Genomic DNA, 46,407 nt, shown 5'->3' on the forward strand with positions numbered 1-46,407 from the left:
CGCTGGTGTTCCGGGTGAGTGCGGGGGTGCTGGTGGTGGGGGCGATGGTGATGGCGTTGTGGCTGCCGGGGACTGCGAACGCCCGCCGCCCTACCCCCACCCCTCCTGACGTGCCGCCGCCGCGAGTGCCGGATCGATCACCGTCTCCCCGGTCAGCGCCCGGCGGATCGCCGCCGCCAACTCCTCCACGGGGCCGTCCTTGACCAGGAAACCGGCGGCGCCCGCCGCCATGGCCCGGCGCAGATAGGCGGGGCGGCCGACGGCGGTCAGGATCAGCACCCGGCAGTCCGGCGCCTGGTCCCGCAGTTCGGCGGCGGCGTCCAGGCCGTTCATGCCGGGCAGTTCGATGTCCAGGAGGGCGATGTCGGGGCGGTGCAGCAGCGCCGCGTCCACGATCTGGTCGCCCGCCCCGATCTGCGCCACCACCTCGATGTCCCGCTCCATACCGAGCAGCAGGGCCAGCCCCCCGCGCGGCATTCCCTGGTCCTCGGCGAGCAGCACCCGGATGGACTTGACGGGCCGATGGTCGCGGGGCATCTCGTTCACAGGCCCAGCGTAGGGCCGCAGGCACCGCGTATCCGCCGGATCCGGCCGCGACATCTGACATACAGTCAGTAGTCTTCACAACGCCAGGCCGCTGGGCCATACAGAGGGTCGGGTCGCTGTACTGGAACGCGTTCTCGTTCTGGCGGAGGGCGGGTTCCCCACCGCCACAGGACCGCCACAGGAGCCACATGCCCATCGACGCAGCCAAGGCGCTCGCCGCCGAGCCCCGGACCGAGGAGATCGCCTGGACCCCCAAGGACGTCCTCCTCTACCACCTCGGCATCGGCGCGGGCGTCCCCGCCACCGACCCCGCCGAACTGCGCTACACGCTGGAGTCCCGGCTGCGTGTGCTGCCGAGCTTCGCCACCGTCGCGGGCGCCGGTGTCCCCGGTGTGATCAGCGGACTCTCCGTGCCCGGGATCGAGGTCGAGCTGTCGAGGGTGCTGCACGGCGGCCAGAGCCTGCGGATGCACCGCCCGATCCCGGTCCGGGGCACGGCTGTCACGACCAGTCGGCTCGCCGCCGTCTGGGACAAGGGCCGGGCCGCCGTGCTGGTCCTGCGCACCGAGGCCGCCGACGCCGACGGGCCGTTGTGGACCAGCGACGCCCAGATCTTCGTACGCGGCGAAGGCGGCTGGGGCGGCGACCGGGGGCCCGCCACCCGGCCGGCACCGCCCACCGGGGAGCCCGAGCGGACCGTCGAACGGCCGACACGCGAGGACCAGGCGCTGCTCTACCGCCTCTCCGGCGACCTGAACCCGCTGCACGCCGACCCCGACTTCGCGCGGGCCGCCGGTTTCGAGCGGCCCATCCTGCACGGGCTGTGCACGTACGGCAGCACGCTCAAGGCCGTCGTGGACACCCTGCTCGACGGCGACCCCGCGCGCGTGCGCTCGTACGCCACCCGGTTCGCGGGGGTCGTGTATCCCGGCGAGACACTCCGCGTCCGGATGTGGCGGCCGGACACGGACACCGTGCGGGTCGCGGTGAGCGCGGCCGAACGCGACGACGCGCCCGTCCTCGCCGACACGGTCGTCCGGCTCGGCTGAATCCCACCGCTCATGCCCATGAGGGGACCCGTGTCGCCGGCGCGAAGGTTGCATAGGGTGCGCCCGCGCCCGGACCCGCTGGCGCCCGAGCATGTCGCCCCGCTCGTCGGCTGTCTGGCGTTCCCGGCCGCCGCCCGGATCAACGGTCGACTGCTGGTGGTGCGCGGCACGGTCGCGGTCGTGGAGCGGCCCCGGGTGGCGGCGAAGTTCGACAGCGAACGGGAGACGTATACGTACGAGAGGAGTTGGACGCGCTGCTCACTCCGCGTTGCGCGGGGCATCCGGCGGAGGAGACTTTCGCGGCCGTGGAAATACTGGGGCTGCGGCGCGGATGGCGACAGCGCCGCGCCGCAGCCCCAGCGGTGTGAGGTACCGTCAGGCCGCGGTGCCGGTCTGCTGCTCCGGCTTGCGGTGCCGGCCGCTGGGGGCCGACTCGCCATCCTGCGGCGAGGTCTCACCGCGGTGCCGGCCGTGACCGGCGGACCCCTCGGCGTCGGCGTACAGCGGCTCGGTGGTGCTGGCGTCGTTCATCGGAAGAATTCACCCCGTCAAATATGATCGTTCAAAACGCCCAGGGAGTTTAACCGGCGCCCCAGGGGCCGGATCCAGGCGACCCCACCAACCGCAGTCAGTTCGTTACCGGGTTTCCCAGCGGCGCTTGTTGCAGGGGGATCGGGCGGAGGGGGGCGGGGAGCGGGGTTCCTGTGTTTCCTGGGGCGGCTGTGTCGCCCGGGGTCCCCGGGGTCCCCAGGTTCGTCAGGTCCACCAGGTCCACCAGGTCCACCAGGTCCACCAGGTTCCCCGAGGGTCCCCCCTCTCCCCCCTCTCCCTCGGTCTCCCCCCAGTCCTCCTCCCCCTCCGCCCCCGCGCCCTCCCACCGCTCCACGCCGCACGGCAGCTCCGCCGTCGCGTACGGCAGGTGCAGGGCGCCCTCCCTGGTCCACAGGCCGGCTCCGGTGAGCCAGCCCTCCGGGGCCGGGAGATGGCGGAGCCGCCGGTGGGCGGGCCGCCAGACGCCCACCCACGCGCCGGCCGGCCCGTCGATCCGCAGCGCCACCCCGCAGCTCTCCGGCGTCAGCACCTGCCCCGGCTGGATCGCGAACGGCGTCACCGTGCACTCCGCCACCCGCAGGCACTCCGGGAACCGCACCGGCAGCGTGGAACCGAGGACCCCCCAGCCCAGCCGTTCCGCGCCGGGCGAGGGCGCGTCGGAGCGGATCAGCAGCAGCCCGCTGTCCGGGTCGGCGAGCAGCAGCCGGTCCTCGCTGTCCGCCGCGATCTGGAGCAGCGGCGACACCTCACCGGCCCGCCCCAGGTCCACTACGACCGTCTTGGTGAGCCCGGTCTCGGCGTCGGCCCGGTCCAGCGCCAGCATCCGCCCGGCCCGGTCCAGCCACACCCCGCCCGAGCAGCGCCCCGGGACCCGGGCGGCGTGCTCGGGGCCGAACGCCCCGCCCGCCACCAGCCACACCGTGCTGGACTCGGGCCCGACGGCGAGGGCGTACGCGTGGGCGCCGCCCGGCGCCGGGGGCAGCAGCCGCATCCGGGTCCCGGGCGGGCACTCGACCGCGCCGAGCGGGAGTTCGCCGGTACCGGGCCCGGTCGGGTACAGCAGCGAGAAGAAGTGCCGTCCGTCGGCGAGGCGGCAGATCAGCACCCGGCCGTCGCCCATCGGCTGCACCTCGGTGCCGGGCTCCTCGGGCTGGTTGCCGGGCAGCGGCACCGCGTACGGCTCGGGCCCGTCCAGCGTCCAGCGCTCCGGGAACCAGGAGTCGCCCGCGGTGGTGAGGCGGGCGGCGTACGCCCCGTCCACCGTGATCACACAGCCCGGCCGTGGCGCGGGGTCGTCCTGGTCCGCCGCGGCGGGCTCGATCGAACAGGCCGTCATCGTTCGGTCACCTCCGGCGACGAAGCTAGTTTTCGTACGCACAGGCGGGGGACCACCGGGCGACCGCTTCACACGTACGGGTGGCCCGGCGGCGCTTCACCTGAGGAAACGGTGACTCGTGTGCTGGGTGAGGGGCGGGAGGGTGTATGGGGACGTGGTCGGGCTGTTCGGCGTGTCCGTGCATCGCCTGAGCGGACGCGGGAGCGGACAGCTGGGTCGACGCGTGGGCGGGCCTCCGGAACGGATGCCTGAGTCGACGCCCAAGCCGACGCCTAGGTCGACGTCCAAGCCAACGCTTAGGTCGACGCCCAAGCCGACGCCTAGGTCGACGTCCAAGCCAACGCTTAGGTCGACGCCCAAGCCGACGCCTAGGTCGACGTCTAAACCGACGCCTAGGCCGACGTCTAAACCGACGTCTAGGTCGACGTCTAGGTCGACGTCTAGACCCAGGTCCAAGGGGCTGGTCGAAGCGGCCCCCACAGCACCGGTCCGGCGTGGCGGAGCGCCAGGTAGCCTTTCCCCCGTGCCCCGTCTGTCAGAAGTCATCGCCGCCCTGGACCATCTGTGGCCCGCCGAACGGGCCGAGTCCTGGGACGCGGTCGGCACCGTCGTGGGCGACCCCGACCAGGAGGTCTCCCGGGTCCTGTTCGCCGTGGACCCGGTCCAGGACATCGTGGACGAGGCGGTGAGGCTGGACGCCGACCTGCTGGTCACCCACCACCCGCTGTATCTGCGTGGGACGACGACGGTCGCGGCGAGCCATTTCAAGGGCCGGGTCGTCCACACCCTGATCAAGCACGACATCGCGCTGCACGTGGCCCACACCAACGCCGACACCGCCGACCCCGGGGTCTCCGACGCCCTCGCGGGCGCCCTGGACCTGCGGGTCGTGGGGCCGCTGGTGCCGGACCCGGCCGACCCGGGGGGCCGCCGGGGCCTGGGCCGGATCTGCGCGCTGGACCACCCGCTGCCGCTGCGCGCGTTCGCGGCGCGGGCCGCCGAGCGGCTCCCCGCCACCACCCAGGGCATCCGGGTGGCCGGCGACCCCGACGCGCTGATCCGCACGGTCGCCGTCAGCGGCGGCTCCGGCGACAGCCTCTTCGACCAGGTGCGCGCGGCCGGCGTCGACGCCTTCCTCACGGCGGACCTGCGCCACCACCCGGCGTCGGAGTTCCTGGCGGCCCTCGCGGACGGCTCCGGCGCCCCGCTCGCGCTGCTCGACGCGGCGCACTGGGCCACCGAGTGGCCCTGGTGCGAGCTGGCCGCGGCCCAGCTCGACCAGCTCTCCGACCGGCACGGATGGGATCTGCGCGTCCACGTCTCGCGGACGGTCACCGACCCCTGGACCGCCCACGTCGCGGCCACCCCACCGCCCGCGTCCCCACCCACTCCCCGACACACCTGATCCCCTGATCCCCTGATCCCCTGATCACACCGCCTCACTCCCCTTCACCTGGAGCCCCCAACTGAACGCCGCGCCCGCCGACCAGATCCGACTCCTCGACGTCCAGGACCTCGACGTCCGTCTCCAGCAGCTCGCCCACAAGCGGAAGTCGCTCCCCGAGCACGCCGAGATCGAGTCGCTGACCAAGGACCACACCCAGCTGCGCGACCTGCTCGTGGCCGCGCAGACCGAGGAGAGCGACTGCGCCCGCGAGCAGACCAAGGCCGAGCAGGACGTCGACCAGGTGCGCCAGCGCGCCGCCCGGGACCAGCAGCGGCTGGACTCCGGCGCGGTCACCTCGCCGAAGGACCTGGAGAACCTCCAGCGCGAGATCGTCTCCCTCGCCAAGCGCCAGGGCGACCTGGAGGACGTCGTGCTGGAAGTCATGGAGCGCCGGGAGTCCGCCCAGGAGCGGGTCACCGAGCTGACCGAGCGGGTGGGCGCCGTACAGGGGAAGGTCGACGACGCGACGGCCCGCCGGGACACCGCCGTCCAGGCGCTGGACGGTGAGGCGGCGTCGGTGACGAAGGAGCGCGAGGTCATCGCCGCGACGATCCCCGCGGATCTCCTCAAGCTGTACGACAAGCTGCGCCAGCAGCAGGGCGGCATCGGCGCCGCCAAGCTCTACCAGCGCACCTGCCAGGGCTGCCGCCAGGAGCTGGCGATCACCGACATCAACGCGATCCGGGTGGCGGCGCCGGACACGGTGGTGCGCTGCGAGAACTGCCAGCGCATTCTGGTGCGCACGGCCCAGTCGGGCCTCTAGGACGGGCGGTCCGGGATGCGGGAGTTCATCGTCGAGGCTGACGGCGGGTCACGGGGCAACCCCGGGCCCGCGGGCTACGGGGCCGTGGTGAGCGACGCGGCGACGGGGGAGACGCTGGCGGAGGAGCGCGAGTTCCTGGGCGTGGTGACGAACAACGTCGCCGAGTACCGCGGGCTGGTGGCCGGTCTCCGCGCCGCCCACGCCCTCGACCCCGAGGCACACGTCCATGTCCGTATGGACTCCAAGCTGGTCGTGGAGCAGATGTCCGGCCGCTGGCAGCTCAAGCACCCCGACATGAAGCTCCTGGCCCTGGAGGCGTCCCGGATCTTCCCCCCGAACCGCGTGAGCTACGAGTGGATCCCCCGAGCCCAGAACAAACACGCGGACCGCTTGGCGAACGAGGCGATGGACATGGGCACGGCACCCCGGACACCGAACGGGGCGGCGAGTGCGGCACGGCCGACGCCGCGTGGGGCGAACGACTCATCGGGCGCCGAGACAGCGCCCCGCAAGGGGCGCGGGGAACTGCGCGACCAGCCCCCACCGACCGCCACTTCCACCACGACGGAGAAATTCGCGGCAGACACCCGCGCCGCGACCAACATCGCGAACCCGGCGACCACGACCACCCCCGGCTGGGGCACAGGCACCCCCGACACCCCCGACCTGATGACCCCACCCGTCACCTTCATCCTGCTCCGCCACGGCGAAACCCCCCTCACCCCCCAGAAGCGCTTCTCGGGCAGCGGCGGCTCGGACCCCTCCCTCTCGGCGACCGGCAGGGACCAGGCCGAGCGCGCGGCCACCGCCCTGGCCCGGCAGGGCACGGTCGAGGCGATCATCGCCTCCCCCCTCACCCGTACCCGCGAGACCGCCGCGGCCGTCGCCGCCCGCCTGGGACTGGACGTGACGATCGAGGACGGGCTGCGCGAGACCGACTTCGGCGCCTGGGAGGGCCTCACCTTCGCCGAGGCCCGGCAGCGCCACCCCGCCGACCTCACCGCCTGGCTGGCCTCGCCGGAGGCCCAGCCCACCGGTGGCGGCGAGAGCTTCGCGGCGACGGCGATCCGGGTCGCCGCGGCCCAGGAGAAACTCCTCGCGGCGTACGCGGGCCGTACGGTCCTGCTGGTCACGCACGTGACCCCGATCAAGACCCTGGTCCGCTTCGCCCTCGGCGCCCCACCGGAGTCGATGTTCCGGATGGAGCTGTCGGCCGCGTCCCTGTCGGTGGTGGCCCACTACGCCGACGGAAACGCCAGCGTCCGCCTGTTCAACGAGACGTCCCACCTGCGCTGAGCAGCCCGGCGGCCTCGCGCGCCAGCGAGGTGACCTGGTCCCAGTCGCCCGCCGCCACCGCGTCCTTCGGCAGCATCCAGCTGCCGCCCACGCACGCCACATTGGGCAGCGCCAGATAGCCGGGCGCGGTGGCCGCCGCGATCCCCCCGGTCGGACAGAACCGGGCCTGGGGCAGCGGCCCGTACAACGACTTCAGATACGCCGTCCCGCCCGCCGCCTCCGCCGGGAAGAACTTCATCTCCGTCACCCCGCGCTCCAGCAGCGCGACCACCTCGGACGTGGTGGACACCCCCGGCAGGAACGGCACCCCGGACCCGCGCATCGACTCCAGCAGCACGTCCGTCCACCCCGGGCTCACGAGAAAACGCGCCCCGGCCGCCACCGCGTCCTCGGCCTGCGCCGGATTGATGACGGTCCCGACCCCGACCACCGCCCGCGGCACCTCCGCCGCGATGGCCCGTACGGCGTCCAGCGCACCGGGCGTCCGCAGGGTCACCTCGATCGCGGGCAGCCCGCCGGCGACCAGCGCGCGAGCCAGCGGCACGGCGGCGGAGAGGTCGTCGACGACCACCACGGGAAGGACAGGGGCGAGATCAAGGACGGAGGAGGTCATGGCCTCATCCTGCCGGGACAGTGCAGCACGCGCAATGTCCGTTGCGCACCCTGCAACACCACATGGCACCCGGGAATCGGGACTTCAGTGAACCTCCGTCACCAGCACATCCAGCGCCCACGCCTGCCCCGCCCGCGCGGGCGGCTGCGCCTCCACCTCGTACCCGAGGTCCCGCAACGCCTCCACCAGCTCCGCCGGCTTCCCGGGGGCCGAACCCGAGGCCAGCAGACTCCGCACGATCCGCCCCTTCGTCGCCTTGTTGAAGTGGCTGACCACTTTCCGCGTCGGCGCGTGCAGCACCCGTACGGTCGCGGTCCGCCCGGCCGTCCCGGCCGTCGGCTTCCACGCCACCGCGTAGGCGGCGGACCGCAGATCCAGCACCAGCCGGTCCCCGGCCACCTCCGGCAGCGCTTCGGCCAGCGGCGCCCGCCAGTGCCCGGCCAGCGCGCCGACGCCGGGCAGCCGTACGCCCATGGAGCACCGGTAGGAGGGAATCCGGTCGGTGACCCGCACCGCCCCCCACAACCCCGAGAACACCAGCAGCGAACGCGCCGCGCGCCGCTTGGCGGCCGTCTCCAGCGAGGCCAGGTCCAGGGCGTCGTACAGCACCCCCGTGTAGATCTCCCCGGCCGGACGGGTACCGGCGGTGCGCAGCTGGGTGTTCTTGGCGATTTCGCCGCGCAGCCCCTCGCTCAGCCCGAGCACCTCGCTCGCCTTGTCCTCGTCCGCCGCGCACAGCTCGACCAACTCCGTCAGCACCGCCTCCCGGGCGGACGCGAGCCCCGGCAGCGACAGCGCCTCGGGCTTGAGCGGGGCACCACGCCCGGAGGCGGCCTTGCCCTCGGACGGCGGCAGCAGGACGAGCACGTCATCTCTCCTCGGATCGGGCCCAGGACCACTTCCAGCCCTCATCACGGCCACGCGCCAGCGTACGGGGCGGGCGGCGGACCCTGCGGCCAAGCCCACGCCCGGCGTCCACACCGAGCCCTGGTCCGATGCTGTGCCGCTCGGGGAACGGCTGCGGGTGCGGCTCACCCAGGCGGATCCGGCACCGGCCCGGATCCGCTTCGCGCCCGCGTGACCGCGTCGTTCAGGGCACGCACGAAGGCCGTCGGGTCGTCGGCGTTCACCCGCACGGTCCGTACCGGCAGCGCCCGGCCGAGGAAGGTGAGGTGGGTGACCGGCTCGGCCAGCTCGACGGTGACGGAGGTCTGCCCGGCCACGTCGACATTCAGCACGCCCTCGGCCTTGCCGTGCGTCAGCAGCAGCTCACGGCGGACCCCGGCGATCAGCTCCAGCGGAATCGGCAGATCGACATGACCGGCGTACCGGATGCGCACCGCACCGGGCTCCAGCACATGCGGCCGTACGACCGCGGCGGCGTACAGCCCGACCACGAAGAACACCGTGTACACGTCCACCACCAGCACCACCAGATGCACGGTCGGCCACCGGCTGAGCAGCAGGGACATCACGATCGTCTCGACCACGCACACGAACCCGAACCCGAACATCACCGCCCCGAGCCCGCGCGCGGACGGAAACAGCGTCCGTCCCGGCCCGCCCCCCTGCCGCCGCCGCGCGACCCACAGCGCGAGACAGCCGAGCAGCCGCAGCTCATGCCGGACCAGCCGCCCGCCGACCGAAACCACGCCCGCCACCCCCACTCGCCTATCCACGCCCCTCCCCCTCCGTGACGTACCGCATCGCCAGCCGGATCGCCGCCGCCTGGGCGGGCGGGAAGTCCGAGAAGAAGGCTCGCAGGAAACCGTGGTCCGTCTCGACCGGCACCCCCTCCTCGGGGAGCAGGCCGGGCGGCAGGCACTCGGTGAGCACGCGGGCGGCCTCCTCGACGCGCGGGTCGTCCGGTTCGGCGTCGACGAGCGCGTCGAGCAGGGCGTAGGCGCGGGTGACGCGCGCGATCGCGTCCGGCGGGCCGAAGGCGCCGCGCAGCGCGGAGTGGATCCGCTCCCGGGCCTCCGGACCGGCGGTGGACTCCAGCATCGCGAAGATCTCCCGGTCCCGGGCGGCCATGGGGGAGTCGGGTACGTCGCCCAGCCCCGCGAACAGCTCCGCCAGCTCCGGCGAGACGGGCCCCTCGGACGTCAGCTCCCCGTTCTCCAGCAGCGCCCGCAGCCGCCCCCGCCGCTCCCGGATCGACTCCTCCTGCCGGGCGAGGTCGGCGTCCAGCTCCTCCAGCACCTCGGCCAGCTCCCGCCCGGCGTCGTCCGCGAGCACATCCCGCACCTCGGCGAGCCCGAGCCCCAGCTCGGTCAGCCGCCGGATCCGGGCCAGCACGACGGCGTGCCGCAGGGTGTAGCTCCGGTACCCGTTGGCGAGCCGCTCGGGCTCCGGCAGCAGGCCCAGATGGTGATAGTGCCGCACGGTCCGGGTGGTGACCCCGACGGCCGCGGCGAGTTCTCCGATCCTCATGGCCCCAGTACAGACGTTGACGCAGCGGCAAGGTCAAGCCGCGCCCGCGCCGGATCACCGGCCCGGCACGGGGCCCGGCGGCCGTGGTCCACTCCCCGGCGGCGGGCCCGGTACCATGGTCCACACGGCAGACGAGCCAGGCGGACGGCCGCGTGGAGATCCTCACGGACCTCCCCGAGGAACGTCCGGGCTCCACAGGGCAGGGTGGTGGCTAACGGCCACCCGGGGTGACCCGCGGGACAGTGCCACAGAAAACAGACCGCCGGGGACCTCGGTCCTCGGTAAGGGTGAAACGGTGGTGTAAGAGACCACCAGTGCCCAGGGTGACCTGGGCAGCTAGGTAAACCCCACCCGGAGCAAGGTCAAAAGGAAACACCTCGGTGTTTCTGCGCGGACGTTCGAGGGCTGCCCGCCCAAGTCCGCGGGTAGACCGCACGAGACCGGCGGCAACGCCGGCCCTAGATGGATGGCCGTCACCCCAGAGGCCGCGAGGCACTGGGGCACAGAACCCGGCGTACAGCCTGGCTCGTCTGCCGCCTCACCCGCGGCCAGCACCGCGAGGCGCGGACTGGTCCGGGATCGTCGGCCTCGTGCTGATCGTCCTGCCCTGGACGCTCGCCCACTTGGTGCCGTGGCTCCGGGCCGATGTCCCGCGAGGCTGGGTGGTCGCTGCGGTGCGGACTGCGATTGCAGTGCGGCCATCGCGGTGGCCTGCGGCATTGTGCCGTCGAGCGGCTCGCGGGATGCGTCGGCAGAAACGCCGCGACGATTTCACCGTGGTGAAGGACACGTCGAACGAGCGCATCGACCCCCGTCCCCCTGCTTCGGCAGAAGAACGGGGCGGTTCGTCATGTCAGTAATCCAGTTCCTTCTTCAGGTCGGCGATGTTCGGGCCGCTGTCGGTCGAGGGCATTTCCCATGGGAACGGCGCCTCGTTGCAGCCAGTGCCGCCGCACGCGTACGCGTGACCGTTCCTTGTCTCGCCGTTCACCGTCACCGAGCAGTTGATGTCTCCGCCACCCATGAGTTGGGCCGACACGTGGTAGTACAAGGCTTCGTCGTCCAGCTTCAGGGTCTCCGTCATCGGGAGCCCGTCGCCGGAGCGGCTGTCACTGTCGCTGCCGTAGTTGATGTCCACGCCCGACGGTGCCGACCCCCACACCTTGAAGACGACCTCGCCCGTGGGCGCTTCCTCAGCCGGCGGATCGGCAGGCTTGTCGTCGGCCTTCGGCTGCACCGTCTTCGTGGTCGTCACGGTCACGGTGGGTATCGGCTTCGCATCGTCCTTCGCCGGCTCCGCGCCAGTTGCGGACTCGGTGACCGTGATCGTCGGCTGCGGCTTCGCGGCGGCGCTCGTCTTCTCCTGCTCGCTGTCCGCCGCGTTGCCGATGCCGACACCGATGAACAGGGTGAGGATCGCGGCCGGGATGACGTATCGCTTCCGCGCCCACTTCGGCCCACCTGACTGCGGGCCCGGAGGCAGCGGCGGCTGCGCGGGTGGTGGCCCCGGGGAGCGGCGGCTGAGCAGGTGGCCGTCCGCCACCTCCGGCGCCCAACGCGAACACTGCCCTGACGTCCTCCTCAGCCAGGCCGCGGAGAGATCCATGAACACCGAGCCCCTACGGGACCACCTCACTGCTTCCGCTACGGCTGCCCACCTCACGGCGGCCTCAGTCTTGGCCTCGGCCGCGTACTGATGCTGCTTCTGGGGCTGACTCCTGCCGCGAGAGGGCGTTCCTGTTCCGGGGGCCGAATCGGTTGACCCCGTGGTCAGAGTGCGGGTGGGGGTGTGACGGGCGGCGGGCTGTCGTTCCTCGTGTTCCGCATCGCGGCGTGGCGTTCCGCCGCGACGCGACGCAGGATCTGGCGCAGTTCCTCGCGGGTGCTTCCGCGCGTCTTCACGGCATGGCAGTTCGGGCAGAGGGCCACCATCTGGCTCGGGTGATCGCGACCGCCGTCGGTGAGTTCCACCACGTGATCGACTTCGAGGAGCGGATGCCCCCGGTCGGTCACATCAGCGGGCTGGCCCGTGCAATGCGGGTTCTCGCAGTGGCCTTTGCTCCGGCCCAGGACGACACGGCGAGCGGCACGGGAGCGTGGCGGAGTCTGCCTCGTGCGGGGGATCCGCGTCCCGTGGGATTTTGCTTCGTGCCGCTCGATCAGGCGGCAGCCGCGCTCGTACTCGGCTGCCGTGATGAGCCATTGCTCCGGCTCTCTCTCCGCCGGGGTGGGGAGGCCCGTCGTCTCGACGTCGGCCAGACCGACTTCGGCGAGAAGCGGTGCGCAGTCGAGGTCGTCGAAGTAGGTGTCGACCAACTCGTCCAGCACGGCAAGGCGGGTCACCTCGGAGTCCCGGAGCCGCTCGTACAGCGGCTCGACAAGACCGCCGACCGGTTGGTTGGCGGCGAACCAGCGGCGCACCTGCGCGTCCCCGTGAGCGGTGGGCACAGGCTCGGTGTAGTCACGCAACGTCCAGAGGCCGGCGCGGTGGAGGGCCGCGACGGGGTAGTCGGGGCGTGGCCGCTCGCTCCTCATGCCGTGCCTCTCCAGGAGGGCCTTGACGGCCTTCTCGGTGTCCGACCATGGAAGCAGCCGGGGTTCGCCGCGCACGGCTCGGCCCATGGCCCACAGCAGGGCGATGGGCTGATACAGGGCGGGCTGACCGGAAGAACGGTTCACAGTGAGATGAGTGACGCGGTCGACGAGATCGTCAGCGGCGGGGCCGGTCACCGAGCGTTTCGCCGGGACGTCGACGACGTCGAAACCGAGGCGCCTCAGCAGTCCGGCGGCGTGCGTCGCGCCACCGGAGAAGTCACTCGCAGCCAGTGGTCGCCGATCGGGCAGATAGCCGTGTGCGGCACCGACGATCGCCTTGGAGTCGTAGTGCTCGCCGTCGTACGACAGCAGATAGCGGCGGGCCGGCTGGAAGCCGTGGAGCTTGAGGAAGGCGTCGCGGCCGAGCCGGTCGCATTCTTCGATCGCCTTCACGACCTCGCGGTGTGTGATGTCGGTGAGCGCCATGCCGGGAACACTACGTGAGGGCACTGACACTGCCCCTGGGTGCCGGGCGCGCTCTCGGTGAGTGGGGAATCCGGCCCGCGTCCGCGCCGTTGACTGTTGTGGTGCGTGGTGCGTCGATTGATGTGCCGATGGAGGGGCGGCCGGTGCGATTTACGGGTGCGCGCGCCGGGGCCCGTCATGCCGCCACGGAAGGGAACACGCCTTGAAGCAAGCGCAGTTGACCATTGCCGGTGACGACATCGCGTTCGTCGAGTCGGAGGGTACGGGGCGGCCCGTGCTCCTCGTGCACGGGAACTCCTCGTCCTCTCGGGTATGGCGGCCCCTGATGGCCGGGCCGTTCGGGCAGCGGTTCCGGTGTCTGGCGCTGGATCTGCCGGGGCACGGGACGTCGGGCCGGGCCCGACGTGCGGACGACTACGCGTTGCCGGGGTAGGCCGCGGTGCTCGCGGAGTTCGCCAGGGCGACGGGGGCCGAGGACGCCGTGGTCGTCGGGTGGAGTCTGGGCGGGCATATCGCGCTCGAAGCGGCGGCGGAGATGACGGGGGCGGCGGGGTTGGTGGTGTTCGGTACGCCGCCGGTCAGCGGTGCCGCCGAGTTCGGGCGGGCGTTCCTGCCGAATCCCGCCGTGAATGTGGGGTTCACCGCGGATGTGGATGCCGAGGCGGCGGAGTCGTATGCCCGGAGTTTTCTGGCTCCCGGGTCGGACTATCCGACGGACGAACTCGTCGCCGACATCCTCGCCACCGACGGCACCGCCCGCACCAGTCTCTTCGCGAGCCTCGGCAGCGGCCGGTTCACCGATGAGGTCGAGATCCTGGGTCACCTCACCCGACCCCTCGCCGTCCTGCACGGCGAGGGTGAGCAATTGGTCAGCCTCGACTATCTCCGCGAGATCGCCGTGCCGACGCTCTGGCACGGCCAGATACAACTCCTGGCGGGCGCCGGTCACGCCCCGCAGATCGAGACTCCCGAGGCGTTCGGGGACCTGGTCGGCCGGTTTGTCACCGAGCTTGGGTGAGGGTTGGTCTTCGTCGCCACGTACGTGGCTGACTCCGGCTTCCTCTCCCTGCGTCGGGACCGGGGCGCAAAACGGTAACTAAGCACTATGCAGTCGTAGTTGGAGGATTGTGTGCATCGCTAGCTTCCTCTCTACCCAGGTCTTTCGCCGTTGCGTGCCTGGGGGGCGGGTCGGACGGCTTCGGGGGGTCTGGGGGGGAGGAGGACCGAGGAGTCCTCGGAGGCGGCGGGCATCTCCGTCTCGCCGTCCGTCGTCCAGAGTGTCACCGCCTCGCCCGTCACCCGCTCGACCCCGCCCGAGGTCACGGAGCCCGCCACGCCGGTCGAGGAGGAGGCCGTACCTCAGGAGCCTGCCGGGGCCGCCGCGCTGTGAGGGGCGGAGCACGCCGGGACCGCACAGGTCACGGTCGATGCGTATGACTACGGGGCCGTGCCCGGGCCGGATCTCGCCCGCGACCGACGGTGACGTACGCCCGCTGAACCGTGGCACTCGGTACCCGGCGGGGAATTCGGTTGCGGTGGATCCCTGGGGCGGTTGTGGTGGTGGTATGAGCGGCTTCACGGGGCGGGCATGGCGCGGGCCGGCCGTCCTGGCCGCCCTCATGCTCGCCGCCTTCACCTTCAACACGGCCGAGAACCTTCCGATCGGGCTGCTGGAGCTGATCTCCGCGAGCCTGGACGTACCGGTTCCGGCGGTCGGGCTGCTGGTCACCGGGTACGGGGTGACGGTGGCCGTCGCGTCCGTGCCGCTCGCCCACGCCGTACGCGCGGTACCCCGGCGGCTCGTGCTGACCGGGGTGCTGGCCTCGCTGGTCGTCTCCAGTCTCGGCGCGGCGCTGGCCTCGTCGTACGGGGTGCTGCTCGCGGCGCGGCTGCTGACCGCGCTGGGGCAGGCGCTGTTCTGGGCGGTGATGGGGCCCGTCGCGGTAGGGCTGTTCCCGGCGCGGGTGCGAGGGCGGGTGGTCGGGGCGCTGTCCGTCGCCGGTTCGCTCGCCCTGGTGCTGGGGGTGCCCGCCGGGACCTGGCTGGGCCGCGCGACCAACTGGCCGGTGCCGGTCGCGCTGCTCGCGGCACTGGGGCTGGCCTCGCTGGTGACGATCGCCGCGCTGCTGCCCACGTCCCGCCCGGACGACGAACCCGCCGCCTACGGGACCGCCCCCGACCGGCGCCGGTTCGCTGTCGTCCTGACCGCGGGCGCCCTCGCCGCCACCGGCGCGTTCGCGGGCTTCACCTACATCGTCGCCTTCCTGGCCGACGTGAGCCGTTTCTCGCCCGGCGCGGTCAACGTACTGCTGGTCGTCTTCGGCGCGGCCACGCTGGCCGGGGTGACCCTCACCGGCGTCCTGCTCGACCGCCACCCGCGCGGCACGCTCACCGCGGCCGTGACCGTGCAGGCCGTCGGACTGCTCGGGCTGTACGCGACCGGCGGTCATCAGGTGGCGGCCGTGCTGTTCCTGTCCCTCATGGGCGGCGCCCTCGGGCCGGTCTTCATGACCACCCAGAATGCCATGCTGCACAGCGCCCCGGGCCGCACCGACCTCGCCCTCGCCGCCAACTCCGGCGCCTACAACGCGGGCATCGCCGGGGGCGCGGCCCTGGGCGGCCTGATCCTCGCCCACACCGACGTACGAGCCGCCTTCCTCGCGGGCGGGCTGCTGACGGCGGCGGCATGTGTGGTGCTGACGCTGCCCACTCCTACTCCGCGTGCCGGCGGACCGGGGAGCGGGGGCGTGGGCTAGGCGGCGCCCCCGCCCCATTCCCCCCGCCCCATTCCCCCTGCCCCATCCCCCCGGCCCCATCCCCCCGGCCCCTTACCCTCCCCGCCTCACCACATCACCGGCAGCTCGGACAACCCCTTGAACATCGCCTCCGCCTTCCACTTCAGCTCCTCCTCCGGTACCGCCGGCTTCACTCCCGGCAGTCGTTCCACCAGCGTCGCCACCGCCACCTGGAGTTCCAGCCGGGCCAGCCGCGAACCGACGCAGTAGTGGACGCCGTGGCCGAAGCTGAGGTGTGGGGCCTCGGGCCTGCGGTCCAGGATCAGGGACTCGGGGTCGTGGTACACCGACGGGTCCCGGTTGGCCGCCGACATGTCCACCAGCACCGGCTCCCCGGCCCGCACCAGCACCCCGCCCAGCTCCACGTCCTCCGTCGCGTACCGGCAGAAGTTGATCCCGTTGAACAGCGGCACGTACCGCAGCATCTCCTCCACCGCGACCGGGATGTCCTCCGGGTGCTCACGCAGCCGCGTCAGCCACTCGGGGCGGCACAGCAGCAGATAGGAGAAGTTGGAGATCTGGTTGTACGTGGTGACGAAACCGGCCACCAGCAGCTCTGCCGTCAGATCGAACACCTCCTGGTACGTCAGGCGCTCCTCCTCTTCCTGCGCCCGTACCAGCGTGCTGAGCAGGTCGTCGCCCGGCTCGCCGCGGCGCAGTTCGACCAGTTCGCCGAGGAACGTGGCGTACGCCTCCGACTCCGCCATGAGGACATCCAGCGGCACACTGTGCGCCAGCAGGGTGTTCAGCCACTCCTTGATCTTGCGGTGGTCGGCCTTCGGCACGCCCAGCAGATCGCAGATCAGGGTGATGGAGAGCGGGAAGGCGTAGTCCTGGACGAGGTCGCCGGGCGGGCCCTTCTCCTCCAGCCGGTCCAGCAGCTCCGTCGCGATCTCCTGCACCCGGTCGCGCAGTTGGTCCACCCGGCGCACGCTGAAGTGCCGGGCCAGGACCTGGCGCAGCCGGGTGTGCTCGGGCCCCTCCGTGGACAACAGGCCGCCGCTGATGGACAGCGGGCGCATCCGCGGCTGGTCGCGCTGGGCCCCGGCCGCCAGGCTGAACCGGGGGTCGGCCAGCACGAACCGCGCGTCCGCGTACCGGGTCACCAGCCAGGCGTCCTCCCCGTACGGCAGCCGGATCCTCGGCAGTGGCCCGTCGCGCAGTTCGGCGTAGTGGGGCGAGAGGCCCAGGCACTCAGGGGAGGCGAACGGGTAGCGGAGCGGTGAGGGGCATTCGCTCATCGGGGGTTTCGTCCTTTTCATCGGGGCCGACGGGGATGACCACATGGGTCGGCAGAGGGGCGGAGGTGTCGATGTCTGCGGTGAATGTCCTGCCGTCGTCGCGGCAGATGAACTGCATGACGTGCCGGCCCGCGGCGGCGGCCCGGATCAGGCCACCCGTGGTGGCCCACACGCCGGAGATATAGAAGTTCGCGAGGCCCGGAAGCGCCGGACCGTACTTCTTGATGACCTCCTCCATCGTCTCGCCGCTCTCCACGAACGGCTGCCAGCCGAGGACGGTCCCGTCGTAGTTGCCGGTGTAGCGGACCTGGGTCAGCGGGGTGGACAGGTCCCGGACCGCCACCGCGTCCTTCAGGCCCGGGAAGCGCCGGTCCAGGAGGTCCAGGAGCGTGTCCCTGACCTGGTGTTTCTCCTCGTAGTACGCCTTTCCGCGGCGCACCGGAAGGGTGTGCAGCTCGGTGCCGCCGCGGCGCCGGGTGCGCTGCTCGGGGCCGTCGCTCAGCGCCCGCCAGGGTTCGACATCGCTGAAGTAGGTGACGTACAGGACGGTGCTCCGCTCCGGGGACAGCTCCGGGTAGTGCACGCTGCGGAACTGCACATTGATACTGGGATGGCGGATACCGGTCAGCCGGGCCGCCTCCTCCTGGGTGAGCAGATACGTCGTGCAGGGGTCGCCGGTCGGGAAGGGTCGGCGCAGGCCGAGGAACAGGGCCACATAGCCGGGGAAGACCATGCCCGGCTCGTCGATCACCTTCGTGTACAGCCGCCGGTACTCGTCGGTCAGATAGCGGCCCTTGAGCAGCTTCATGGTGGTGTGGTGGCCGTCAGCCGCCGAGACCACGATGTCGGCGCGGACCTCCCGCCCGTCACTGAGCCGCACGCCCACCGCGCGGTCGTCCTCGACGAGGATCTCCTCGACCTTCGCGTTGTAGGTGACCTCGCCGCCGAGCCGCCGGTAGCGCTGCTCGATCGAGGTCGCCAGGCCCAGCGAGCCACCCTCCGGCACACCGGCCGACAGATTGGCGTGCGCGGCCAGCTGGAAGTAGAACGGCAGCACGGGGAACGCCGCGTGCTTCTCGTAGAGGACGAAGTTGAACGCCTCCCGCAGCAGCGGGTCCTGGAACTTCGCGGAGTAGTCCGTCATCAGGACGCTGATCGACTTGCGGATGACATTGAAGTACGGGAGGAACGAGGCGAGCATCCGCAGCCGCTCCGCCCGGCCCATCAGCCCCACCGGCTTCAGGAACGGATACGTCGCCAGGGCGGCGATGAACTTCCGCAGGCCCGCGCAGAAGTCGCGGATGTGTTTCGCGTCCGCCGGGGAGATCTCCAGCAGATGGGCCTGGAGGCGGTCCGGGTCGGAGTAGAAGTACACCACCCGGCCGTCCCGGCCGCGCACCACGTTGAAGACATCGAAGTGCCGCATCTGCTTGCCCTGGAGCGCGCCCAGCTCCAGCCAGATCTGGTGCATCTCGTTGCCCGGACCGCTGCCCAGCAGCCAGCTGACACAGCAGTCGAAGGTGAAGTCGCCGCGGTCCCAGGCGGTGCAGCAGCCGCCCGGGATCTCGTGCATCTCGAAGATCCGGGTCCGGTAACCGTTCATCTGGGCGTAGCAGCCGGTGGACAGTCCGCCCAGCCCCGCCCCGATGATGATCATCGTCTGGCGGGGGCCCCCGTCCGGCTCCGTCCCGCCCCGCTCCGGTGCCGGCACGCTCGTCTCCGTATCGACCGTGTTCATGGTGTTCATGGTGTTCGTCAAAGCCCGCTCACCTCATGCCCTGATCGAGCTGGGGCAGATCGCCCAGCTTCCCGGCGTGCCACGGCTCGCCGCCCGTGCTCTCCCACGCGCGGAACGGCAGACCCCATTCCGCGCACAGGTACTGAGCGACGAACCGTCCGCCGGCGGCCGTCCGCACCAGCCCGCCGCCCGTGAACCACTGACCCGCCAGCGACAGCCCCGCCAGCCCCGGCAGCCGCAGCCGGTCCTTGTCGATCAGCCCCTGCACCAGATCGTCGGCGTTCGTGAACGACTTCCAGCCGAGGATCGAGCCGCCCAGATTGCCGGTGTAGCGCTCGGTGGTGACCGGGGTGGCCACATCGACCACCTCGATCCGCGCGGCGATCCCGGGATAGCACCGGTCCAGGAAGTCCCGTACGAACCGGGCCGCCTGCTCCTTGCCCGCCCGGTACGCCTTGCGGTCGGTACGGCGCAGTGTCTTCCAGGAGTCGTAGTCGCTGAAGTATGTGCAGTGGATCAGCGACTTGCCGGGCGGCGCGAGGCCGTCGGAGAACCGGGAGCGCAACTGCACCACCAAGTTGTTCTGCATCATCCCCGGCAGCCGGGCGCTGTCGGCGTCGGAGAGCAGATAGGTCACGCTGTGCGCGGCGTCCGCGTCGATGTCCCCGTCGAACCCGACGAACACCGACACCAACCCCGGGTACACGTTCTCCGGGCTCTTCGACAGCGTCTCGAAGAGCCGTCTGACCCGGGAGCTGGAGTACTCCCCGCCGAGCAGCCGGTCCAGGGTGGTGACGCCGTCGCAGGCCGCCACCACATGGTCGGCGTAGTGCCGCTCGCCGCCGCGCAGCTGAACGCCCACCGCGCGCCCGTCCTCGACGAGGATCCGCTCCACCCGGGTCCGGTAGTCGATCCGGCCGCCGAGCGAGGTGTAGCGCTCCTCGATCGACCGGGCCAGGCCCAGTGAACCTCCCTGCGGGAAGCCCGCGTTGGACCGGTGCGCGCTCGCCATGTTGAACAGGTACGGCATCAGCGGGAAGACCTCGTGGTCCTGGAAGAAGATGAACGGCAGCGCCCGCCGCAGCAGCGGATCCTCGAAGCGGGCCGCGAAGTCCTCCATCGAGGTGGCCGCCGCACGCCGCAGCAGATTCAGCTTGGGCAGGACCTTCCGGGCCGCCCGCGCCTTCTCCCGCAGTGTCAGCAGCGGCGCCGGTTTCAGGAACGCGAACATGTCCAGGTCGGTGAAGCGCCGCAGGTCCCGGCAGAACGACCGGATCAGCCGCTCGTCCCCGGGCGACAGGCCCAGCAGGTGGTCTTCCAGCCGGTCGGGGTCGTTGTAGAAGGCCACCGAGCGGCCGTCGGCCCCGACGACCGTGTTGAAGACGTCGAAGTTGCGGATCGTCTTCCCGTCCAGCGCGCCCAGTTCACGCCAGACCTGGTTCGCGTCGTTGCCGGGGGCGGTGCCGGTCAGCCACTCGATGCAGTAGTCGAAGACGTAGCCGTCCCGGGACCAGGCCGTGCAGCAGCCCCCGGGCAGCACATGCTTCTCGAAGATACGGGTCTCCATGCCGCTCATCTGGCCGTAGCAGCCGACGGAGAGCCCGCCGACGCCCGCTCCGACGATGATCACGCGGGGCCGCTGTCCGGGGACCCGCGGCCGTACGCCCCAGGGCGCCCGCTGGCTATTTCGCATGCGGAGCCGCCCCTTCGGTCACACCGGCCGACGCCTGCTCGCCCGCGCCGACCCGGGTCAGCTCGCCCCGCGGGCTCGCCGTCCGCTCGATCGCCGGCGCCTGCGGCTGCTCGACCACGGAGGGCCGGGTGAGCACGTTGGGGGCCGGGGCACTCCGGCCGTGCTGCGCCGCCCGCTCGGCGGTCCGGTCGGCGGTCCGGTCGGCGGTCCGGTCGGCGCCTTGATCGGCCGTCGGCTCGGCGGTCCGGTCGGCCGTGGTCTCGGCGCTCCGGTCGGCCGCGGGTTCGGTACTCCGGCCCGCCGCAGGCTCGATGGCCCCGCGGGCCGCCGGTTCGATGGCCCGGTCGGCCGCGGGTTCGATGCTCCGCGCGGCCACCGGCTCGACGGCTCGGTCCGCGGCGGGTTCGACGCCCCGCCCTCCGGCAGGCTCCGCCGCCTGCCTGGCAGCGGGTTCCCTGCTCCGCCCGGCGGCGGGCTCGACCGCCTGCCCGGCGGCGGGCTCGGCGGCCCGGTCGGCAGTGGGTTCCATGCTCCGCCCGGCAGTGGGCTCGACGGCGCGCCCGGTGGCGGGCTCGACCGCCCGGTCCGTCATGGGCTCGATCGTCCGGGCCGCGACGGGCTCGATCGCCCGGTCCGCCACCGGCTCGCCCGTCAGCTCGGTCACCGGCTCTTTCCCCAGCCGGCTCCCCAGCTCACCCGCCGGCTCGCTCCCCGGCCGGCTCCCCGGTTCCGCCTCCCGCTCGCTCCCCGGGCATTCCGACCCGCCCTCGACCACGACCACCCCGGTCAGCACCTCGCGCACCAGCCCCGCGTTGTGCTCCACACACCCCGGGTCGAGCATGTCGGCATGGGTACCGGCCCCGCGCAGCACCTCGGTGCGCACCGCCGACGATCCGTGCCAGGTGCCGCGCTCCCCGGCCCCGTAGAAGGCCACCTTCTGCTCGTCGGAGATGACGGTGATCCGCGCCCCGACCGCGCCGATGTTGGGGGTACGGCCGCAGAAGTCGATGTAGCCCCGGGCCTGTTCCAGCGTCTCGCGGGCCACCGCGTCCGACCCCGTGTGCTTGCGCAGATGCTCGCGCAGCTCCCGTTCGAAGGCCGCGATGTGCTCCGGCCCCGGCGCGAACCCCCGGTCGATCCGGTACGAGTCGAGGATCACCACATCACCGACCTCGCGCCCGCGCCGCTCCAGCTCCTTGGCGACCTCGAAGGCGAGGTTCCCGCCGAGCGAGTAACCGAGCAGCGCACAGCGGCCCACCGGCCGCAGCGCCTCGACCAGGTCCGCGTACCGCACCACCTTGTCGTCGTCGGCGAGATAGTTGAACGCCACCAGCTCGTACTCCGGGAGCTGTTCGGCCAGGCGCCGGTACACCAGCCCGTGCCCGCCCGCCGGAGGGAAGCAGAACACCGGCTCGCCCGCGCCCCGGTGGAAAGACAGATACGGCTGGGCGCCCGGCAGCCGGCCGGTGACGATGTCCTCGACCGTGCGGGCCATCCCGTGCAGCGTCGTCACCTTGAAGAGATGGCTGACCGGGATGTTCACCCCGAACTCGCCCTGGAGGCCGTGGATCAGCTCGATCAGCTTGATGGAGCTGCCGCCCGCCTCGAAGAAGTCGTCCTGGAGACCCGCCGACTCCACGCCGAGCAGCAGCCGCCAGTGATCGGCCATCCGTGTCTCGTACAGCGTCACCGGTGGCTCATGGGCCTCCTCGCCGGTGACGAACCGGGGCTCGGGCAGCGCCGCCACATCCACCTTGCCGTTCGCCGTGAGCGGCAGCGCGGGCAGCTCCGTGAAGGAGCCGGGGATCAGATACGTGGGCAGCCGCTCGCCCAGATCGCGGCGCAGCTCCCGCCAGTCCAGCCGCTCGCCGGGCACGGCGACCCCGTACGCGCACAGCGTGTTCTCGCCGCGCCCGTCCGGCCGGACCACCACCACCGCCCGCTCCAGCGCGGGCCACCGGGCCAGCTGGGACTCGATCTCGCCGATCTCCACCCGGTGCCCGGCCACCTTGACCTGCGAGTCCACCCGGCCCAGCAGATGGACCCCGCCGCCGGTGTCCCAGCGGGCCAGATCCCCGGTCCGGTACAGCCGTACGGTCCTGCCGTCCAGGTCGCGGACGGTGAACCGCTCGGCGGTCTGCGCCGGGTCGCCGAGATAGCCGAGAGCGACCTGCGCCCCGCCGATCCACAGCTCACCCGCGACCCCCGGCGGCACCGGCTCGCCGTGCGCGTCGAGGACGTACACCTCGGACCCCGGCAGCGGACGGCCGATCGGCACCATGTGACCGGGCTCCAGGCCGTCCGCCGGACCCTCGAAGTACGTGCTGTCGATCGTCGCCTCGGTCAGGCCGTAGGAGTTGACCACCCGGGTGCCCGGACCGCACAGGGCGCGCAGCCGCTCGTACTCCGCCACCTTCCAGGTGTCCGAGCCGACCGCCAGCAGCCGAAGGAAGTCCAGCCGGACGCCCTCGCGCTCGCAGTGCGCCATCAGCCCGCGCACCACGGACGGCACGAACTCGGCGCAGTCCACGCCCTCGTCGCGCATCGCCCGGTACAGCCGGTCGGTGTGGAACAGCAGCTCCCGCCCGACCGGCACCAGCGTCCCGCCCGAGCACAGGGCGCGCACCAGGTCACCGGTGAACACGTCGAAGGCCGGGCCGGCCATCTGGAGATGGACCCGCACCTCGTCCCCGAGCCGATACTCCTCGTGCCAGGCGGCGTACGCGGCGGCCAGATTGCGGTGACTGACCTGGACCGCCTTGGGGCGGCCGGTGGAACCGGAGGTGTAGATGACGTAGGCCGGGCTGTCCATGCCCACGGTCGGCTCCACCGCGCCCGCCGGTCCCACCCCGTCGGTCACATCGGGCGCGCCGGACAGCTCCCCGTACGTCACCACCCCCGCCCGGCCCGCGAGCCGTTCACCCCCCGGGCCGTCGACGACCGTGTACGCCGCCCCCGCGTGCGCCACCAGGGACGCCAGCCGGTCGGCCGGGTTGCCCGGGTCGAGCGGCAGATACGCGCCGCCCGACCGCAGCACCGCCAGCAGCGTCACGATCAGCTCGGGCGACTTCTCCATGCAGACGGCGACCACCGCGCCCTCGCCCACCCCGAGCGCCCGCAGCCGGCCGGCCAGTGCGCGGCTGCGGCTCTCCAGGCCGGCGTAGGTCAGCGACCCTCCCGGCCCGCCGTCCCCTTCGGGCATCCGCACGGCCACCGCGTCCGGGTGCTCCTCGGCGACCCGGCCGATCAGCTCGTGCACCGGCATCCCCGGACCGTCCGCCCGGCGCCCGGCGCCGCTCCACTCGCCGAGGATCTGCCGCCGCTCGGGGGCCGCGAGCAGTTGCAGCCGGTCCGCCGGACGGTCGGCCGGAGCACGGGTGAGGGCGTCCAGGAGCTGCACGTAGTGCGCCGACAGCCGGCGCATGGTCTCCGGCAGGAACAGGTCGGTGTTGTACTTGAAGACACAGTGGAAGCGGCGGTCGGCCTCGTCCTCGTACACCGACAGCGTGAGGTCGAACTGGCCCTCCTCCTCCGGCAGTTCGATGTACTCCAGGCGGTAGCCGTACTTCTCGGTGGCCACCTTGTGGGTGAGCAGGATGAACATCGCCTGGAACACCGCCGACCGGCTCGGGTCGTGCTGGAGCCCCAGCTCCTCCACCAGCAGCACGAACGGGTACTCCTGGTTGTCGAGCCCGCCCAGCACCACCTCACGCACGCGCGCGAGGAGCTGTTCGACGGACGGGCCGTCGCCCAGGTTCACATGCAGCGGCAGCGGGTTGACGAAGTAGCCGTAGACCGAGGAGAACTCCTCCTGGGTGCGGCCGGTCACCGGGCTGCCGACGATGATGTCGTCCTGCCCGGAGTAGCGGTGCAGCAGCACGTAGTAGGCGCTCAGCAGCACCATGAACACCGTGACGTTGTGCGCGCGGGCCACCTCGTGGACCCGGGCGCTCAGCTCCTCGTCCAGCACGAAGAACTCCGACGCCCCGTTGTGGGTCTGCACCGGCGGGCGCGGTTTGTCCACCGGCAGGTCGAGCACCGGCACCTCGGCGGGCAGATGCGCCTTCCAGTAGTCCAGCATCCGGCGCGCCTGCGGACCCGCCAGGAACGTGTTCTGCCAGTTCAGGAAGTCCAGATAGCGGGCGGAGACCGGCGCCAGCTCGGGCGTCCGGCCCCGGCGCAGCGCCTCGTAGACCGCGAGCAGCTCCTCGATGAACGTGAACGTGGAGATCGCGTCCGAGATGATGTGGTGCACGGCCTTCATCAGCACCCACCGGTCGTCGCCGCGCCTGAACAGCCGCAGCCGGATGAGCGGATCGCGCTCCAGGTCGTACGGCTTGCGGTACTCCCGCACGATCAGCGCGTGGATGTTCTCCCACGCCATGCCCTCGACGTCGAACAGCGCGGTGTCCTGAAGCAGCGCCGCGTCGGCGGCGGGCGCCACCCGCTGCACCGGCTGCCCGTTCTCGTGCGTGAAGGTGGCGCGCAGACTCGGATGCCGCTCGATCAGCGCCCGGAACGCCTCGAACATCAGCTCGGGGTCCAGGGCGACCCGCACCTCGACCGCCCCGCCGATGTTGTAGGCGAACCCGTCGGGGTTGAGTTGCTTGAGGAACCACAGGGCCTTCTGGTTCTGGGTCAGCGGATGCCGTGACACATCGTCGAACAGCTCCACCGCCGCGCCGCCGCCCACCGCGTCCACACCCTCCGTGACCAGCTCCGCCAGCCCCTCGTGCAGCCGCTCGATCAGCTCACCGACCGGGGCGCCGCTCAGCAGCGTCACCACGGGCAGCGCGAGCCCCAGCTCGGCGTGGACCCGTGAGCGCAGCTCCATCGCCAGCAGCGAGTCCAGGCCCAGCGCGCCCAGCGCCGAGGACAGCTCCACCCGCTCGGCACCGACCCGCAGCACGCCCGCGACGACGGCCGTGAACCGCTCGGCCACCAGCGCCCGCCGCTCCGCCTCCCCGGCCGCGCCGAACGCGTCGAGGAAACCGCTCTGCTCGCCCGGCCCGCCGCCCGGCCCGCCCGCGGCGGCCAGCTCACCGACCAGCGGCGGCGGCGCCGGATACCAGGCCAGGAACACCGGCCAGTCCACCACCGTGGCCACCAGCAACTGCGCCCGGTCCTGCCCGATCACCCGCTCCAGCACGGCCATCCCGGCCTGCGGTGACAGGGAACTCATACCGCGGCTGACCCGGTAGTGCTCGATCAGCCCGAGTTCCTCGATCATGCCGGTGGCCCATGGCCCCCAGTCCAGGCTCAGTCCGGGCAGCCCGCGCGCGCGGCGATGGTGCGCCAGCGCGTCCAGGAAGGCGTTGCCCGCCGCGTAGTTGGTCTGCCCGGCGGTGGTCAGCAGCGCGGCGATCGAGGAGAACAGCACGAAGTGGTCGAGCGGCTCACCCGCCAGCTGCCGGTGCAGGGCGTACGCGCCGAGCACCTTCGGATCGTGGACGGCCTGGAACGTCTCCCGGTCCATGTCGGGCAGCAGCGTGTCCCGCACCTGCCCCGCCAGATGGAACACGCCCCTGACCGGCGGCGAGTCCAGCCGCCGGTACTCCGCCAGCCAGGCGGCCAGGGCCTCCTCGTCGGCGACATCCAGCGGCGCGAGCACCGGCTGCGCCCCGAGCCCCTCCAGCTCCCGTACGAACGCGACGGCCCGGCCCGCCGCCGACTCCGGGTCGGTCTCCCGCCACAGCGCCCGCTCGGGCAGCCGGGTCCGGCCGACCAGGATCAGCCGCCGCGCCCCCCAGCCGACCAGCGCCCGGCACAGCAGCCGCCCCAGCGCCCCGAAGGCACCGGTCACCAGGTACGCCCCGTCGGCCCGCAGCCGCAGCGGCAACGGCCGGGTCAGCCCCTCGACCGGCGCGAGCCGCCCGGCGAACCGCCGCCCCCCGCGCACCGCGACCTCGTCCTCCCCATCGGCCGCCAGCACCTCCCGCAGCAGCGCCCGGGCGTCCGCCCGCCGGTCCCGGCACCCCGCGTCGAGGTCGATCAGCTTCCCCCGCCGCGCGGTCAGCTCCTGCTGCCACAGCACCCGCCCGATACCCCACGCGGGCGCTCCCAGCGGCTCGACCACATCCTCCGGTACGACGGCCTGGCTGCCCCGCGTCACGATGTGCAGCCGCGTACCGCCCGGCAGCGCCTGCGCGAGCGCGATCAGCGAGTAGCCGCAGTCACCGGAGAGCTCCCGCACCTCCCCGGCACTCGCCGTCGCGTCCAGCGCGGGCAGATCCAGATTCCACAGATGCACGACCTGCTCGTACGGGCCCGTCCCCGCCGCGTCCAGTTCCCCGAACAGCCGCTCCAGATCGGCGGCGTGCCCCGGCCGTACCGTCGACTCCCGCCGATCGTCCGCCAGCCGGTAGGCCGCCCCGGGGCGGACCAGGTGGCACCGCCCGCCACGCTCGGCGATCAGCGCGGCCATCGCGTCGGCGACCCCGTGCGCGTCGGCGAGGAGGAGACAGGCGGGGGCGGTGGGGGGCTCGTGGGGCTGGTCGGGCTGGTGGGTTCCGTCCGGCCGGTGCGTTTCGTCCGGCCCGTGGGTTCCGTGTGGCTCGTCCGGTCGGCGCGTGCCGTCCAACTCGCGGGACTGGTCCGGCCCGTCAGTTCCGTCCGGCCCGTGCCTTCCGTCCGGCCGGTGTGGCCTGCCCGGCCCGTGTGTGCTCGGTGCGGCGCTGGTGCCGTCCAGCCCGTGTGCGCCGTGCGCGCCGTGTGCGCTGCTCGTGCCGTCCGGCCTGTGCGGGCCGTGTGCCCCGCCCGTGCCGCCCGTCCCGAGCATCCCGTACGTGCCGTCCGTGCCCTGCGTCCCGTCGCTGCTGTCCGTCTCCGAGGGCAGCTCCACCCAGCCGATGTCCGCCAGCCAGGAGTCGACCGTGCTCAGGCTCACCGCCGCCGACGCCTGCTCGATGTCGGCCGCGCGGAAGCCGCTCACCCGGCCGAGCGGGGCGCCCTCGTCGTCGTGGACGGCGATGTCACCGGTCAGTTCGCCGTCCGCCTCGCGGGTGACGACGGCGTGCGCCCAGATGGGGCGGTCGCCGACGGCGGCCATCCGCACCTCGGCGATCGACAGCGGCAGCCGGATGCCCCCCGGCCCGCCCTCGCCCGCCAGCAACTGCGGGGTGAGCAGCGCCTGGAAGCAGGAGTCGAGCAGCACCGGATGCATATGGTGTCCGGCCGCGTCGTCGCCGATCGGCCCCGTCGGCCGGATCCGGGCCAGCGCCTCACCGGGCCCGATCCACACCTCCTCGATGCCCTGGAACGCCGGCCCGTAGTGATACCCCAGCTCCGCGAGCGCGGCATAGCACTCGGGGCCGTCCAGCCGCCGCAGCCCCCGGGCCCGTACCGCGTCGGGGTCCAGCCGGCCGGGGCCCGCCGCGCGCTGCCCGGACCGCACGACACCGCGCGCGTGCACGGACGGCTCCCGGCCCTCCTCCGCGTGCACGGTGGCCACGGTGAACCCGGCGTCCTGCGGCGAGAAGGACAACTGCACGGTCGCGGACGCGCCGGAGCCCTCCGGGCCGTCCTCGGACCCGGCCGCCAGGAACAGCGCCTTGCGCAGCTCGACATCGGCGATCACGGCCTCTGTGCCGCCGGTCATCGCCCGTACCGCCTGCGTCGCCATCTCCACATAACCGGCCGCCGGGAACAGCGCGTTGCCCTGAATGCGGTGATCGCGCAGATACGGCAGCGCCTCGACATCGAGCTTCGCCTCCCAGACCGGCTCGGCGGTCGCCATCCGGCGCCCCAGCAGCGGGTGTTCACGGTGCCCGAGCCGGATCTGCTCGACCGGCGCCGGCTCGGTCCAGTGCCGGTCGCGCCTCCACGGGTAGCGGGGCAGCGGCACGGTCCGGCCACGCGGGTGCAGCGCCGCCCAGTCGACGGCGACACCGAGGGTGTGCAGGGCAGCGAGGGACAGCGTGAACCGCTCGCGCTCACCCTCCTGACGCCGGATCGACGGCAGACTGCGCCCCTCGGCCCCCCGCGCGTCCAGGCACTCGGCGATCGAGTGCGCCAGCACCGGGTGCGGCCCGATCTCCAGGAACAGCCCGTAGCCGTCGTCCGCCAGCCGGTCCACCGCGTCCCGGAACCGCACACTGTCCCGGACATTGCGCCACCAGTAGTCGGCGTCCAGCTCCGGCCCCTCGGCCCGCCCCTGGACCGTCGCCGCGAGCCCGCCCGTCAGATACAGCGGCACCCGTGCCGTCCCGGGCTCCAGCCCGGCCAGCGACGACAGCAGCTCCTCCTTGATCGGGTCCATGCGCGGGCTGTGGTACGGCACCCGGACACTGAGGAACCGCGCGAACTCCCCCTCCGCCCGCAGCGCCTCCTCCAGCTCCGCGAGCGCCTCCTCGTCCCCGGCCAGGGTGATCGCCGTCGGGCTGTTCACGGCGGCCACCGACACCCGGTCCGCGTACGGCGCCACCCGCCGCTGGGCCTCCTCCTCCGACAGGCTCACGGCGAGCATCGACCCGGTGCCCACCAGCTTCTGCTGGAGCCGGCTGCGGTGCACGACGACCGTGACCGCCTCGCGCAGCGTGTAGACCCCGGCCTCGTGGAAGGCGGCGACCTCACCGGTGCTGTGCCCCACGATCGCGTCGGGCCGCACCCCCCGGGAGCGCCACAGCGCCGCGAGCCCCACCTGGACGGCAAAGTTGGCGGGCTGGGCCAGCCAGGTCTCGGCCATCTTCGAGTCGGCCTCGTCGGCGGCCAGCTCCTCCACCAGGGACCAGCCGGTCAGCTCCCGGATCTCCCGGTCACAGCGCTCTACGGCCGCGCGGTAGACCGGCTCGGTGGCGAACAGTTCCCGGCCCATGGCCCACCACTGCGGGCCCATCCCGGTGAACACCCAGACCAGCCGCGGATCCTCCCGCCGCTGGCCGGTCACGACCCGCGGATGGGCCGCCCCACGCGCCGCGGCGCCGAGCGCCTCCGCCAGCGCCTCGGGCGAGTCATGGACCACGCACAACCGTGCTTCGAGGTGCTGCCTGCGCCGGGCCAGGGTGTACCCGACATCGGCGAGCGCCGCACCCCCCGCGATCTCGTCCCGGATCCCGGCGGCGGCTTCGGCCAGCAGCTCGGGATCACGGGTCGTCAGCGGAAGCACGGAGTAGGCGGGCACGGCGTGCAGGGCGAGTACCTCGGACACGGCAGGTACGGCGGGCACCTCGGCCACGGCCACCCCCGCCGAGGTCCCCGTCTCCGCCGCCACGGTCGCCCCCGCCGGGACCTCCGTCCCCTCCGCCTCCCCGGACACAGGTGCCGCCTCCAGCAGCACATGCGCGTTCGTCCCGCCGAACCCGAAGGAGTTGACGCCCGCGCGGGCGGGCCCCTCGTGCGCCGGCCAGGCGACCGCGCGGGTCGGGATCTCGTACGGCAGTGCGGCGAGGTCGATCGCGGGGTTGAGCCGGTCGAGGTTGATGTGCGGGGGGATCGTGCGGTGCTTGAGGCTGAGCGCGGTCTTGATGAGTCCGGCGATCCCGGCGGCCGACTCGGTGTGCCCGATGTTGGTCTTGACCGAGCCCACATAGCAGGCGGCGCCGGGCTCGCGCCCGATGGCCAGCGCCCGGCCCAGCGCCCCGGCCTCGATGGGGTCCCCGACCGGCGTCGACGTCCCGTGCGCCTCCACGTACTGGAGGCTGCCGGGCACCACACCGGCCTCGGCGCACACCCGCTCGATCAGCGTGACCTGCGCGTCCGCGCTGGGCACGGTGATGCCCTGGGTACGGCCGTCCTGGTTGACGCCGCTGCCGATGATCACGGCGTGGATCGGGTCGCCGTCGCGCACGGCGTCGTCGAGCCGCTTGAGGGCGACCAGGCCGACGCCCTCGGCCCGCACATAGCCGTCGGCCGACGCGTCGAAGGTGCGCGAGCGGCCGTCGGGGGAGAGGAAGCCGCCCTTGGTCTCGGCGATGGTGTACTGCGGCGCCATGTGCAGCAGGGTGCCGCCGGCGAGCGCGAGCCCGGTCTCCCCGCGGCTCAGGCTCTGGCAGGCCAGATGCACCGCCACCAGCGAGGAACTGCACGCCGTGTCGAGAGAGACGCTGGGGCCGCGGAAGTCGAAGCAGTACGAGATCCGGTTCGACACCATCGTCATCATCGTGCCGGTCGCGGTGTGCGCGGCCAGCGTCTCGAAGCCGAGGTCGGCGAACTGGAGGATCTTGTAGTCCAGGGTGAACGCGCCGACGAACACGCCGACTTCGGTGCCCGCCAGCTCGCCGGGCTTCTGCCCGCCGTCCTCCAGGGCCTCCCAGGCCACCTCCAGCAGCTTGCGCTGCTGCGGGTCCATGTGGGCGGCCTCCCGGGGGCTGATGCCGAAGAAGGCCGGGTCGAACTCGTCGAACCCGTCGATGTACCCACCGCGCCCGCCCACCAGCCGGCCGGGTTTGCCCTTGTCCCGGCTGGCGAGGGTGGTGATGTCGTACCGGTCTCTCGGTGTCGGGGTGATGCAGTCCTTGCCGTCGATCAGGTTCTGCCAGAACGTCCGGTGGTCAGAGGCGCCACCGGGCAGCCGGCAGCCGATTCCGATGATCGCGATCTTGTCGCGGGGGACGGCGTTGCATGGGTCCGACATGGCCGAGTCCTTGATGTGTCGTGGCGTGAGCGGCACGCCAACAGGGGTGGTGAAAGGGCAGGGCGACGGCCCGGCCGCGGCTGAAGCGGACCGCGGACGGGCGGAAGGGTTCGTACGGAGCGCGCGGGGATGGTGGGTCGTCGCGTCCGTACGGAGGGCCTGGCGAGGTCCGGAACGGATCCGGCGGATCCTGGGTGAGCCGCGGGTCCGGAGCAGGTCAGCGGGCTCCGGCGTGGCGCGGCGTCAGCTCGCGGGGCCTCGCCAGGCCTGGACGTGACTGGCGAGAACGGCCTCGGTCCTGGGGAAGGACTCGGGATCGCTCAGACCCACGGCGCGCGGCTTCCGGTCCGGATGCCAGGTGTAGCTGCCGAATATTCGGTCCCACACCGCCAGGTCCGAGCCGTAGTGGCCGGCCTCCGACAGGTCCGTGCTGTGGTGCAGCCGGTGCTGTTCCGGCCCGGCCAGGATGTGGTTGAGGCGGCCCAGGCGCACATCGATGTTGGCGTGGATGAAGTAGCCCTGGGTGATGACGAAGAGGCCGACCGCGGCCACGGCGTCCTGCGAGAACCCGAGCAGGCTCAGCGCCAACTGCACACCGGTCTGGGCGAGCAGCACGTCCACGACATGATTGACGCCGTTGTTGGCGACATTGACCTTCTCCGGCACATGGTGGACGCCGTGCAGCCGCCACAGCCAGCGGTTGGTGTGGCCGAGGCGGTGCACCGAGTAGCTGACGAGCGAGCCCACCAGCAGGGCGAGCGGGATCTCGGCGGCCAGCGGCAGCCCGGGGCGGGCCGGTGACAGCACGCCGACGAGCGCGACCACCAGGAACTGCGCGGTCACGCTGCCGAGCACGGTGAGCACGTAATAGACGCCGTACCAGCCCCATTCGACGCGGCTGGGGTGCCAGGAGCGGTCATAGGGGATGAGCCGCTCCAGGAGCACGAGGTAGCCGATGACGCCGTACTGGAAGACCGTGGTCGTGAGCGCGCGGTCGAGGTCCCAGGAAAGCACCGCGACGGCCGTGGCGACGGTCGCCAGCAGCAGCACGGGGTAGGCCACTCGACGTAATAACACGGACGACCAACCCCCCTCCCGAGACCCCGAGTTCCTCTTTCTCGTACGTGCCCCCGGCGACCGTCGGTAATCATTTCACGACTAAGAGTGATTGTATGACTTTCCGTTACCGTGGGGACGCTCGGTAGTCGTCTGTTCACAGCGGGCTAGGATCGCGCCATGGTGACGGCTCGGGCGGCTCTGGTGGCGGGAATCCGCGCCGTGCTCGTCCTGGCCCTCGCGCTCTGTTCCGTCCTGCACACGCTCCCCGACGACAGCGCGCACGCGGCGTCTCCCGTCCTCGCCGCCGCCTCGGCGTCGCCCTCCGGCGAACTGCCGCACCAGCCGCACACCCCGCACGACGCCGACCACTGCGCGGCGGACATCACCGTCCGCACCACCGAACAGTCCCCGGAGGGCCCGCCCTTCGGCGCGCTGGCCCTCGCGCTGCTCGGCGACGCCGGGGCCGTCGCCCTCGTACCGACCCGGCCGCGGCGTGCGGCCCGCGGGCGGTGCCGCGGCCGTACGGCGCTCGCCCGCACCTCGCGCTGGCGGATCTAGCCCCTCGCCCGCGGCCGGACCACACCCCGGCCGCCGCGCACCCATGACCGGCAGCAACACGATCACCCGTACCAGTACGGCGATCCGTGCTGCCCGCTGCCGTACGCCGCCGCAGCGGCGAGCCGCCGCAAACCGCCGTCATGGGGCGCGAGATGACACCGCACAGGCGACCGTCGTCATCGACCGAGCGAGAGCGAACACACAGGCATGCAGTCATCGACCACGACCACCCTCCTCCCGGGCCGGTCGGCCCTGTCCGGGCTGGTGGGCAACACCCCGCTGCTGTGGGTGCCGGAGCCGCCCGACCCGGCCGGGCGCGGGTTCTGGGCCAAGCTGGAGGGGTTCAACCCCGGCGGCATCAAGGACCGGCCCGCGCTGTACATGGTGGAGCGGGCGCGCGCCCGGGGGGAGTTGCGGCCCGGCGCCCGGATCATCGAGTCCACCAGCGGCACCCTCGGCCTCGGCCTGGCCCTGGCCGGGACGGTGTACGGCCATCCCGTCACCCTTGTCACCGACCCGGGCCTGGAGCCGTCCATGACCCGGCTGCTGACGGCGTACGGCGCCCAGGTCGACATCGTGCCCGACCCGCACCCCACCGGCGGCTGGCAGCAGGCCCGCCGTGAGCGCGTCGCCCACCTGCTGGCCCGGCATCCCGGCTCCTGGTGCCCGGACCAGTACGGCAACCCCGACAACGTCGCCGCCTACACCCCGCTGGCCCTCGAACTCGCCGCCGCGATCGGCCATATCGACGTCCTGGTGTGCAGCGTCGGCACGGGCGGGCACTCCGCGGGCGTCGCGCGCGTCCTGCGCCAGCTCCACCCCGAGCTGAGTGTCGTCGGCGTGGACACCACCGGCTCGACCCTCTTCGGGCAACCCGCCCGCCCCCGCCTGATGCGCGGCCTCGGCTCCAGCATCCACCCGCGCAATGTGGCCTACGAGCAGTTCGCCGAGGTGCACTGGGTCGCCCCGCACGAGGCCGTGTGGAGCTGCCGCAGGCTGGCCGCCGCCCACTACGCCACCGGCGGCTGGAGCGTCGGCGCGGTCGCGCTGGTGGCGGGCTGGCTGGCCCGCACCAGGCCCGCGCACACCCGGATCGCGGCCGTCTTCCCGGACGGCCCGCAGCGCTATCTGAGCACGGTCTACGACGACGACTACTGCGCCGCCCACGGACTGCTGGACACCCCGCCCGCGCCCGAACCGGAACTGATCGGCAGCCTCGGCGAGAAGGAGGTCACCCGCTGGACGCGCTGCACGGAGGTGGTCGATCCGCTCACCCTGGAAAGGACCGAGGGGACGGCCGCCGCCACCGGGGCGGGGGAGACGGGCCGGTGAGGGACACGCTCCGACAGTTCCGTTCCCACGACCGCGCGGTCCGGCTGCTGATGGTGAACCAGTTCACCATCAACCTCGGCTTCTACATGCTGATGCCGTACCTGGCCGCCCATCTCTCCGGCACCCTCGGCCTGGCGGGCTGGATCGTCGGACTCGTGCTCGGCGTGCGCAACTTCAGCCAGCAGGGGATGTTCCTGGTCGGCGGGACGCTCGCCGACCGGTTCGGGTACAAGCCGCTGATCGTCGCCGGATGCCTGCTGCGGACCGCCGGGTTCGCCACGCTCGGCCTGGTGGACTCGCTGCCCGCGCTGCTCGCCGCGTCGGCGGCGACCGGGCTGGCCGGGGCGCTGTTCAACCCGGCGGTACGGGCCTATCTGGCGGCCGGCGCGGGAGAGCGCAGGGTGGAGGCCTTCGCCCTGTTCAACGTCTTCTACCAGGCGGGCATCCTGCTCGGCCCGCTGGTCGGGATGGTGCTGACCGGCGTCGACTTCCGGGTCACCTGCCTGGTGTCGGCGGCGGTGTTCGCGGTACTGAGCGCCGTACAGATCCGCGCGCTGCCCGCCCGCCGGGGAGCGGTGAAGGAGAGCGGGCCCGAAGGCGTCCTCACGCAATGGCGGGGCATCCTCGCCAACCGCCCCTTCCTCCTCTTCGCCGCCGCCATGACCGGCTCGTACGTGCTGACCTTCCAGGTCTATCTCGCGCTGCCGCTGGAGGTGCGGCGGCTCGGCGGGGACGGGTCCGGCGGGACGGTGGCGGTGGCGGTGCTCTTCGCCGTCTCCGGGCTGGCCGCGATCGCCGGGCAGACCCGGGTGACGGCCTGGTGCGCGGCCCGGTACGCGCCCGGCGCGGCGCTCGTGCGGGGGCCGGCGGTGATGGGGCTCGCCTTTGTGCCGCTGCTGCTCGCGACCGCCGTGCCGGTGCCGGAACCGGGGGCCGGGCGGTGGCTGCTCGCGGCGGTGCCGCCGACGCTGGCCGCGCTGCTGCTGGCGATCGGCACGATGATCGCGTACCCGTTCGAGATGGACACCATCGTCCGGCTGTCCGGGGACCGGCTGGTCGCCACCCACTACGGCCTCTACAACACCGTGTGCGGCATCGGTATCACCGTCGGGAACCTCGCCACGGGCGCCGCCCTGGACGCCGCCCGCTCGGCCGGGGTGCCCGCACTGCCGTGGCTGGTGCTGAGCGGGCTCGGGGCGGGGTGCGCGGGGGCGCTGTACGGGCTGCATCGGAGTGGGCGGCTGGCAGCGGGGGCCAGCGTCACGCCGGTGCCCGTCTGATGGCGGGCCGCGCGGTCCTCAGGAGGCCCGTTCGGTGGCGGGGCCCAGGGAACGTTCCAGCACCCCGGCCAGGTGGTCGGTGAAGACCGCGCGGGCGTCCGGTGTCAGGGAGCGCAGGGCGACCAGGGCCGTGATGGCGACGTCGCACAGCTCCGCGCGGACGTCGTCCCAGGTGTGGCTGGTGCCCTTGCGGGGGTTGTGACCGGTGGCGCCGATCGCCGCCTGGGCGACCTCGCCGACCTCCTCCGACAGCTTCAGCAGACCTACCAGCAGCAGCTCCCAGTCACCCTCGCGGCGCTCATGGTTCAGCCAGGCGTGCAGGGCGTCGACGGCCGTGAAGAGGTCGTCGGCCCCGGGTGGGGGGGAGTTCGGTTCGCTGTCCCGTTCGCTCATGGAAGGCAGCCTGTCATGACTCCCGGCCGCTACTCCCCGTCGTACGGCGGCCAGGCATCGCCCCAAGCGGCGTCCCGCGCGGCCTTGTAGAGGTCGCCGTGGCGCTTGGTGACCGTCGTGCGGCGGAGCTGTTCGTCGGCCTCGCAGAGGTCCAGCAGCACCTGGCCCTTGCGGATCTGCGGCTTGCGGACGACGCGGGCGGGGGCCGGTGCGGCCGGGAGGCGGGTGGCGGCGACGTAGGAGAACTTCTCGTCCTCGTACGGCAGTGAGCCGCCCTTGACCTGGCGGTGCAGGGAGGAGCGGCTGACCCGGGCGGCGAAGTGGCACCAGTCGCTGCCGGGCACGATCGGGCATCCGGCGCTGTGCGGACAGGGCGCGGCGATCCGGAACCCGGCCGCGATCAGCTGTGCGCGGGCGGCGAGGACGCGGGTGTAGCCGTCGGGGGTGCCGGGTTCCACGACGACCACGGTCTGCGCGGCGGTGGCGGCGTCCAGCAGCCCGGCGCGGGCGCTCTCGGTCAGCTCGCCGAGCACGTAGGAGACGGTGACCAGATCGGCGGCGTCGATACCGAGCCCGGACCCGATCCTGGCCCGCTGCCAGCGGGCGTCGCGCAGCTCCGGGCGGGCGGCGGCCAGCTCCCGGCCGAGGGCCAGCGCGGGCTCGGCCCAGTCCAGCACGGTGACCGGCCGGGTCCCGTCCCAGGTCGCGCTCACCGCCCAGGTCGCGGCGCCGGTCCCGCCGCCCACATCGACATGCGTACGGGGTGCCCAGCCGGGCACGGCATCGGCGAACGCCGCGAGGGCCGCGCTGACCGCCGCGAAGGTCGCCGGCATCCGGTAGGCCGCGTACGCCGCCACGTCCGCCCGGTCCCGCAGCACCGGCGCGTCGGTCGGGGTGCGCCCCCGGTACACGGTGATCAGCCGCTCCACGGCCTGCGCGGCCTGCCTGGACGGCAACCCGTCGAGCAGCCCGGCGAGCGCGGCACGGAGGGAGTCGGCGGCGGATTCTGGGGCGTTCACCGTGCGATTCTCTCAGGCGGACGATGATGGCGGGGACCGGTGGCGGGAGCGGGGATGAGTGTGCGGCTGGCGGCGTACGCCGTGTGTGTCGAGGGCGGACGGGTGCTGGTCGCCCGTCATGTGTCGCCGAAGGGTGAGAGCACCTGGACGCTGCCGGGCGGCAGGGTCGAGCACGGGGAGGACCCGTTCGACGCCGTGATCCGGGAGGTCGCCGAGGAGACCGGCTGCGAGGCGGTGGTCGAACGTCTGCTGGGCGTGGACTCCCGGGTGATCCCGGCGGCCGAGCGAGCGGTGCCCGGCCTGCCCGACCACCAGAACGTCGGCGTCTTCTACCAGGTCCGGATCACCGGCGGCCACCTGAGGCCCGAGCCGGACGGCGACATCGCCGAGTCGGTCTGGACCCCGGTTCCCGATGTCGCCCGTCTGCGCCGGTCCTCGCTGGTCGACATCGGCCTCGCCCTGGCCCGGAGCCGCCCGGCGACCGGCCATGTCGCAGGGGTCCCGGTCGGCGGCCTGATCCAGCACTGACCGCTATCGCCGCTGCTGTCCGGGGAGGAGCCCCCTCACCCACCCCGCACGGCCCGGGCCAGCCGGGTCCCCGCCGCCGCTCTCGGGCGGCTGTCGGGTGGTCTGCGGACGGGGTGGACGGTGTTGGCCAGGAGGATCAGGAAGGTGTCCGTCGCCGGGTCCAGGACCAGGGACGTACCCGTGAAGCCGGTGTGACCGGCGGCGCCGTGGCCGGAGAGTTCGCCCATGAACCAGGGCTGGTCGAAGGCGAAACCGAGGCCGGGCGGGGTGAGCAGGAGGGCGACGAACTCGGGGCCGAGGATGCGGGCGGGGCCGTACGCGCCGCCCGCGAGGAGGGTGCGGCACAGGACGGCCAGGTCGCGGGCGGTGGAGAAGAGGCCCGCGTGACCGGCGACGCCGCCCAGCGCCCAGGCGTTCTCGTCGTGGACCTCGCCGCGCAGCATGCCCCGGTCGGCCTTGGCCCAGGGGCGGCGCTGGTCCTCGGTGGCCGCCGCGCCGGGGCGGGGGCCGAAGCCGGTGGCGGTCATGCCGAGCGGGCGGGTGATCCCGTCCCGGACGAGGGCGGCGAGGCCGTGGCCGGAGACCCGTTCCAGGATCTGCTGGAGGAGCAGCATGTTGAGGTCGGAGTAGCGGTACACGCCGGGCGCCCCCACCGGGACCTCGGCGCGCAGCAGGGCCTGGCGGGCGGCGGCGTCGGCGCAGTCGTACAGGGGGGCCTCGGGGCGCAGCCCGGAGGTGTGGGTGAGGAGCTGGCGTACGGTCACCCCGCGCCGGGCGACCGCCCGGAACTCAGGGAGGTAGGCGCCGACCCGGGCGTCGACGGCCAGGTTGCCCCGTTCGATCTGCTGGACGGCCGCGACGGTGGTGCACAGCTTGGTGAGGGACGCCACGTCGAAGGGGGTGTCGACGGTCATGGGGACCCGCCGGTCCGGCGGGAGTTCGACGCCGGTGCCCGTCCTCGGGTCGTACGCCCGGTAGCGGACCGCCAGGCCCGCCGCCTCCCGTACCGCGACCACCGGGCCGCGCCCGGCGACCACGACCGCGCCCGGAGCCCAGGGGTGCTCGCCCCGGGTCAGGGCGCGTACCTCGGTCACGAGCCGGGCGAGTTCGCCCGGGTCGAGCCCGGCGCGCTCGGGGGTGCCGTCGCGCAGTCGCTGTGCGCTCAGCTCTCCTCCCGCACGTGCGTCGTGCGTGCCCGGCGGCTCCATGGGCCGCACATACCCGCGAACGCGCCCACCGCGAGCAGGGCTGCCGCCAACTGGACGACGGCCATCGGGACGGCGGTGTCCTCACCGGCCACCCCGACCAGCGGCGAGGCGATCGCGCCGATGAGGAAGGACGACGTACCCAGCAGCGCGGAGGCGGACCCGGCGGCGTGCTTGACGCGGGTCAGGGCGAGGGTCTGCGCGTTGGGCAGCGCGAGGCCCATGGCCGACATCAGCACGAACAGGCCGGCGGCGACCGGCACCAGCCCGACCTCGCCGAACACGCCGGTCGTCATCAGCAGCAGCGCGGCCGACGACAGGACGACGATGCCGAGGCCCACGCCCAGCACCCGCTCCAGCGACACCCGCCCGATGAGGATCCGTCCGTTGATCTGTCCGCAGATCACCAGCCCGATGGAGTTCACGCCGAACAGCAGGCCGTAGGTCTGCGGGGAGGCGCCGTAGATCTCCTGGACCACGAACGGCGAGGCCGCGACGTACGCGAACAGCGAGGCGAAGGCGAAGCCGCCGGCCAGCATGTATCCGGTGAAGGGCAGGTCGGTGAGGAGTGAGCGCATCGCGCGCAGCGCCTCCCCGACGCCGCCCGCGTGCCGCCCGGCGGGCGGCAGGGTCTCCGGGAGCCTGGCCCAGACGATCAGCGCGAGCAGCACTCCGACGACCGTGAGGACGACGAAGACGCCCCGCCAGTCCGTCGCCCGCAGGACCTGCGCGCCGATCAGCGGGGCGATGATCGGGGCGACGCCGGAGATCAGCATCAGGGTGGAGAAGAAGCGGGCCATCTCCACCCCGTCGTACAGATCACGTACGACGGCCCGCGCGATGACGATCCCGGCGGCGCCCGCGAGTCCCTGGGCCAGCCGGAAGGCGACGAGGGTCTCGATATTGGGGGCCACCGCGCACAGGGCGGTCGCCAGGACGTACACCGCGAGGCCGATGAGGAGCGGGCGGCGGCGGCCCCAGCGGTCGCTCATCGGGCCGACGATCAACTGCCCGAGCGCCATACCGGCCAGACACGCGGTGAGGGTGAGCTGCACGGTCGCGGCGGGCGCGTGCAGCGCGTCGGTGACCTCCGGGAGGGCCGGGAGGTACATGTCCATGGCCAGCGGGGGTGTGGCGGTGAGTCCGCCGAGGATCAGAGTGACCAGCAGGCCGGTACGGCGTGCGGCACGGACGGGCGACCGCGGTTCGGGCGCGGTCGCCTGTCTGAGATCCGGTATGTGTGCCCGGCTTTCGGGCATGGTGGTTCCCCTCCCTAGGTGTGCGGTGCCGTCCCTATGCTCTCAGCTCGAACAGCGTGCGAAGCTTCGTGAGGATTTCTGTAGGTGACGGGGCGAGCGGGAGTGAGGACGAGCGGCGATGACGGCTGACAGCGTGCGGTGGGGGATTCTGGCGACCGGTGGGATCGCCGCGTCCTTCACGGCGGATCTGGTGGACCTCCCCGACGCGGAGGTGGTGGCGGTCGCCTCGCGCTCCACGGAGTCCGCGAAGGCGTTCGCGGAACGGTTCGGCATCGCGCGGGCGTACGGCGACTGGGGCGCGCTCGCCGCCGACGAGGACGTGGACGTGGTGTACGTCGCCACCCCGCACGCGGCGCACCGGGCGGCGGCCGGGCTGTGCCTGGCGGCCGGGCGGAACGTGCTGTGCGAGAAGGCGTTCACCCTGAACGCGCGCGAGGCCGGGGAACTGGTCGCGCTGGCGCGCGAGCACGACCGCTTCCTGATGGAGGCCATGTGGATGTACTGCAATCCGCTCATCCGGCGGCTGAAGGCGCTGGTGGACGACGGCGCGATCGGTGAGGTGCGCACGGTGCACGCCGACTTCGGGCTGGCCGGCCCCTTCCCGCCCGCGCACCGGCTGCGCGACCCGGCCCAGGGCGGCGGCGCGCTGCTGGACCTGGGCGTGTACCCGGTGTCCTTCGCGCATCTGCTGCTCGGCGAGCCGGCCGGTGTCACGGCGAGCGCGGTCCTCTCCGACGAGGGCGTGGACCTCCAGACGGGCGCGGTACTGACCTGGGACGGCGGGGCGCTGGCCACCCTGCACTGCTCCCTGGTCGGCGCCACCGCCACGACCGCGTCGGTCACGGGCGCGCTGGGCCGCATCGACGTCCCCGGCGGCTTCTTCAACCCCGAGCGCTTCGTGCTCCACCGCGCGGGCCGTGACCCCGAGGAGTTCGCACTGGCCCCGGCGGACGGCCCCCGCAACACCCTCAAGCACGAGGCCCGCGAGGTGATGCGCGCCCTGCGGGCCGGGGAGCGGGAGTCCCCGGTGGTTCCCCTGGAGGGCACCCTCGCGGTGATGCGGACGCTGGACAGGATCCGGGGGCGGGTGGGGGTGCGGTATCCGGGCGAGGGCGAGTAGCGGGGGCGTTTCTATTGGCGGGACCGGCGGGACCGGCGGGGGCGGCGGGGGCGTTTCGGCCGGCGGGGCCGGCGGGCGTTCCTGGGCCACCCAGACCGCCTGGACACCGCCCGGGATCGTCCAGGTCGCCCTGGCCGACAGCCCTGACGCCCTCAGCGGGCCGGGGCAGGCAGAGGGGCGTCAGCCCGGCGCCCCGCCTCCGCGGCCTCCGTCGCCTCCGCCACCCCTTCGTTTTGGATGGTGACGGGCGCGGCGCGGCCCGGTCCCCGTACCCTGCGGCCTCATGGATGCCATGGGAACTGCGAAGCACCCCCACCCGGACGGATCCCGGATCGCGGTCGTGACCGGCGCGGGTTCCGGGATCGGCCGCGCGGTCGCCGCCGAACTGCTGCGGACCGGCTGGTCGGTGGCGCTGGCGGGTCGGCGGCCCGAAACCCTGGAGGAGACGGCGGCACTCGTGCCGGACGCCGACTCGCTCGTCGTCCGCACGGACGTGGCCCGGCAGGAGGACGTGGCCGCGCTGTTCGACGCGACCATCGGCCGGTACGGGCGACTTGACCTGCTGTTCAACAACGCGGGCACGTTCGGGCCCGGCGGGGTGCCGGTCGAGGAACTGTCGTACGACGCCTGGCGGCATGTGGTGGACACCAACCTCAACGGGGCGTTCCTGTGCGCCCAGGCGGCCTACCGGCAGATGAAGGAGCAGGACCCGCGGGGCGGCCGGATCATCAACAACGGCTCGATCAGCGCCCACACCCCGCGCCCCCGCTCGGTCGCCTACACCGCCACCAAGCACGCGCTGACCGGCCTCACCAAGTCCCTGTCCCTGGACGGCCGTCCGTACGGCATCGCCGTCGGCCAGATCGACATCGGCAACGCGGCCACCGACATGACGGCGCGCATGCAGTCGGGGGTCCTCCAGGCCGACGGCTCGGTCGCCCAAGAGCCGGTGATGGACGCCGCCGATGTCGCCAGAACCGTACGGCACATGGCGGAACTGCCACTGGAGGCGAACATGCAGTTCGTGACCGTGCTGGCGACGGGGATGCCGTTCGTCGGGCGCGGCTGAGCGGGGTGGCACACCGTCACCGGGCCTCGCCCTTCACAAGCTGCACAAGCGGAGTCATTTGGTCCGGGCTATTGCGGCCGGTGACGCGCCTATGCTCAACTCGTCTCCACCAGAGCTTCACACTTGGGGGACCGGGCTTCCGTAGTCGGCCCCAAGAGGGCGCCTTCCGTAGCCCGCTCCGAGGGGGGAGGCGGCCGTCCCGCGCCCGGAAGGGGGTGGACCTCGCGAGGGACCGCGAGGTGCGCACCGGATCGCGGGACGGCCGCGCCAACCCGGCGGCTCTGGTCGCTCCGCCCGTTCCTGTCTCTCCGTCCGCTCCGGGTTCTCAGGCCTGGCCCGTCTCGAAGCGTGAGATGTGGCCGTCCGGTTCGACGACGAAGCTCCAGCGGGTGCGCATCTCGCCCCATGTGTCGTTGCGGTAGCCCGCGATGAGCGAGCGGCCGTTGTCCGACTCGACCTCCAGATGGCCGTGGGAGGAGAAGATCTCCCGGTCGATCCAGTCGTCCAGGTCCCGGTCGGAACCGTCGTCCGCCATCGTCGCGTCGGGGGTGAGCAGCGCCATCAGGGCGTCCCGGTCATGGGCGTTCACGGCGGCGACGAACGCGCGGACGGCCGGATCGCTGAGCTTGGCGGTCTGAATCGTCATATCGGCCAGCCTCACACCGCCCACCGGCCCTCGCCACCCGAACGCCCACCGGCCCCGCAACTCGAACGGCCACCGGCCCCGCCACTGGAACGCCCACCCGCTCCGCCACCCGAACGGCCGCCGGGGCGGGGCGGCCCGTCGGTCCCGATGCCACGGTGTACGGATATCGGGATATCGGGACATCTGGGTATCTCGCTACGGATCCGTACTCACCGGGAGCCACTGTGACCTGCTACGACCGACGTGATCTGGGCCTGCTGCTGCTCCGGCTGTCCACCGGTGGGGCGCTCGCGGCGCACGGCACGCAGAAGCTGTTCGGCTGGTTCGGAGGGCACGGCATCGAGGGGACCGGCCGGTACATGGAGTCCGTCGGTTACCGGCCCGGCCGGCAGAGCGCGGCCGTCGCGGGCCTGTCGGAGGCGGGCGGCGGGGTGCTGCTGGCGCTGGGCCTGGCGACCCCGGCGGCCGGGGCGGCGGCGGCCGGGGCGATGGCGGGCGCGACGGCCGTGGACGCCCCGAACGGCTTCTTCGTGCAGGGTGGCGGCTACGAGTACGCCGCCGCCCTCGGCCTGGCCGCCACCGGCCTCGCCGTGTCCGGCCCCGGCAGGCTGTCCCTGGACCACGCCCTCGGCCACACCCTGGACCGCGGCTGGATGGTCCCGGCCGCCTTCGGCGTCACCACGGCCGCCGCGGCCGTGGTGATCGGCCTGCGCACCCGGCGGCTGCGGCGAGGGACGGAGGGGGAGCAGGGGGCGCTGTTCGAGGAGGGGCAGGTGGTGGCGGGGGAGTAGGGGAGTAGGGGGAGTAGGCGGACTGGAGGGGGAGTCGGGGCCGGCGGCTATGACCCGGTGGGCTCTCCTTCTCGGCCTTCCTGGGCCGCCTGACCCTCCTGGCTCGCCTCGTCCGCCGGGCCTTCCTGTGCTTTCCTGCCCTCCTGCTGCTTCTCCTTCAGCTTGCGCAGCAGCTCCCGCTTCTGGGCCTGGGCGTCCAGGCCGGCGCCCACCGGGGCACCGGACTTACGGCCGCGCAGGGCCGAGCGGCCGAGGTGGGACCGGGTGCCGCCGACTCCGAGCATGTTTCCCGAGTTACGACTCATGGGGCCACTCTCTCTTTCTCCGTCATGGGCGAGACGCTCCGTCTCGCCTTTTCCGCGTCTTCAGCATTCGCGAGACGCTGCGTCTTGTCAACCTGATAAATTCAGGCCATGGCAGCCACCAAGCCCACCCCCGACGCCTCCCGCCGCAGCGAGAAGTCCCGCCGTGCGATCTACGCCGCCGCCCTCGAACTGGTCACCGAGGCGGGATACGCCAGGACCACCATCGAGGGCATCGCCGCCCGCGCCGGAGTCGGCAAGCAGACCATCTACCGCTGGTGGTCCTCCAAGGCCGACGTCCTGATGGAGGCGTACCTCGACCTCGCCGACCAGACCGCGGAGCAGACCGCCGATCAAGCCGCCGATCAGGCCGGTGCCGACCCCGCCCCCGGCAACTATGCCCTCCCCGACACCGGAGACCTCGCCGCCGACCTGAAACTCGTGCTGCGCGCCACCGTCGACGAACTGCTCGACCCCCGCTTCGAGGTCCCCTCCCGTGCCCTGGCCGCCGAGGGCATCGCCGACGCGGCGGTCGGCCGGGAGGTCGTCGCCAAGCTCCTCGAACCCTCGCTCCAGCTCTACGTCCAGCGCCTGCGCGCCGCCCAGCGCGCCGGTGACGTACGCCCCGACCTCGATCCCCGGATCGCCCTGGAGCTGTTCGTCTCCCCGCTCGCCCAACGCTGGCTCCAGCACACCGCGCCCATCTCCTACGACTACACGGACACCCTGGTCGACTACGCACTGTACGGACTCGCACCCCGCTAGGGAGCGCCCCCGGCCGCCCCACATCGCCCTGGACGTCACTCCGTACATCACCCCGCCCGTCACCCACACGGGCGCCGCGCGGCGCCCCGTAAATCCCGGCAAGGCACCCGATGCCACCCACTTCCGATGCACCCCGGATGTCTGCTCCGCACCCCCGGAGCGCGCGATGGTGGGACCATAGGGCATGCTGTCCGCACAACGGCGAGGGCGAGGGGATAGATGAGCGCGGAGTTCGGCGGCCGTACCGGCCGGCAGGGCAAACTCGCCCAGTGGCTGCACAAACGCCGCCCGAAGGGGACCGCCGCCGACGTCGGCGGTCGGGAGTCGCTGCTGCTCGCCGCCGCCGCCGCGGGACTGCCGCTGGCCCCCGCCGCGCACCCCGCCCCCGGCTACCGCTGCTCCTGCGACCGGGTCGGCTGTCCCACCCCCGCGCGGCACCCGGTGTCATTCGCGTGGCAGACCCAGTCCACCACCGACCCCGCCCAGATCGAGCGCTGGGCCCGCCACCAGCCCCAGGCCAACTTCATCACCGCGACCGGCATGGTGCACGACGTGCTGGACGTGCCGGTCCAGGCCGGGCGCGAGGCGCTGGCGGGGCTGCTGGCCGCGGGCATCGACGTCGGCCCGGTCGCCGAGAGCGACGAGGGGCGGATGCTGTTCTTCACCCTCACCCGGGGCACCCCCGAGGACGAGGACGAGTGGTGGCCCTGCGAGCTGGACAGCCACCCCGAGACCCGGGACGAGCACCCCGGCCTGCGCTGGCACTGCCGCGGCTCCTACGTCCTGGTCCCCCCGGCCCGGCTGCTCGGTGACGGCCACGAGGTCCGCTGGATCCGCGGCCCCGAACACCCGCTGCCCGACCCGCTGACCCTCCTGGAACACCTCACCGACGCCGGCGCCCGCCACCCCGACCCGTCCGGCCCGGACCACCCGTCGGCGGCCTGGCCCCTGCATCGCTGAACCCTCTCCGAGAGACGGTCACCTTCCCCGCCGGCCGTGCGAGGGCGCCCTTCGGCCCGCCCACAGGCCCGCCCACCGGGCCGCTCCAGCGGTCGCCGCCCGCCCGTCCACCGGAACCCGGCGGGCAGCGCACCGCGCCCCCGGCCGCCTCCTACTCCCCCTGCGCCGAAGTCAGCCCCTGGACGCGCCCGAGGATCGTCACCCGCTGGTCGCCGCTGGCTCGCGGCGGGGTCAGGACCACCTCGTTGGAGACGAACTCCATCGTCAGGGACTGTTTGATCTCGCCCTTGGTCAGAGCCAGGACGGCTTCGTCCGGGGTGGGGACCGAGGAGCCGGTGTGGGCGGTCTGCTTCTCGAAGTGGCGGGTTGCGAAGAACACCAGCGCGCCCCCGTCCGCCGTGCGCAACGCGAGCGGCGCGTAGTCGCCGCCGGTCAGCGGCTCGTCGATGTACTGGGTCGCCAGGCCGGGCCGGGTCGCGTTCTCCGCCCGCTGCTCGCGCCAGCCGGAGGTGTGCGGGCCGGCCGCGAAGGTGTCGCCGCCGTCCTTGAGGTACGTGGCGTAGTCCTGGCTCAGGTCCTGCGGCGGTACGGCCAGTCCGGCCGAGTCGGCCGGGACCGGTTCGGCCCAGCCGTCCGCGTCCTTCTTGAACGCGGGCACCTCGCCCGGCGCGACCAGGGTCAGGAAGGCCGCCTCCCAGGGCTGGTCCAGGGCGTCGCGGGTGAACACGAACAGCCAGCGGCTCTCCCCGCCCTTGTTGCCCTGCGCGTCGGCCAGGAACCAGCGCGGCCAGCCGGCCTTCTTCGGGATGGTGAACCGCGCGTCCGACAGCGTCAGCGGCGCGTGGTCCGGGTTGCCCTGCGGACTGCCCGCCCGGCCCGCCGTCAGCCGGGCCGCGTCGATGTCCGAGAGGGCGCCGGTGACATGACCGGCGTCCAGCGAGGTGTCGTACGCCTTGTCGGCCGCGTTGTGAGGCTCGCTGTCAAACATCTGGACCCTCACGCGGGCCGCCACGGTCGGTGGGGGGCGC

35 protein-coding genes, 1 other RNA gene and 5 pseudogenes (1 of these 41 running past the window's edge) are annotated in these 46,407 nt (G+C 72.8%); 20 read left to right on the top strand and 21 right to left on the bottom strand.

Annotated elements, in window-relative coordinates:
* Window positions 1-203, top strand: partial view of a DHA2 family efflux MFS transporter permease subunit gene (locus tag ACFXAZ_RS05785; RefSeq protein ID WP_384585643.1) — the 3' portion only. 1,411 nt of this gene lie to the left of the window's left edge; the window shows 203 of its 1,614 coding nt (coding positions 1,412-1,614); its start codon lies beyond the left edge, outside the window; it ends in the stop codon at window positions 201-203.
* Here ACFXAZ_RS05785 and ACFXAZ_RS05790 read toward each other — a convergent pair.
* A pseudogene (locus ACFXAZ_RS05790) lies at window positions 100-537 on the bottom strand (response regulator); the annotation flags it as partial. The gene ACFXAZ_RS05785 and the pseudogene ACFXAZ_RS05790 sit on opposite strands and share 104 nt — an antisense overlap.
* A gap of 197 nt (window positions 538-734) precedes the next feature.
* Between ACFXAZ_RS05790 and ACFXAZ_RS05795 the strand changes: the two are divergent.
* On the top strand, window positions 735-1,595 hold the full coding sequence (locus tag ACFXAZ_RS05795) for a MaoC/PaaZ C-terminal domain-containing protein (protein WP_384585645.1): 861 nt from the start codon (window positions 735-737) through the stop codon (window positions 1,593-1,595).
* 72 nt (window positions 1,596-1,667) lie between these two features.
* Window positions 1,668-1,963: pseudogene (locus ACFXAZ_RS05800) on the top strand (short chain dehydrogenase); the annotation flags it as partial.
* Window positions 1,964-1,970: 7 nt separating this feature from the next.
* On the opposite strand, the gene ACFXAZ_RS05805 reads toward ACFXAZ_RS05800, so the two are convergent.
* Both ACFXAZ_RS05805 and ACFXAZ_RS05810 read right to left on the bottom strand, forming a co-directional pair.
* A complete protein-coding gene (locus ACFXAZ_RS05805; protein ID WP_384585648.1) occupies window positions 1,971-2,126 on the bottom strand; it encodes a hypothetical protein in 156 nt (51 codons plus the stop codon).
* A 97-nt stretch (window positions 2,127-2,223) separates the two neighbouring features.
* Window positions 2,224-3,483, bottom strand: a complete 1,260-nt coding sequence (locus ACFXAZ_RS05810) for a hypothetical protein (RefSeq protein ID WP_384585651.1) — start codon at window positions 3,481-3,483, stop codon at window positions 2,224-2,226.
* 523 nt (window positions 3,484-4,006) lie between these two features.
* Here ACFXAZ_RS05810 and ACFXAZ_RS05815 point away from each other — a divergent pair.
* The 3 genes from ACFXAZ_RS05815 to ACFXAZ_RS05825 all read left to right on the top strand — a co-directional run bounded on the left by ACFXAZ_RS05815 (window position 4,007) and on the right by ACFXAZ_RS05825 (window position 6,989).
* A complete protein-coding gene (locus ACFXAZ_RS05815) occupies window positions 4,007-4,888 on the top strand; it encodes a Nif3-like dinuclear metal center hexameric protein (protein ID WP_384585654.1) in 882 nt (293 codons plus the stop codon).
* Window positions 4,889-4,973: 85 nt separating this feature from the next.
* Window positions 4,974-5,693, top strand: a complete 720-nt coding sequence (locus ACFXAZ_RS05820) for a zinc ribbon domain-containing protein (protein ID WP_384585769.1) — start codon at window positions 4,974-4,976, stop codon at window positions 5,691-5,693.
* Between the two features lie 15 nt (window positions 5,694-5,708).
* Complete coding sequence (locus ACFXAZ_RS05825) at window positions 5,709-6,989, top strand: bifunctional RNase H/acid phosphatase (RefSeq protein WP_384585657.1); 1,281 nt, start codon at window positions 5,709-5,711, stop codon at window positions 6,987-6,989.
* Here the strand turns inward: ACFXAZ_RS05825 and eda are convergent.
* Both eda and yaaA read right to left on the bottom strand, forming a co-directional pair.
* Window positions 6,964-7,602, bottom strand: a complete 639-nt coding sequence (gene eda / locus ACFXAZ_RS05830; protein ID WP_384585660.1) for a bifunctional 4-hydroxy-2-oxoglutarate aldolase/2-dehydro-3-deoxy-phosphogluconate aldolase — start codon at window positions 7,600-7,602, stop codon at window positions 6,964-6,966. The two genes, ACFXAZ_RS05825 and eda, sit on opposite strands and share 26 nt — an antisense overlap.
* An 84-nt stretch (window positions 7,603-7,686) precedes the next feature.
* On the bottom strand, window positions 7,687-8,469 hold the full coding sequence (yaaA, locus tag ACFXAZ_RS05835; protein ID WP_384585662.1) for a peroxide stress protein YaaA: 783 nt from the start codon (window positions 8,467-8,469) through the stop codon (window positions 7,687-7,689).
* Between yaaA and ACFXAZ_RS05840 the strand changes: the two genes are divergently transcribed.
* On the top strand, window positions 8,438-8,683 hold the full coding sequence (locus ACFXAZ_RS05840; RefSeq protein ID WP_384585666.1) for a hypothetical protein: 246 nt from the start codon (window positions 8,438-8,440) through the stop codon (window positions 8,681-8,683). The genes yaaA and ACFXAZ_RS05840 overlap by 32 nt on opposite strands.
* Here ACFXAZ_RS05840 and ACFXAZ_RS05845 read toward each other — a convergent pair.
* Both ACFXAZ_RS05845 and ACFXAZ_RS05850 read right to left on the bottom strand, forming a co-directional pair.
* Window positions 8,634-9,281 (bottom strand): hypothetical protein, encoded by a 648-nt coding sequence (locus tag ACFXAZ_RS05845; protein ID WP_384585669.1) that lies wholly within the window; start codon window positions 9,279-9,281, stop codon window positions 8,634-8,636. The two genes, ACFXAZ_RS05840 and ACFXAZ_RS05845, sit on opposite strands and share 50 nt — an antisense overlap.
* On the bottom strand, window positions 9,274-10,035 hold the full coding sequence (locus tag ACFXAZ_RS05850; protein ID WP_384585672.1) for a MerR family transcriptional regulator: 762 nt from the start codon (window positions 10,033-10,035) through the stop codon (window positions 9,274-9,276). Before ACFXAZ_RS05850 ends, ACFXAZ_RS05845 begins: the two co-directional genes overlap by 8 nt.
* A gap of 132 nt (window positions 10,036-10,167) precedes the next feature.
* Between ACFXAZ_RS05850 and rnpB the strand changes: the two genes are divergently transcribed.
* An RNA gene (gene rnpB / locus ACFXAZ_RS05855) (RNase P RNA component class A) lies at window positions 10,168-10,568 on the top strand.
* A 320-nt stretch (window positions 10,569-10,888) separates the two neighbouring features.
* Here rnpB and ACFXAZ_RS05860 read toward each other — a convergent pair.
* Window positions 10,889-11,578, bottom strand: coding sequence for a hypothetical protein (locus tag ACFXAZ_RS05860; RefSeq protein WP_384585675.1), 690 nt, complete (start codon window positions 11,576-11,578; stop codon window positions 10,889-10,891).
* Between ACFXAZ_RS05860 and ACFXAZ_RS05865 the strand changes: the two are divergent.
* Window positions 11,577-11,802 (top strand): annotated as a pseudogene (locus ACFXAZ_RS05865) (amino acid--tRNA ligase-related protein); the annotation flags it as partial. The gene ACFXAZ_RS05860 and the pseudogene ACFXAZ_RS05865 overlap by 2 nt on opposite strands.
* A 3-nt stretch (window positions 11,803-11,805) precedes the next feature.
* Here ACFXAZ_RS05865 and ACFXAZ_RS05870 read toward each other — a convergent pair.
* Window positions 11,806-13,056 (bottom strand): HNH endonuclease, encoded by a 1,251-nt coding sequence (locus ACFXAZ_RS05870; RefSeq protein WP_384585678.1) that lies wholly within the window; start codon window positions 13,054-13,056, stop codon window positions 11,806-11,808.
* A 283-nt stretch (window positions 13,057-13,339) separates the two neighbouring features.
* On the opposite strand from ACFXAZ_RS05870, the pseudogene ACFXAZ_RS05875 reads away from it, so the two are divergent.
* Window positions 13,340-14,074: pseudogene (locus tag ACFXAZ_RS05875) on the top strand (alpha/beta fold hydrolase).
* A 547-nt stretch (window positions 14,075-14,621) separates the two neighbouring features.
* Window positions 14,622-15,812 carry an MFS transporter gene (locus tag ACFXAZ_RS05880; RefSeq protein ID WP_384585681.1) on the top strand — a complete coding sequence of 397 codons (1,191 nt, stop codon included), beginning with the start codon at window positions 14,622-14,624 and terminating at the stop codon, window positions 15,810-15,812.
* An 86-nt stretch (window positions 15,813-15,898) separates the two neighbouring features.
* Here the strand turns inward: ACFXAZ_RS05880 and ACFXAZ_RS05885 are convergent, their stop codons facing one another.
* The 5 genes and pseudogenes from ACFXAZ_RS05885 to ACFXAZ_RS05905 all read right to left on the bottom strand — a co-directional run bounded on the left by ACFXAZ_RS05885 (window position 15,899) and on the right by ACFXAZ_RS05905 (window position 32,170).
* Complete coding sequence (locus ACFXAZ_RS05885; RefSeq protein WP_384585684.1) at window positions 15,899-17,092, bottom strand: cytochrome P450; 1,194 nt, start codon at window positions 17,090-17,092, stop codon at window positions 15,899-15,901.
* The gene (locus ACFXAZ_RS05890; protein WP_384585771.1) at window positions 17,046-18,749 is read right to left on the bottom strand and encodes a phytoene desaturase family protein; all 1,704 of its coding nucleotides are present in this window, start codon (window positions 18,747-18,749) and stop codon (window positions 17,046-17,048) included. Before ACFXAZ_RS05890 ends, ACFXAZ_RS05885 begins: the two co-directional genes overlap by 47 nt.
* A gap of 109 nt (window positions 18,750-18,858) precedes the next feature.
* On the bottom strand, window positions 18,859-20,523 hold the full coding sequence (locus ACFXAZ_RS05895) for a phytoene desaturase family protein (protein WP_384585687.1): 1,665 nt from the start codon (window positions 20,521-20,523) through the stop codon (window positions 18,859-18,861).
* A 781-nt stretch (window positions 20,524-21,304) separates the two neighbouring features.
* A pseudogene (locus ACFXAZ_RS05900) lies at window positions 21,305-31,093 on the bottom strand (amino acid adenylation domain-containing protein); the annotation flags it as partial.
* A 243-nt stretch (window positions 31,094-31,336) separates the two neighbouring features.
* Window positions 31,337-32,170, bottom strand: coding sequence for a sterol desaturase family protein (locus tag ACFXAZ_RS05905; RefSeq protein WP_384585690.1), 834 nt, complete (start codon window positions 32,168-32,170; stop codon window positions 31,337-31,339).
* 159 nt (window positions 32,171-32,329) lie between these two features.
* On the opposite strand from ACFXAZ_RS05905, the gene ACFXAZ_RS05910 reads away from it, so the two are divergent.
* From ACFXAZ_RS05910 to ACFXAZ_RS05920, 3 genes are all read left to right on the top strand, one after another.
* Complete coding sequence (locus ACFXAZ_RS05910; protein WP_384585693.1) at window positions 32,330-32,710, top strand: hypothetical protein; 381 nt, start codon at window positions 32,330-32,332, stop codon at window positions 32,708-32,710.
* Between the two features lie 207 nt (window positions 32,711-32,917).
* On the top strand, window positions 32,918-34,042 hold the full coding sequence (locus tag ACFXAZ_RS05915) for a PLP-dependent cysteine synthase family protein (protein WP_384585695.1): 1,125 nt from the start codon (window positions 32,918-32,920) through the stop codon (window positions 34,040-34,042).
* Entirely contained in the window at window positions 34,039-35,322 is a 1,284-nt protein-coding gene (locus ACFXAZ_RS05920; RefSeq protein ID WP_384585698.1) for an MFS transporter, read from the top strand. The genes ACFXAZ_RS05915 and ACFXAZ_RS05920 overlap by 4 nt, the downstream gene beginning before the upstream one ends.
* An 18-nt stretch (window positions 35,323-35,340) precedes the next feature.
* On the opposite strand, the gene ACFXAZ_RS05925 is transcribed toward ACFXAZ_RS05920, so the two are convergent.
* Together ACFXAZ_RS05925 and ACFXAZ_RS05930 are read right to left on the bottom strand one after the other, a co-directional pair.
* Window positions 35,341-35,715, bottom strand: coding sequence for a MazG-like family protein (locus ACFXAZ_RS05925; RefSeq protein WP_384585701.1), 375 nt, complete (start codon window positions 35,713-35,715; stop codon window positions 35,341-35,343).
* Window positions 35,716-35,744: 29 nt separating this feature from the next.
* Complete coding sequence (locus ACFXAZ_RS05930) at window positions 35,745-36,734, bottom strand: small ribosomal subunit Rsm22 family protein (protein WP_384585703.1); 990 nt, start codon at window positions 36,732-36,734, stop codon at window positions 35,745-35,747.
* A 54-nt stretch (window positions 36,735-36,788) separates the two neighbouring features.
* On the opposite strand from ACFXAZ_RS05930, the gene ACFXAZ_RS05935 reads away from it, so the two are divergent.
* Window positions 36,789-37,262, top strand: a complete 474-nt coding sequence (locus ACFXAZ_RS05935; RefSeq protein ID WP_384585705.1) for an NUDIX hydrolase — start codon at window positions 36,789-36,791, stop codon at window positions 37,260-37,262.
* Between the two features lie 35 nt (window positions 37,263-37,297).
* Here ACFXAZ_RS05935 and ACFXAZ_RS05940 read toward each other — a convergent pair whose 3' ends face one another.
* Entirely contained in the window at window positions 37,298-38,470 is a 1,173-nt protein-coding gene (locus ACFXAZ_RS05940; RefSeq protein ID WP_384585707.1) for a serine hydrolase domain-containing protein, read from the bottom strand.
* Window positions 38,425-39,726, bottom strand: coding sequence for a multidrug effflux MFS transporter (locus ACFXAZ_RS05945; protein ID WP_384585709.1), 1,302 nt, complete (start codon window positions 39,724-39,726; stop codon window positions 38,425-38,427). Before ACFXAZ_RS05945 ends, ACFXAZ_RS05940 begins: the two co-directional genes overlap by 46 nt.
* Window positions 39,727-39,844: 118 nt before the next feature.
* Between ACFXAZ_RS05945 and ACFXAZ_RS05950 the strand changes: the two genes are divergently transcribed.
* Window positions 39,845-40,846: a Gfo/Idh/MocA family protein gene (locus ACFXAZ_RS05950; RefSeq protein ID WP_384585711.1), complete on the top strand. Its 1,002-nt coding sequence runs from the start codon at window positions 39,845-39,847 to the stop codon at window positions 40,844-40,846.
* A gap of 292 nt (window positions 40,847-41,138) precedes the next feature.
* On the top strand, window positions 41,139-41,915 hold the full coding sequence (locus ACFXAZ_RS05955) for an SDR family oxidoreductase (protein ID WP_384585713.1): 777 nt from the start codon (window positions 41,139-41,141) through the stop codon (window positions 41,913-41,915).
* A 325-nt stretch (window positions 41,916-42,240) separates the two neighbouring features.
* Here the strand turns inward: ACFXAZ_RS05955 and ACFXAZ_RS05960 are convergent, their stop codons facing one another.
* Entirely contained in the window at window positions 42,241-42,561 is a 321-nt protein-coding gene (locus ACFXAZ_RS05960) for a nuclear transport factor 2 family protein (RefSeq protein ID WP_384585715.1), read from the bottom strand.
* A 224-nt stretch (window positions 42,562-42,785) separates the two neighbouring features.
* On the opposite strand from ACFXAZ_RS05960, the gene ACFXAZ_RS05965 reads away from it, so the two are divergent.
* The gene (locus tag ACFXAZ_RS05965; RefSeq protein WP_384585717.1) at window positions 42,786-43,352 is read left to right on the top strand and encodes a DoxX family membrane protein; all 567 of its coding nucleotides are present in this window, start codon (window positions 42,786-42,788) and stop codon (window positions 43,350-43,352) included.
* 47 nt (window positions 43,353-43,399) lie between these two features.
* Here ACFXAZ_RS05965 and ACFXAZ_RS05970 read toward each other — a convergent pair whose 3' ends face one another.
* Window positions 43,400-43,657, bottom strand: coding sequence for a DUF6243 family protein (locus tag ACFXAZ_RS05970; protein ID WP_384585719.1), 258 nt, complete (start codon window positions 43,655-43,657; stop codon window positions 43,400-43,402).
* 108 nt (window positions 43,658-43,765) lie between these two features.
* Between ACFXAZ_RS05970 and ACFXAZ_RS05975 the strand changes: the two genes are divergently transcribed.
* Both ACFXAZ_RS05975 and ACFXAZ_RS05980 read left to right on the top strand, forming a co-directional pair.
* On the top strand, window positions 43,766-44,419 hold the full coding sequence (locus tag ACFXAZ_RS05975; RefSeq protein ID WP_384585720.1) for a TetR/AcrR family transcriptional regulator: 654 nt from the start codon (window positions 43,766-43,768) through the stop codon (window positions 44,417-44,419).
* 219 nt (window positions 44,420-44,638) lie between these two features.
* Window positions 44,639-45,379 carry a bifunctional DNA primase/polymerase gene (locus tag ACFXAZ_RS05980; RefSeq protein ID WP_384585722.1) on the top strand — a complete coding sequence of 247 codons (741 nt, stop codon included), beginning with the start codon at window positions 44,639-44,641 and terminating at the stop codon, window positions 45,377-45,379.
* Between the two features lie 151 nt (window positions 45,380-45,530).
* On the opposite strand, the gene ACFXAZ_RS05985 is transcribed toward ACFXAZ_RS05980, so the two are convergent.
* Window positions 45,531-46,391 carry a hypothetical protein gene (locus ACFXAZ_RS05985; protein WP_384585773.1) on the bottom strand — a complete coding sequence of 287 codons (861 nt, stop codon included), beginning with the start codon at window positions 46,389-46,391 and terminating at the stop codon, window positions 45,531-45,533.
* Window positions 46,392-46,407 lie beyond the last annotated feature (16 nt).

The organism is Streptomyces sp. NPDC059477 (genome assembly GCF_042749375.1).
Classification (GTDB): Bacteria; Actinomycetota; Actinomycetes; order Streptomycetales; family Streptomycetaceae; genus Streptomyces.

What these genes read in the sequence shown, in the direction of transcription:
- ACFXAZ_RS05795 (WP_384585645.1), top strand. Translation starts at nt 735, where the DNA reads ATGCCCATCGACGCAGCCAAGGCGCTCGCCGCCGAGCCCCGGACCGAG.
- ACFXAZ_RS05805 (WP_384585648.1), bottom strand. Translation starts at nt 2,126, where the DNA reads ATGAACGACGCCAGCACCACCGAGCCGCTGTACGCCGACGCCGAGGGG.
- ACFXAZ_RS05810 (WP_384585651.1), bottom strand. Translation starts at nt 3,483, where the DNA reads ATGACGGCCTGTTCGATCGAGCCCGCCGCGGCGGACCAGGACGACCCC.
- ACFXAZ_RS05825 (WP_384585657.1), top strand. Translation starts at nt 5,709, where the DNA reads ATGCGGGAGTTCATCGTCGAGGCTGACGGCGGGTCACGGGGCAACCCC.
- eda (WP_384585660.1), bottom strand. Translation starts at nt 7,602, where the DNA reads ATGACCTCCTCCGTCCTTGATCTCGCCCCTGTCCTTCCCGTGGTGGTC.
- ACFXAZ_RS05850 (WP_384585672.1), bottom strand. Translation starts at nt 10,035, where the DNA reads ATGAGGATCGGAGAACTCGCCGCGGCCGTCGGGGTCACCACCCGGACC.
- ACFXAZ_RS05870 (WP_384585678.1), bottom strand. Translation starts at nt 13,056, where the DNA reads ATGGCGCTCACCGACATCACACACCGCGAGGTCGTGAAGGCGATCGAA.
- ACFXAZ_RS05880 (WP_384585681.1), top strand. Translation starts at nt 14,622, where the DNA reads ATGAGCGGCTTCACGGGGCGGGCATGGCGCGGGCCGGCCGTCCTGGCC.
- ACFXAZ_RS05885 (WP_384585684.1), bottom strand. Translation starts at nt 17,092, where the DNA reads ATGAGCGAATGCCCCTCACCGCTCCGCTACCCGTTCGCCTCCCCTGAG.
- ACFXAZ_RS05890 (WP_384585771.1), bottom strand. Translation starts at nt 18,749, where the DNA reads ATGATCATCATCGGGGCGGGGCTGGGCGGACTGTCCACCGGCTGCTAC.
- ACFXAZ_RS05895 (WP_384585687.1), bottom strand. Translation starts at nt 20,523, where the DNA reads ATGCGAAATAGCCAGCGGGCGCCCTGGGGCGTACGGCCGCGGGTCCCC.
- ACFXAZ_RS05910 (WP_384585693.1), top strand. Translation starts at nt 32,330, where the DNA reads ATGGTGACGGCTCGGGCGGCTCTGGTGGCGGGAATCCGCGCCGTGCTC.
- ACFXAZ_RS05915 (WP_384585695.1), top strand. Translation starts at nt 32,918, where the DNA reads ATGCAGTCATCGACCACGACCACCCTCCTCCCGGGCCGGTCGGCCCTG.
- ACFXAZ_RS05925 (WP_384585701.1), bottom strand. Translation starts at nt 35,715, where the DNA reads ATGAGCGAACGGGACAGCGAACCGAACTCCCCCCCACCCGGGGCCGAC.
- ACFXAZ_RS05935 (WP_384585705.1), top strand. Translation starts at nt 36,789, where the DNA reads ATGAGTGTGCGGCTGGCGGCGTACGCCGTGTGTGTCGAGGGCGGACGG.
- ACFXAZ_RS05940 (WP_384585707.1), bottom strand. Translation starts at nt 38,470, where the DNA reads ATGGAGCCGCCGGGCACGCACGACGCACGTGCGGGAGGAGAGCTGAGC.
- ACFXAZ_RS05945 (WP_384585709.1), bottom strand. Translation starts at nt 39,726, where the DNA reads ATGCCCGAAAGCCGGGCACACATACCGGATCTCAGACAGGCGACCGCG.
- ACFXAZ_RS05950 (WP_384585711.1), top strand. Translation starts at nt 39,845, where the DNA reads ATGACGGCTGACAGCGTGCGGTGGGGGATTCTGGCGACCGGTGGGATC.
- ACFXAZ_RS05955 (WP_384585713.1), top strand. Translation starts at nt 41,139, where the DNA reads ATGGGAACTGCGAAGCACCCCCACCCGGACGGATCCCGGATCGCGGTC.
- ACFXAZ_RS05960 (WP_384585715.1), bottom strand. Translation starts at nt 42,561, where the DNA reads ATGACGATTCAGACCGCCAAGCTCAGCGATCCGGCCGTCCGCGCGTTC.
- ACFXAZ_RS05970 (WP_384585719.1), bottom strand. Translation starts at nt 43,657, where the DNA reads ATGAGTCGTAACTCGGGAAACATGCTCGGAGTCGGCGGCACCCGGTCC.
- ACFXAZ_RS05975 (WP_384585720.1), top strand. Translation starts at nt 43,766, where the DNA reads ATGGCAGCCACCAAGCCCACCCCCGACGCCTCCCGCCGCAGCGAGAAG.
- ACFXAZ_RS05980 (WP_384585722.1), top strand. Translation starts at nt 44,639, where the DNA reads ATGAGCGCGGAGTTCGGCGGCCGTACCGGCCGGCAGGGCAAACTCGCC.